This is a genomic window from Streptomyces sp. NPDC002926 (genome assembly GCF_053591755.1).
Window position 1 is genome coordinate 230,426 of the sequence record NZ_JBSFUK010000006.1, and the last position, 49,192, is coordinate 279,617.

Annotated in this window: 34 protein-coding genes and 1 pseudogene (1 of these 35 only partly in view); 26 read left to right on the top strand and 9 right to left on the bottom strand. The window is 71.4% G+C overall.

Going from position 1 to position 49,192, the window contains the following annotated elements:
- The 7 genes and pseudogenes from ACWDZ6_RS14615 to ACWDZ6_RS14645 form a co-directional block, all read left to right on the top strand.
- On the top strand, nucleotides 1-225 hold the final stretch of the coding sequence (locus ACWDZ6_RS14615) for a transposase (RefSeq protein ID WP_451503146.1). The gene continues 402 nt to the left of window position 1, outside the view; the window shows 225 of its 627 coding nt (coding positions 403-627); its start codon lies beyond the left edge, outside the window; the stop codon is at nucleotides 223-225.
- Between the two features lie 237 nt (nucleotides 226-462).
- Nucleotides 463-933: a hypothetical protein gene (locus ACWDZ6_RS14620; protein WP_451503117.1), complete on the top strand. Its 471-nt coding sequence runs from the start codon at nucleotides 463-465 to the stop codon at nucleotides 931-933.
- A gap of 11 nt (nucleotides 934-944) precedes the next feature.
- Nucleotides 945-1,466 carry a hypothetical protein gene (locus ACWDZ6_RS14625; RefSeq protein ID WP_451503118.1) on the top strand — a complete coding sequence of 174 codons (522 nt, stop codon included), beginning with the start codon at nucleotides 945-947 and terminating at the stop codon, nucleotides 1,464-1,466.
- Nucleotides 1,466-2,605, top strand: coding sequence for an MAB_1171c family putative transporter (locus tag ACWDZ6_RS14630; RefSeq protein WP_451503119.1), 1,140 nt, complete (start codon nucleotides 1,466-1,468; stop codon nucleotides 2,603-2,605). Before ACWDZ6_RS14625 ends, ACWDZ6_RS14630 begins: the two co-directional genes overlap by 1 nt.
- Entirely contained in the window at nucleotides 2,602-3,786 is a 1,185-nt protein-coding gene (locus ACWDZ6_RS14635) for an amidohydrolase family protein (RefSeq protein WP_451503120.1), read from the top strand. The genes ACWDZ6_RS14630 and ACWDZ6_RS14635 overlap by 4 nt, the downstream gene beginning before the upstream one ends.
- Before the next feature lie 323 nt (nucleotides 3,787-4,109).
- Nucleotides 4,110-8,123: a molybdopterin-dependent oxidoreductase gene (locus ACWDZ6_RS14640; protein ID WP_451503147.1), complete on the top strand. Its 4,014-nt coding sequence runs from the start codon at nucleotides 4,110-4,112 to the stop codon at nucleotides 8,121-8,123.
- Between the two features lie 216 nt (nucleotides 8,124-8,339).
- Nucleotides 8,340-8,429 (top strand): annotated as a pseudogene (locus tag ACWDZ6_RS14645) (fasciclin domain-containing protein); the annotation flags it as partial.
- A gap of 187 nt (nucleotides 8,430-8,616) precedes the next feature.
- Here the strand turns inward: ACWDZ6_RS14645 and ACWDZ6_RS14650 are convergent.
- The 3 genes from ACWDZ6_RS14650 to ACWDZ6_RS14660 form a co-directional block, all read right to left on the bottom strand.
- Nucleotides 8,617-9,357: an anti-sigma factor gene (locus ACWDZ6_RS14650; protein ID WP_451503121.1), complete on the bottom strand. Its 741-nt coding sequence runs from the start codon at nucleotides 9,355-9,357 to the stop codon at nucleotides 8,617-8,619.
- Nucleotides 9,354-9,944, bottom strand: coding sequence for a sigma-70 family RNA polymerase sigma factor (locus ACWDZ6_RS14655; RefSeq protein WP_451503122.1), 591 nt, complete (start codon nucleotides 9,942-9,944; stop codon nucleotides 9,354-9,356). Before ACWDZ6_RS14655 ends, ACWDZ6_RS14650 begins: the two co-directional genes overlap by 4 nt.
- A gap of 217 nt (nucleotides 9,945-10,161) precedes the next feature.
- A complete protein-coding gene (locus ACWDZ6_RS14660) occupies nucleotides 10,162-12,969 on the bottom strand; it encodes a LuxR C-terminal-related transcriptional regulator (RefSeq protein WP_451503123.1) in 2,808 nt (935 codons plus the stop codon).
- A 133-nt stretch (nucleotides 12,970-13,102) separates the two neighbouring features.
- Here ACWDZ6_RS14660 and ACWDZ6_RS14665 point away from each other — a divergent pair, with 133 nt between their 5' ends.
- The 15 genes from ACWDZ6_RS14665 (at nucleotide 13,103) to ACWDZ6_RS14735 (ending at nucleotide 30,718) form a co-directional block, all read left to right on the top strand.
- Nucleotides 13,103-13,741, top strand: coding sequence for a helix-turn-helix transcriptional regulator (locus ACWDZ6_RS14665; RefSeq protein WP_366730372.1), 639 nt, complete (start codon nucleotides 13,103-13,105; stop codon nucleotides 13,739-13,741).
- A gap of 197 nt (nucleotides 13,742-13,938) precedes the next feature.
- Nucleotides 13,939-14,613: a DUF4255 domain-containing protein gene (locus tag ACWDZ6_RS14670; RefSeq protein WP_451503124.1), complete on the top strand. Its 675-nt coding sequence runs from the start codon at nucleotides 13,939-13,941 to the stop codon at nucleotides 14,611-14,613.
- On the top strand, nucleotides 14,610-16,604 hold the full coding sequence (locus ACWDZ6_RS14675; protein ID WP_451503125.1) for an ATP-binding protein: 1,995 nt from the start codon (nucleotides 14,610-14,612) through the stop codon (nucleotides 16,602-16,604). Before ACWDZ6_RS14670 ends, ACWDZ6_RS14675 begins: the two co-directional genes overlap by 4 nt.
- 435 nt (nucleotides 16,605-17,039) lie before the next feature.
- Complete coding sequence (locus tag ACWDZ6_RS14680; RefSeq protein ID WP_451503126.1) at nucleotides 17,040-18,647, top strand: phage tail sheath family protein; 1,608 nt, start codon at nucleotides 17,040-17,042, stop codon at nucleotides 18,645-18,647.
- 121 nt (nucleotides 18,648-18,768) lie between these two features.
- Nucleotides 18,769-19,212: a phage tail protein gene (locus tag ACWDZ6_RS14685; protein ID WP_326653189.1), complete on the top strand. Its 444-nt coding sequence runs from the start codon at nucleotides 18,769-18,771 to the stop codon at nucleotides 19,210-19,212.
- On the top strand, nucleotides 19,212-19,670 hold the full coding sequence (locus ACWDZ6_RS14690; protein ID WP_451503127.1) for a hypothetical protein: 459 nt from the start codon (nucleotides 19,212-19,214) through the stop codon (nucleotides 19,668-19,670). The genes ACWDZ6_RS14685 and ACWDZ6_RS14690 overlap by 1 nt, the downstream gene beginning before the upstream one ends.
- Nucleotides 19,667-19,825, top strand: a complete 159-nt coding sequence (locus ACWDZ6_RS14695; RefSeq protein WP_326653192.1) for a DUF6760 family protein — start codon at nucleotides 19,667-19,669, stop codon at nucleotides 19,823-19,825. Before ACWDZ6_RS14690 ends, ACWDZ6_RS14695 begins: the two co-directional genes overlap by 4 nt.
- A gap of 2,684 nt (nucleotides 19,826-22,509) precedes the next feature.
- Nucleotides 22,510-23,181, top strand: a complete 672-nt coding sequence (locus tag ACWDZ6_RS14700; protein ID WP_451503128.1) for a hypothetical protein — start codon at nucleotides 22,510-22,512, stop codon at nucleotides 23,179-23,181.
- A gap of 78 nt (nucleotides 23,182-23,259) precedes the next feature.
- A complete protein-coding gene (locus ACWDZ6_RS14705; protein ID WP_366730379.1) occupies nucleotides 23,260-23,697 on the top strand; it encodes a phage tail protein in 438 nt (145 codons plus the stop codon).
- The gene (locus ACWDZ6_RS14710) at nucleotides 23,698-24,465 is read left to right on the top strand and encodes a CIS tube protein (RefSeq protein ID WP_451503129.1); all 768 of its coding nucleotides are present in this window, start codon (nucleotides 23,698-23,700) and stop codon (nucleotides 24,463-24,465) included. It abuts the gene before it with no gap.
- Nucleotides 24,465-26,354 carry a VgrG-related protein gene (locus tag ACWDZ6_RS14715; protein WP_451503130.1) on the top strand — a complete coding sequence of 630 codons (1,890 nt, stop codon included), beginning with the start codon at nucleotides 24,465-24,467 and terminating at the stop codon, nucleotides 26,352-26,354. The genes ACWDZ6_RS14710 and ACWDZ6_RS14715 overlap by 1 nt, the downstream gene beginning before the upstream one ends.
- Entirely contained in the window at nucleotides 26,354-26,779 is a 426-nt protein-coding gene (locus tag ACWDZ6_RS14720; protein WP_351447009.1) for a GPW/gp25 family protein, read from the top strand. The genes ACWDZ6_RS14715 and ACWDZ6_RS14720 overlap by 1 nt, the downstream gene beginning before the upstream one ends.
- A complete protein-coding gene (locus ACWDZ6_RS14725; RefSeq protein ID WP_451503131.1) occupies nucleotides 26,779-28,737 on the top strand; it encodes a putative baseplate assembly protein in 1,959 nt (652 codons plus the stop codon). Before ACWDZ6_RS14720 ends, ACWDZ6_RS14725 begins: the two co-directional genes overlap by 1 nt.
- On the top strand, nucleotides 28,734-29,390 hold the full coding sequence (locus ACWDZ6_RS14730; protein ID WP_451503132.1) for a phage tail protein: 657 nt from the start codon (nucleotides 28,734-28,736) through the stop codon (nucleotides 29,388-29,390). The genes ACWDZ6_RS14725 and ACWDZ6_RS14730 overlap by 4 nt, the downstream gene beginning before the upstream one ends.
- A complete protein-coding gene (locus ACWDZ6_RS14735; protein ID WP_451503133.1) occupies nucleotides 29,387-30,718 on the top strand; it encodes an NADase-type glycan-binding domain-containing protein in 1,332 nt (443 codons plus the stop codon). The genes ACWDZ6_RS14730 and ACWDZ6_RS14735 overlap by 4 nt, the downstream gene beginning before the upstream one ends.
- Nucleotides 30,719-31,008: 290 nt before the next feature.
- Here the strand turns inward: ACWDZ6_RS14735 and ACWDZ6_RS14740 are convergent, their stop codons facing one another.
- From ACWDZ6_RS14740 to ACWDZ6_RS14755, 4 genes are all read right to left on the bottom strand, one after another.
- A complete protein-coding gene (locus ACWDZ6_RS14740) occupies nucleotides 31,009-31,308 on the bottom strand; it encodes a hypothetical protein (protein WP_326653202.1) in 300 nt (99 codons plus the stop codon).
- A 70-nt stretch (nucleotides 31,309-31,378) separates the two neighbouring features.
- On the bottom strand, nucleotides 31,379-32,233 hold the full coding sequence (locus ACWDZ6_RS14745; RefSeq protein WP_351446997.1) for a mycofactocin-coupled SDR family oxidoreductase: 855 nt from the start codon (nucleotides 32,231-32,233) through the stop codon (nucleotides 31,379-31,381).
- Between the two features lie 227 nt (nucleotides 32,234-32,460).
- A complete protein-coding gene (locus ACWDZ6_RS14750; protein ID WP_451503134.1) occupies nucleotides 32,461-32,847 on the bottom strand; it encodes a cold-shock protein in 387 nt (128 codons plus the stop codon).
- Nucleotides 32,848-32,950: 103 nt separating this feature from the next.
- Entirely contained in the window at nucleotides 32,951-34,669 is a 1,719-nt protein-coding gene (locus tag ACWDZ6_RS14755; RefSeq protein WP_389181794.1) for a DHA2 family efflux MFS transporter permease subunit, read from the bottom strand.
- 115 nt (nucleotides 34,670-34,784) lie between these two features.
- On the opposite strand from ACWDZ6_RS14755, the gene ACWDZ6_RS14760 reads away from it, so the two are divergent.
- The gene (locus ACWDZ6_RS14760; RefSeq protein WP_351446988.1) at nucleotides 34,785-35,561 is read left to right on the top strand and encodes a TetR/AcrR family transcriptional regulator; all 777 of its coding nucleotides are present in this window, start codon (nucleotides 34,785-34,787) and stop codon (nucleotides 35,559-35,561) included.
- Here the strand turns inward: ACWDZ6_RS14760 and ACWDZ6_RS14765 are convergent.
- A complete protein-coding gene (locus ACWDZ6_RS14765; RefSeq protein ID WP_451503135.1) occupies nucleotides 35,542-37,101 on the bottom strand; it encodes an AMP-binding protein in 1,560 nt (519 codons plus the stop codon). The two genes, ACWDZ6_RS14760 and ACWDZ6_RS14765, sit on opposite strands and share 20 nt — an antisense overlap.
- A gap of 89 nt (nucleotides 37,102-37,190) precedes the next feature.
- On the opposite strand from ACWDZ6_RS14765, the gene ACWDZ6_RS14770 reads away from it, so the two are divergent.
- Nucleotides 37,191-37,436, top strand: a complete 246-nt coding sequence (locus tag ACWDZ6_RS14770; RefSeq protein WP_326653209.1) for an acyl carrier protein — start codon at nucleotides 37,191-37,193, stop codon at nucleotides 37,434-37,436.
- A gap of 38 nt (nucleotides 37,437-37,474) precedes the next feature.
- On the opposite strand, the gene ACWDZ6_RS14775 is transcribed toward ACWDZ6_RS14770, so the two are convergent.
- Nucleotides 37,475-38,377, bottom strand: coding sequence for an ACP S-malonyltransferase (locus tag ACWDZ6_RS14775; protein ID WP_451503136.1), 903 nt, complete (start codon nucleotides 38,375-38,377; stop codon nucleotides 37,475-37,477).
- 303 nt (nucleotides 38,378-38,680) lie between these two features.
- Between ACWDZ6_RS14775 and ACWDZ6_RS14780 the strand changes: the two genes are divergently transcribed.
- Both ACWDZ6_RS14780 and ACWDZ6_RS14785 read left to right on the top strand, forming a co-directional pair.
- Nucleotides 38,681-40,285: an AMP-binding protein gene (locus ACWDZ6_RS14780; RefSeq protein ID WP_451503137.1), complete on the top strand. Its 1,605-nt coding sequence runs from the start codon at nucleotides 38,681-38,683 to the stop codon at nucleotides 40,283-40,285.
- Between the two features lie 236 nt (nucleotides 40,286-40,521).
- Nucleotides 40,522-49,192 (top strand): SDR family NAD(P)-dependent oxidoreductase (locus tag ACWDZ6_RS14785; RefSeq protein WP_451503138.1); only part of this gene is annotated, 8,671 nt, incomplete at its 3' end.

Genomic DNA, 49,192 nt, shown 5'->3' on the forward strand with positions numbered 1-49,192 from the left:
CAGGGCGTGACTCCTGAGCATCCTCTTGCGGTTCTGTACGTGGGGGTTGGCCGTACGAAGGATGCACGAACCGCTAAGAGTCCGGCTTCTGGCAGGTGCCGCCACCGCGACGGGTCTCCGCAGGGACGAGCACCTCCGGGACGGCGTGGTGAACGCCACTCGGAACAGGGCGAATCCAACCACGGCTTCCCCGCCGGGAGCACGGAGTTGCTGATACGCATGTGAAGCGCCTCCTCACCCGAGCCTTGGGGGTACGTGCGCGCTGTACCCCGGAGCCGCGACCTTGATCACTGCATCTGTCCGCACTCGAGCATGGCGCACTTGTTGGCGAGACGTCCAATATATTAGCACGGAGCCGAAGTGGAGCCTTAGTGGAATGAGTTGAGGTCCAACAAGTACTGCAGTGTGACGGCTGTATCATCCTGAAGGCGTGACGGGTCGACTGGCGCGAGGAGTGTGGCCATGGAGTCGGAGGGCGACCGGGAACAGCAGCAATCATTGGCCGAGCGTTTGAACTCGCTGTTTGCGATGGTGCGATGGACCGACGCCCACGGGCGGCAACGGGAGTACTCCACCGTCGAGGTGGCCAAGGCGGTCACCACTGACCCGTCGCATCCGACGACCTTGTCCCGGAGCTATCTGTCGATGCTCCGCAACGGCTCGCACACCAACCCGACGTTGAGCGTGCTGGAGGGTCTTGCCAAGTTCTTCGACGGCCACCGCCCGTCGGGGACTCCGCCGATCACGGTTCAGTGGCTGGTCGCTCAAGAGGACCCCGAGGACGAGCTGTTGCGGCAGAGACTCGCCGATCACCAGGTGCGGGCGATCGCGATGAGGGCGGGCGCGATGACGCCGGTAATGCGCAGACAACTGCTCAAGATGATTGCGATCCTCGATCAGGACGGCGTCCCCGATTCCAGCCCTGGAGAATGAGAAAGGAAAGCGTGACCGTACGCGAACGTGAACTCCGTCGCCACTGCAGGCATCTGCTACGGAAACTCGATATTCAACCGCGCCTGCGCGTCGACGAGTTATGCCTCAAACTCGGTGAACATCTGAACAAACCCATCCGGCTGATTCCCTGGGCTCTTCCAGTGCCAGGTCCATTTGGGCTCTGGATGTCCCGGCCGAACGAGGAGGTGATCTTTTATCAGGAAGAAACCACCCGCGTTCACCAAGATCATATTATCCTGCACGAGATAGGTCATATCCTCGCCAATCATCAGGACGACGGTGACATAAGTGAGGACCTCCCCGATCTCGGCCCGGACTTCCCTCGCGACTTGACCACACGAGGCTTTCGTCGTACCTGCTACACCGAGGACTACGAACGCGAGGCCGAACTGGTAGCGACGATCATCCAGGAGTGGGCGGTGGTCATCGACTACGTCACTCCCCGTACGTCCGAGGACCCGGCTCTCGGTCCGCTGCGTTTCGCACTGAACCCCCACTGGGGGTGGATGTGATGTTCCAAGTACCTCTGATCGCCCTGCTGAGCATCGGGGTGCTGTGGAAGGGCATCGACCTGGCACGTGCCCCACACGGCAGGGTGCTGCGATTCCTTGTCGCCTCCCTGCTCATGCTGCTGGTCGGAGAAATCCTCAGCTTTTCCGAGGTCAACCGCGCGATCGACGCGGCCACGGCCGTCGGTGTCGGCAAGGTGGCGTTCAACGGGATCTACATGTCCGGCCTGTTCGCCCTCATTCTGTTCTTCGCCTCCTCCACACGCGACACGGACGCCGCCTATCGTCGGCGCCTACGGATCAACGTCGGCCTCCTCGCCGGTGCCGTGATGGCCCTGATGATCTCCATCATCGCCACACCTGCGACGATGCGCGGTCACTCATTGGGTACCCCGTACATGGCGGAGCCGGCCATCGCCTCGTTCTACATCATCGGCAACGCCTACTTCGTCTACGCCTATCTGGCCTCCGCACTCTGGGCCCTGCGCTACGGGCGCAGGGCGTCCCGGCACCTCGGACTCGGCCTGCGGACCATGGCCCTTGGACTCCTCGGACTGACGATCGCCTCGGTCAACCGAACGATCCTGGTGGTGCTGCGCATCGACGAACCCGGGTCGCACGAGGCGTTCAACACGGTGAACTGGTCCATCTCCAACTGGGCCATGGGAAGCGTCCTCATCGGAATCTGCTACTCGGCCTGCGTGCAGCTGATCACCCGCCTGCGGTCGGTCGTGCACCACCGCCGCATGCACCAGGAGCTCACTCCCCTGTGGACGGTCCTCACCAGCGCCTACCCGGAACTCGTCCTGAACCAGGCACCGGCCGGTTCCAAGTGGCGTCGTCTCCACCAGCGTCGTACCCACGAGCAGCGGTTCTACCGTCGGCTCATCGAATGCCGCGACGGACTGGTGCGCCTGAGCCCCTACCTGACGCGTGTCGCGCCTGACGCCGATCTCGCCCGTGGCCCGACCGACCGACTCGCTCGGCACATCACCGAGGCGCTGGCGCTGAAGCCGACGGCCGAGTCCCCGCACACCGAGTTGTCCGCCGCTCGCATCGCGTCACCGGCCAGCAACGACCTGGGCGCCGACGCCCGTGAACTCATCGCCATATCCCACGCCTTACGCGAGAGGAAATCGTGAACAAGGTACTGATCACTGCGGATCGTGTCATCGCCGGGCCCGCGGATCAGGTGACCGTCGACGGCGCCGTGCTCGTCGAATCCGGCGTCATTGCCGCTGTAGGCAGCGCCGCCGAGCTGGACGCGTCGGTGGATACGCAAGTACCTCGGTTGCGGTGTCCCGGAGCGACAGTGATGCCCGGAATGATGGACTGTCATGTCCACCTTGCCTTTGATGCGGGTCCGGACCTGATCAGCGCCGTGGCGAACGCCGACCCGGGCGAGCTCTCCATCGCCATGGCGGAGCGCGCCCAGCAGCTGCTGGCCGCTGGGGTGACGACCGTACGGGATCTCGGTGACCGTGACGGGCTCACCGTGGCGCTGCGTTCCTCCATCGACTCCGGGGCCACAGTCGGGCCCCGTATCGTCGCAGCGACCGCACCATTGACCGCGCACAGTGGTCATTGCGGTTTTCTCGGCGGTGAAGTGACCACGGACGACGACATCCGGGCACAGATCGCCCGCAACGCGGCAGCCGGTGCCGACGTGATCAAGGTGATGGCCTCGGGCGGCGCACTCACCCCGAGTGGTCCACGCATGTGGGAGGCGCAGTTCACCCCCCGCCAACTGCGCCTGATCGTTGAGGAAGCGGCACGCTACAGCCTGGGAGTGGCCGCTCACGCTCACGGCACCGAGACCATTGGTCATTGTGTGGCTGCAGGCGTCCGAACCATTGAACACTGCTCCTGGCGTACCGCGGAGGGCATCGTCTACGACCCGGCGATCACTCGGCGCATTGTTGACAACGACATCTCCGTCTGCCGCTGTATCTCCGGGGACTGGCAGCTGTTCCTCGAGCAGATGGGACCCGAACGCGGCAAGGCCATGGTCGAGGTCATTCAGGAGATGCGCGAGGCCGGTGTCCGGTTCATCGCCGGCACAGATGCCGGCGTGCCGGGGGCGCGGTTCGGCGACTACGTCGGAATGCTCGAGTTCTTCGCCTCGCTCGGCTTCGAATACGGCGAGATCATCGACATGGCCACCGTAAACCCGGCCCACGCACTCGGACTCTCCGATACCGGCGTCCTGGCTCCCGGAATGCGCGCCGACCTCATCGTCATCGACGGCAACCCCTTGACCGAGCTGGGCGCCCTCCGCCGGATCCGGCACATCTTCACGGCAGGCCGCCCGGTCACCAAGTGAAGGATCATGGATGGGGCCTGTCCCCCGAGTGGTGGACAGGCCCCCACGTCGACGGTTGGTGCCGAGGCCAGGTGAATATCGGCCGAGGGAGTGTTGACCTGGCATCTGCGTGATTCCGTTCGACCCTCACAATGCCGGTCCAGCGGGTGTGTGACGAGCGTTACCGCCCATGATCGGCCGGGGTCACACCAGCGTAATGGGCGTTTCGTACCGTCGGGGCACGCTTCGGTCAACGGAAAGGCCCTACGGTGCCCCCACAGGACTCGTCGACGGGCGCCTCCCAGGTGCGGACGGTCTGCTCGTACTGCGGTGTGGGCTGCGGGATGGTCCTCGGCATCGCGTCCGGCCCCGACGGCCGCCGCAAGGTGCTCAAGGCATCGGGCGACAAGGCACACCCGGCCAACTTCGGCCGGCTGTGTACCAAGGGCGCTACAACGGCCGACATGCTCGCTGCCCCCGGCCGGCTGACCACCGCACTCGTGCGCACCGAGCGCGGGGCCGAGCCCGTACCCGCCGGTGTGGACGAGGCGATCACCAGCACGGCACGGCGACTACGGACCGTCATCGACGAGCACGGGCCCGACGCGTTCGCGTTCTATGTGTCCGGGCAGATGAGCCTGGAGGCTCAGTACCTGGCGAACAAGCTGGCCAAGGGCTTCATCCACACCAACCAGATCGAGTCCAACTCCCGGCTGTGCATGGCGAGCGCCGGCACCGGCTACAAGCTCTCCCTCGGTGCCGACGGTCCGCCCGGCTCCTACCAGGACTTCGAGAAGGCGGACGTCTTCTTCGTCATCGGCTCCAATATGGCCGACTGCCATCCGATCCTGTTCCTGCGGCTGATGGAGCGGGTGAAAGCGGGCGCGAAACTGATCGTCGTCGACCCGCGGCGCAGTGCCACCGCGGACAAGGCCGGTCTCTTCCTGCAGATCAGGCCCGGGACCGACCTGGCTCTGCTCAATGGTCTGCTGCACCTCCTGTACGAGAACGGTCACACGGACGCCGGGTTCATCGCGGAGCGCACCGAGGGCTGGGAGGCGATGCCTGAATTCCTGGCCGACTACCCGCCTGCGACCGTCGCCGAGATCACCGGCATCCCGGAGGCCGACATCCGCACGGCGGCGGAGTGGATCGGCGAAGCCGGGGAGTGGATGAGCTGCTGGACCATGGGGCTCAACCAGTCCACCCACGGCACCTGGAACACCAACGCCCTGATCAATCTGCACCTGGCGACCGGCGCGATATGCCGCCCGGGCAGCGGCCCGTTCTCACTCACCGGCCAGCCCAACGCCATGGGCGGCCGCGAGATGGGCTACATGGGCCCCGGACTGCCCGGACAGCGGTCGGTGCTGGTGGACGAGGACCGCGCCTTCGTCGAGGAGCTGTGGGACATCGGGCCCGGCACCGTACGCAAGGACGGATCCGGCAAGGGCACCGTCGAAATGTTCCAGCGAATGGCCGACGGGGACATCAGAGCCTGCTGGATCATCTGCACCAATCCCGTCGCCTCGGTCGCCAACCGCAGGACCGTCATCGAAGGGCTGGAACGGGCCGAACTCGTCATCACTCAGGACGTGTTCGCCGACACCGAGACCAACGCCTACGCCGACGTCGTCCTCCCCGGCGCCCTGTGGACCGAGACCGAGGGCGTACTGATCAACAGCGAACGCAACCTCACCCTCGCCCAGCCGGCCGTCGACCCGCCGGGGGAGGCGATGGCGGACTGGCGGATCATCGCGCGCATCGCCTGCGAAATGGGCTACGAGCAGGCCTTCTCCTACGACAGTGCCGAGGAGATCTTCGAGGAGATCAAGCGCGCCGCGAACCCGAAGACCGGCTACGACCTGCGGGGCGTGACCTACGAACGGCTGCGCACCACATCCGTGCAGTGGCCCGCCGCGGCCGCCGAGGGCCCGGACCGCAACCCGATCCGCTACCTGGCCGAGGACGGCGGTCCCGTGTTCCCGACGGCGAGCGGCCGCGCGGTCTTCTTCGCCCGTCCGCACATTCCTGCTGCCGAAATGCCTGACGACGACTACCCGTTCGTCCTCAATACCGGTCGGCTCCAGCATCAATGGCACACCCTCACCAAGACCGGAAAGGTCGCCAAACTCAACAAGCTCAACCCGACGCCGTTCGTCGAGCTCCACCCCGGGGACGCCGAACGGCTGGGGATCGTGGAGGGCGACCCGGTGGAGATCGCGTCCCGGCGCGGCCGTGCCGTACTGCCGGCCGTGGTGACGGACCGGGTGCGGCCGGGGTGCTGCTTCGCACCGTTCCACTGGAACGACCTGTTCGGGGAGTACCTGAGTGTCAATGCGGTGACCAGCGACGCCGTCGACCCGATCTCCTTCCAGCCCGAGTTCAAGGTGTGCGCGGTGACACTGGCGAAGGTCGCCGCACCGGCAGCCGTGACTCCGGCGCCCCCCAACATCCCTACCGCGGAGCCGACGGTGATCGTGCCGACCGCCGTCCGGCCCGGCGCGGCCTCGGTCTTCGGGCTGGAGAGCACGCCACCACCCGTGCTCGCCGAGCACGAACGTCAGTACCTGGTCGGCTTCCTGGCCGGACTGGAATCAGGCGCGCCCGGCATTCCCGTGCTGCCGGCCGGTGCGCCGTTCAGCGAGGAGCACGCACGGTGGGTGAACGGTGTGCTCGCCGGCATGTACTCGCGCGCCCCGCAGACCGCAGAGGAATCGACGACGACGCAAGCCACTTCTCAGGGCCGTGAGGTGGTCGTCCTGTGGGCCTCGCAGACGGGCAATGCCGAGGAGTTCGCAGCGGCCACCGCCGACCGACTCACCGCAACCGGACACCGTGCTGCGCTCATCGGCATGGACGACACGGACCCCAGGTCCCTGCCGCCCGCCGCCGACCTGCTGTTGATCACCAGCACCTTCGGTGACGGCGACGCACCCGACAACGGATCCGGGTTCTGGGACGCCCTGACAGCTGCCGACACACCGCGCATGGACGGCAGGCGGTACGCGATCCTGGCCTTCGGAGACTCCTCGTACGACGACTTCTGCGGCCACGGACGCCGCCTGGACCAGCGGCTGGACGAGCTCGGGGCCGTACGCCTTGCCCCGCGCACCGACTGCGAGCCCGACTATGAGCCCTCTGCCCACGCATGGCTCGACCAGGTCCTCACCAACCTCACCGAACAGCCGGCGACCGGCCCGGCCTCTGCCCCGGCTGCCGCACCCGTCCGCAGCGCCAAGCCGGCCCCCGCCGCTGCCCGGCTGGCCTGCAACCGGCTCCTCAGCCTCCCCGGCGCGGGCAAGGAGGTCCGCCGGTTCACCTTCGACACTCGGGAAAGCGGGACTCCGCTCGCCTACGATGCCGGTGACGCTCTCGGCGTGCACCCCGTCAACTGCCCCGATCTCGTGACCGAATGGCTGGCCGTCACCGGTCTTGACCCTGCCGCCGCTGTCGACGTCGCCGGCATCGGCGAGATCCCCCTGACCGACGCCTTGAGCCGGCACCTGGACATCACCAAGCTCACCCCCGCCCTGCTGGGCTTCATCACCGAGCGCGCCGGCGACCGCGACATGAAGAAGCTGCTGCGCCCCGACAACAAGGGCGAACTCGCCCGGTGGTCCTGGGGCCGCCAGGCCGTCGACGTCATCACCGAGCACCCCGTCCGTGCCACACCGCAGGAGTGGACCGGTGTCCTCAAGCGCCTGCAGCCCCGCCTGTACTCGATATCGTCCAGCCCGCTCACCGACCCCCACCAAGTGTCACTGACGGTCTCCGTCGTCCGGTACGAGAACCTGAACGGCCGCCCCCGCAAGGGCGTGTGCTCGCCGTTCCTCGCCGACGCCGCGGCTGACACCCCGGTACCGGTCTTCGTCCAGCGCTCCCCGCACTTCCGGCCCCCGGCGGACCCCGACACACCGATGGTGATGGTCGGCCCCGGGACCGGAGTGGCTCCCTTCATCGGCTTCCTCGAGGAACGCCGAGCCCGTGGCCACCGAGCCCCCAACTGGCTCTTCTTCGGCGAACAGCACCGCGCCACGGACTTCTACTACGAGGACGAGCTCACCGGCTTCCTCGCCGACGGCACCCTCAGCCGCCTCGACACCGCCTTCTCGCGCGACCAGCGCGCCAAGGTCTACGTCCAGGACCGGATGCGGGAACACGGTCCCCAGCTCTGGTCCTGGCTCCAGGACGGCGCACACGTCTACGTCTGCGGCGATGCCGCGCGGATGGCCAAGGACGTCGACCAGGCGCTGCGCGACATCACCGTCACCTACGGCGACCTCGACCAGGACGGAGCCGCGCTGTACGTCAAGCAGCTCGCCGCCGACAAGCGGTACGTCCGTGACGTCTACTGATCCGCGTCGGTCGAGGGGGAGGTTCTCCTTCTCCAGCTGGGATTCTGGTCACCCTCGCGGCCTTCGCGCTCGTCCTCGGACTGATCGCGCTGCGCTTCAGGCGTACCGGCTCGGCCGGCGTCATGGTCTTCGGCGTGGTGGGCGCGGCCGCGGCAGTCAGCCGTCCTGGACTCGGCCGGACCGGCGGACGGGCTTCCGTCGTTCGCCGGTGCTGTTGTCAACGGCGCCTCGAACGTGATCTGCGGCAACGTTCCCACTGCCAACGCCACGGTCTACATCGTCGACACTGTCCTCATGCCCAAGTAGCCCTCGAGGCGCGGCAACGTCAGGTCTTGCCGCGTGGCCCCGGCAGTCCGGGGCCACGCGGCAGTTCAGCCGGCACGCCTCGGCCCACCGGGGCACCCGTGGACAGCCCCACTGCGGGGCACGGCCGCGACCCGACCCGGCCGGCGTACCCGCCTCAGGCCGGGGCCCAAGGGCCGGCGCACCCGCCTCAGGCCGGGAGGCCGACCGAGCCGAGCGGGACAGTGGTGGGCTGTGGAGAGCCCCCGGCGGGCTCGACGGTGAATGCCACGGCCTTGGCCTCGGCCACCGGCCCCTCGAGCAGGGCCAGTTGCCGGCCGGCCTCCCCGCTGAGCAGTCCCGCCGGCACCGGGTTCCCACTTCCGGTCAACCACGCCTCGTACACCTTGTCCGCGGGCAGCTGCGGCAGACCGGAGACGACGAGCGCGGCCGCGTCCTGACTACGGGAGACAGCGACGGTGGCGACGCCGCCGTCGGGCAGTCTCTGCCTCCGCAGCCGGGCGTCGGGAGCCGTGAGCACGTCAGCGACACCGGCCTCCCGTTCCTGGGCCTTTTGGACTGACGCGCGGGCGTCCGCCGCTTCCTGGTGCTGCCACACGGCAACACCGCCGAATGCCACCGCGGCCGCCACCGAGGCCGCGAGCACCAGGCGGGGCAGCCGCCTCACCCGGGGACGGGCTCCGTCGCCCGCCGGCGGGTGGAACTCCTGGCGGGTGGTGGCCACGCGGCGAAGGACCCTCTCCCGCAGGGCATCGGGCGGAGTGACCGCCACCGCCCGTCCCAGCCGCGCGGCCGTGGCCTCAAGTTCGGCCACCTCCTGGCGGCAGGCTTCGCAGACCGCCTGATGCTGCTCGAAAGCCCGGCGCTCATCCCCGGGAAGGGCGTGCAGCACGTATGCGCCGGACAAGGTGTGCAGGTCGGCGGCGATCATGAGGTCACTCCCAGGCAGTCGCGGAGCCGGATCAGGCCGTCCCTCAATCGGGTCTTGACCGTCCCGAGCGGCAGGGACAGCGACTCGGCAACTTCCTTGTAGGTGAGCCCTCCGTAGTAGGCGAGGGTGACGGCCTCCCGCTGGATGTCGGTGAGGGTCCGCACGCAGCGGCGGACCTGCTGCCACTCCACGCGGGTCTCCACCTGCTCGGTCACCTCGTCGAAGGGCGTGCCCCGGTCGAGCAGCGCCGCCTTGTGCTCACGGTCCATGCTCGCCTGCGAGGCGCGCACCCGGTCCACAGCCCGGCGGTGCGCCAAGGTCATGATCCACGTCATCGCACTGCCTCGGTCGGGTCTGAACCGTCCGGCCGTGCGCCACACTTCGACCAGCACGTCCTGGACCACCTCCTCCGACTGCGCCGGATCCCGCAGGACCCGGCGCACCAGACCGGTGACCGGGCCGACAGCCTCGTCATAGACCCCGGTAAACGCCTCCTGGTCCCCTTGAGCTGCCCGGACCATCAGCTGGTCCAGGTCGGCGCTTCTCCATTGCTGTCCGGCTTCCCGTCCGCGATCGGCGGATTGCACCAGAATCCCTCACTGACCTGTCGAAGTGCACACAGTTTGGTGCATCAGACGTTTTCAGCGCCTATGTCACTACAGATTCGTAGCCACATGGCCGAGGGATTGGTTCAGGACACAACAAATTCGGCCGAACCACGCGTGAAGCACGGAGGTCGGCACCTTTGCGCGGCAGAGCCACGGCGGCGACGCCCCGCCGACCGGGTGCCCCGCACGGGGCACGTTACGCCCCGGCCACCGGATTCCTGGGACCGTCGCTGTTCAGCGCTCTGGGCAGTTCCGATCGTCGCCGTATGCCGAGCTTGCGGTACGTACTGGTCAGATGCGTTTCCACGGTGCGCCGGGCGAGGTGCAGCAGCTCCGAGATCTCGGCGTTCGTACGGCCCTCCGCCGCGAGGGCGGCGATACGGCGTTCACTGCGGGTGAGTGCGCCTTCGCCGGTGAGGTGGGTGGTGCCGCGGCGGGCCCCGCTGCCGCGGAGGGCCTGCTCGGCGACCGTCAGGAGGCGGGTGGCACCGACGCGGTGGGCGGCCGCGGCGGCCTCCCGGAGCAGGGGACGGGCCTGTCGCGGTTGCCCGGCGGCGGTGAGCTGGCGGCCGTGGGAGACGAGGGCGGCGCCCAGCTCCGTGTCCAGCGAGGTCTCCCGCAGGATGTCGACGGCCTGGCCGGTGAGTTCCAGGCCGCGCCGGCCCCCAGTGGCCTCACCCAGAACCCGCAGCGCGCGGCCCACCACGCGAGGGGTGCCCCACACGCAGGCGAGCCGGTGCTCCTCCGCTGCGAGGACGAGGGCCGCCTGCACTCGGCCGAGCGTGAGCTGGCACTCGGCGGCGGCCGAGCGCCACGGCGTGACCACAGGGCTCACCGTGTCGCGGCCGACCTGGCGACGGCCGCACTCGAGGAAGTCTTCCAGGGCGCCCATCGGGTCGCCGGAGGCGGCGCGGAGGACACCGCGCGCGTAAAGGAACCGGTTCACCTCCCAGCTGTCCTCCGCGTCCTTGACACTGACGCTGTCGACGAGCCGGTGGGCTTCGGGCAGGCGGTCCGTCCGGACGAGCGCCAGCACGGAGTTGGCCTGGAAGTTGCTGGGGCCACGGCCGATGACGTCCGGAGGGAGATCCTGGCCGGACGCGTACGCCAGCACCTGCGCGAACTCACCGCGGGCGGCGGCGGTGTCGATGCGTACGTTGATCAGGGGGCCGTGAATCGGGTGCAGCGGCGAGAGACGGTGATCGGCCAGGCCGGCCCTGACGAGCCGGTCGGCGAGGTCCAGCGCGTCGGCCCACTGGGCCACGGCGGCCGCGGTACCCAGCAGGTACGGCACCAGCAGCGGATCCTCCGGAGCCGCTGTGAGTATCTGGAGTTTCCGTACGGCTCTCTCGGCCGACACCAGGCCGGCCGTTGCCTCGTACCGCAGCAGCAGGGCCCGTACGGCCGGACTGAGCAGGGCGGGGGACTGCTCGGCCGTGTGGCGCAGCCGGGCGTAGACCTCCCGGCGTATCTCCCGGTCGTGGTCGGACAACAACGCGGACGCGGTCTGCACCGTACGGGCCAGCACCGGGTCTTCCCGCAGGCCGCCGAGATCGCGCAGTACGTCGAACGCGGCCCGCGCCTCACCCCGGCGGGCCAGCGCGGTGCCCAGCGTGACCGCCGTCAGCACCCGTTCCCGGGGTACGTCCTGGAGGCGCAGCGCCTCGGCCAGCCGGGGTATCCCCGCGGACCGTACGGTGGTGAACTCCAGGGTGCCGAGCGCGACGAGCGCCGCGGCCCGGCGTTCGCGCGGCAGCGGTTCATCGAGTGCGCCGCGCAGATAGGCCACGGCGTTGCCTGTCCGGCCGGCCCTGGTCGCGTCGGCCGCGGCGGCCAGGAGGGTACGCGCGGCACGCGCCAGACCGACCCGGGGGATCCGGAGCAGGTGCCCGGCCACCGCCTCGGCACGGTCGCCCCGGCGGCACCGGAATTCCGCCGCAGCGCGGTGCACGGCGTTCCGGCGCGGCTGGGGCCAGCCGTCGAGCACCGCCTCCCGCAGCAGGGGGTGTGCGAAGCGGGGCCGGCCGTGCACGGGGTCGCGGCGCAGCAGGCCCAGCCGGATCATCGCGGTGACCCAGCCGGAGACCCGGGTTGCTCCGGCCCCGGTCACACCGGAGAGGAGACTCTCGGGACCGTGCGACGTGTCGTCACCGTCCGCCGGTCCGGCGTCGTCCTCCAGTTCGGCGAGGGCACGGGCCACGGTCGCGGTCTCGTTCCCCGCGCTGTCCAGCCACCAGGAGACCGCGGCCACGAAGGCCCCCGGATACAGGTCGGCACAGCTTTCCGGCAACACCGATCCGGCCCCGCCGCCGTCCGGGACCACCGCCCGCAGATCGTCCAGCAGGGCACGCAGCAGCAGCGGACTGCCCGCGCCGGCCCGGACACAGCCGTCCAGCCACGCGTCCGCGGTGTCCGCTCCGAAGGTGGCGCGGACCATCGCCTCGGCACCCGCCCGGCTCAGGGGAGCCGGCGCGTGCACCCGCACCCGGGCGGGCGGCAGCCCGTGGGCGAACCCCGGCGACGGTGGGGTGATGTCGTACTGACCCCGCTCGGTGGCCACCAGCAATATCGGTAATCGCGCCATGTGCCGGACGGCCTCGGTGAGCCAGCGCCTGGAGGCGGGGTCCGCGAGGTGGACGTCGTCCACTGTCAGCAGCAGCGGTGAGTCGGCGGCGTACGAGCAGAGCAGCCGCCACAGCCGGGCGGCGTAACCGCGGTGGTGCGAGGCCTGCGGAATTTCGTCGTCGGATCCGAAGCCGCCGGGCGGGGAGAGCATTTTCCGTACGGAGGCGAAGGGGGCGCCGGAGTTCTCGGCCGAGCAGTAGGCCCCCAGTACGCGCATGCCGTGCTGCGCGCCGTGGTCGACGGCGGCTTCCATCAGCGAGCTGCGTCCGGTCCCCGTGGGTCCCCGGAACAGGACCAGCCGCCCGGATCCGGCCCTGGCACGTGCGGCTTCCGTGTGCAGCAGGTCCAGCGCGGCCTGGCGTTCGAGGAGTGTGGTCATCCAAGGCTCCCGGCGATCTCGTGGTCGGTCTCGTGGTGGGCCACGATTGTGGACGTCACAGTCACAACAGGACGATGGGGACGCCTTGTTCGGCGTGTTGCACGCGTTCCCCCGACGGTAAGGATGTTCGGCCATGGCTTTGCGCAGTCGCGCCAGGATCCCGGTCGAGATCCACGCATCGGACCCGCTTTCCTCCGCCGGAGTGACCAGCCAACTGCGCCATCAGCCCGGCATCGAGCTCGTCGACGAGATGACCGGCCGGCCGGGAGCAGTGGCGATCCTGCTCGCCGACGCGCTGGACGAATCCACTCTCTCCCGGCTGAGGCGGCTCGCACGGACCGACGGGACCCGGGTGGTGCTTGTCACAGGCGCGATCCGCGAGCCGGAACTGCTCCAGGTCATCGAGTGCGGGGTCGGCGCCATCGTCTGGCGGCGTGAGGCCACCGAACACCGGCTTCTCCAGGCGGTCCTCGCGGCCTCCCGGGGTGACGGTGACCTGCCCTCCGACCTGATAGGCAGGCTGATCGCCCAGGTCGGCACCATGCAACGCAGCGCGGCGAACCTGCCCGGAACCCCAACGTCCGGTCTGGCGCCGCGCGAGGTCGATGTGCTCCGGCTGGTGGCCGAGGGGATGGACACCGGGGAGATCGCGAGCAAGCTGTCGTACTCCGAACGCACCGTCAAAAACGTGATGCACGGACTGACCACCCGACTGCAACTCCGTAATCGGGCTCATGCGGTGGCATATGCCCTCCGTGAAGGCTACATCTGAGGGTCCGTATACGCCGCGCGGCCCCGGGTCAAGGGCCCTGGAGGCACGTTCCGTGCTCCTGAGAGTTCCCCGGGCGTGCTCCCGGACGCGGCGCCCCGCGGGCCACGATGACCGTGCAGTGCGCCGTGCCGAGCGGCGAACGGGCCACCGGCCACCGGTATGTGTGAAGGGCGCGACGTGATCCACGAGGTGGGACCGTGATCCACGAGGTGGACGAGGTACTCAAGGGGCTGCTGACCGGCGGCGCCCTGACCGGGACCGGTATCGAGGTCGCCTTCGACGCCCCCACCCGCGACTGGGCCGCCCGGCGCAACGCCCCGACCATCGACGCCTACCTCTACGACATCCGGGAGGACGTCGCGCGGCGCGAGCGCGGTGCGGTCGCGGTCCGCGACGACCGGGGAGTCGTACTGAGACGGCGTCAACCGCCGCGCTGGTACCGGCTGTCCTATCTCGTCACCGCCTGGACCAAGCGCCCTGAGGACGAACACCGGCTGCTCTCCGCCGTACTCGCCACCCTGCTGCCGCGTGAGGTCCTGCCCCCCGAGGAACTGACCGGCCCGCTCGCCGAACTCGGGCTCACCATCCCCCTCACCGTCGCCGGGCTGCACACCGAAGCCCGCTCGCTCGCCGACATCTGGTCCGCGCTCGGCGGCGAGCTCAAGCCTTCCCTGGACGTGGTCATCACCGCGCCCTTCCCCGTCTCTCCCGAGTACAGCGCCGGACCACCGGTCACCGAAGGCGCCGGAGTCCGTGTCCGCGGCATGGACGGCACACTCGACGGCAGCCCCGAGCGCCACCACCGCCCCGGTCAGCTCCGCGGCCGCCGGGGGCTTCCCGCCCACGGCCCCGGCGAACCGGTGCCGGAGTGATCACGGCCGATCCGCTGCTCGAACGGCTCGCCCTGCTGCGCGACGCCGTGGCGCTGCTGGTCGAGCGGCGCGGTGCCACGGACCCGACGGCGGCGGATCCGCTGCGCGGGCTGTATCTGTCCGACGAGTCCGTACGACGTCTGCTGTCGGCCGCTCCCCGCTCGCCGGACGCACCGGACTTTCCGGATCGTTCGCCGGTCGGGGACGACGGAGACCGGCTGCGCCTGCTCGCCGGCCGGCTACGCCTCACCGCGCTGGACGCCCGCATCCTGCTGGTCGCGCTGGCACCCGAACTCGACCGTACCTTCGAGCCGTTGTACGGCTACCTCAATGACGAGATCAGCCGCCGCCGGGCGACCACCGGGCTCGCGCTCGATCTGTGCGGGGTGCCCGTGCACTCGGCTCCGGCGCGGGCCAGGTTCCACCCGTCCGCGCCACTGTCGGCCCTGGGCCTGCTCGCCGTCGAGGAACCCGAACGCCCTTTCCTCAGCCGCTCGTTGCGGGTTCCCGACCGGATCGTCGCTCATCTGCTGGGCGACGACACCCCGGACGCTGCGCTCGACGGCACCGTACGGCGGCTGCCCGGCAGCGGCACCGGCACCGGCACCGCGCACGGCTCCGACCCGCTCATCCCGAAGCTGGCCGAGAGGCTGGCGGCCGGCCCGCTCACCGCGTACCTCCGCGAGCACCGTGAGGGGGACGCGCTGGCCTGTGTCACCGCGGCCCTGCACAAGTCCGGGACCGAGGCGCTGCATCTCACACCGGGGGAGCAACCTCCGTACCCCGAACTGCTCCGCGAGGCGCGGCTGACCGGCCGCGCGCTCGTCGTCACATCACTGCCGGAGAAGCCGGAGGCGCTGGTACGGGCGCTGGCGGTGGACGATGTCACGGTCCTGCTGGCCGGCTCCCGCCCGTACGACCCGCAGTGGTGCGACGGCGTACACACCCCGCTCGTGCTGGACGCCCCCAGGCAGCGCTCGGGCGACCTCGACGCCTGGACGTCGGCCCTCGGTACATCTCTTGTGGAGCCGGGGTTCGACCTGGCGCCGGTCGTCGCCGCCTATCGTCTTGGCGGCACCGGGATCGGCCGGGCCGCCCGTGCGGCGCTGGACCTCGCTGCGTTCGACGGCGCCGCGCTGTCCGCCGCCCATCTGCGGCTCGCCGCCCGCCAGCAGTCCACGTCCGGCCTGGAGCAGCACGCCCGCCGCATCCGGCCCGACGTCGGCTGGAGAGACCTCGTCCTGCCCGAACAGCCGCTGGCTCAGTTGCACGAACTGGTCCTGCGCTGCCGCCACCGCGACCAGGTGCTCGGCGACTGGCGGCTGAGTGCGGGCGGCGGGCGCGGCAGGGGCGTACTGGCGCTCTTCGCCGGCGATTCCGGCACCGGCAAGACGCTCTCCGCCGAAGTGGTGGCCGCCGAACTCGGCCTCGACCTCTATGTCGTTCAGCTCCCGTCCATCGTCGACAAGTATGTCGGCGAGACGGAAAAGAACCTGGAGCGGATCTTCACCGAGGCCGACCGCATGGACGCCGTGCTGCTTTTCGACGAGGCCGACGCCGTTTTCGGCAAGCGTTCCGAGGTCAACAGCTCCAACGACCGCCACGCGAACCTGGAGAGCGCGTACCTCCTCCAGCGCCTGGAGTCCTTCGACGGCATAGCCCTGCTCACCACCAACCTGCGAGCCAACATCGACGACGCTTTCACGCGCCGGCTGGATCTGGTGGTCGACTTCCCGTTCCCCGACGCCGCCCAGCGGCTCGCCCTCTGGCGGCACAGCCTCGCCCATGTCCCCTGCGTCGACGGTATCGACCCGGAGCCGTGCGCCCGGGACTTCGAGCTGGCCGGCGGCTCCATCCGCAGCGCGGTCGTCACCGCCGCGTACGGGGCGGCAGCCCGTGGCGGTCCCGTCTCGACCGCCGACCTGGTGGCGGGCGCACAGCGTGAATACCGCAAGGCGGGGCGGCTGGTGATGGAGGACCGCGGCTGGTGACCCCGGCCGGGACTGACCGGCGGGCCGGTCGCGCGGCTCCGGCCGGCCGGACGTCATTCCACCGGCGCCGGCGGCCGGCTCCGGCGGTCACCGTGCCGGGCTTGTGGACGCTACTGTCCCGGATGAGCCGTCGTCAGAGGCCGCGGGGCACGGCTGCTGCCCGTAAGACTCCCGGTACTGCCCCGCACGCGAGCTGCGCCGCGAGGCCGGGGCGCCTGCCTCCGGGGTGGTGCGGAGCCTCCTACTCACGTTCCGGCCCCGTGCCCGGCCCGCAGTGCTGAGCACGCGCACGGTATCCGGACCGTCCTGCGTCGCGCCGCCGCCCGCCGAGGGCACGCGTTGTGCCCCCAAGCAGGTACGGGCGGCCGTTTCGCCGGACCCGCACGCACGTGAGGGTGGAAGTCGACTTGTCCATTACCCCGAGGAGAGCAGAGCATGCCGTCGTACCTGTCGCCGGGCGTGTACGTGGAGGAGGTGGCCAGCGGCTCGCGTCCGATCGAGGGTGTGGGCACCTCGGTGGCCGCCTTTGTCGGCCTGGCTCCCGAAGGGCCGCTCAACGAACCGACGTTGGTGACCAACTGGACGCAGTACGTCGCGTCGTTCGGCGAGTTCACCGACGGATACTTTCTCGCGCACTCCGTGTACGGCTTCTTCAACAACGGCGGATCCGCCGCGTACGTCGTCCGGGTGGGCGGAGTACCTGGCGGGGTGTCGGGGGGAGTCCCGGACGACGGGACCACGGCCGTGGCGAGCGGCAGCGGGCCGGCCGCGCTGACCGCCGGTGAGCCGAAGCAGCTCGGCACGTTCAAGGTGTCGGCCACCGCGCCGGGCGAGAGCGGCGCGATCAGCGTCGAGGTCGCCGACGCGGAGGGCGAAGGTCCGGCCGATCGCTTCCGGCTGGTGGTCAAGGACGGCGACAGGGCTGTCGAGACCTTCGACGTGACGGCGAAGAAGAGCAACCGGAACTACGTCGTCACACAGGTCAGGGAACGTTCGAAGCTGATCACCATTCAGGAGGCCGCCGCCGCCTCACAGTTGGCGCGGCCCGAGAACCAGACGGTGGCGCTGGCGGCACCGGCCGGGGCGGGAACGGCCGCGGCCCCCGCGCTCCCCGCGAAGGGCGACGCCGGGCAGGTCGGCGTCGCCGAGTACCTGGGCGACTCCGCGGACCGTACCGGCTTCGGCGGGCTCGAGGCGGTGGACGAGATCTCGATGGTCGCGGTCCCCGACCTGATGGCCGCCTACCAGCGCGGTGCGATCGACCTGGATGCCGTGAAGGCGGTCCAGCTCGGTCTGATCGCGCACTGTGAGCTGATGGGCGACCGCCTGGCGGTCATCGACCCGCCGCCGGGACTCAACGCCCGCCAGATCCGGGTGTGGCGCCAGGAGACGACCAACTACGACTCCAAGTACGCGGCGCTGTACTACCCGTGGATCAAGGTCTTCGACCCGGCCGGCGGCCAGACCCGGATCATTCCGCCCAGCGGCCACGTGGCCGGTATCTGGGCACGTAACGACTTCGAGCGCGGTGTGCACAAGGCCCCCGCCAACGAGGTCGTGCGGGGCGCCGTGGACCTGGAGATGCAGATCACCCGGGGTGAGCAGGATCTTCTCAACCCGCTCGGTATCAACTGCATCCGCTCCTTCCCCGGCCGCGGTATCCGGGTCTGGGGTGCGCGCACCCTCTCGTCCGACCCGGCTTGGCGCTACCTCAACGTTCGCAGGTACTTCAACTACCTGGAGGAGTCGATCCTCACCGGTACCCAGTGGGTGGTCTTCGAGCCCAACGACCAAGCGCTGTGGGCCCGGATCCGGCGGAACATCTCCGCGTTCCTGGTGACCGAATGGCGCAGCGGCGCTCTGTTCGGCGGCCAGCCGGAGGACGCGTACTACGTGAAGTGTGACGCCGAGACCAACCCGCCGGAGTCGGTGGATCTGGGACGCGTGATCTGCGAGATCGGTGTCTCCCCCGTCAAGCCGGCCGAGTTCGTGATCTTCCGGCTGGCGCAGTTCTCCAGCGGCGGCGGCGAGTTGGAGGAATAGACCGCTCTCCCGGCCCTGAGATTCGTCCCCTGCCCAGCAGCGCCCCGCCGTTGAGCGGCCCTCGGCCGTCGACCGGATGCGCGACCGGTACCAGCAACAGCGTCAGCAGAAGGAACAGCCCATGAGTCTGCAGCCCGGTGATGCCCTCACCTCACATAATTTCGGCCTTCAGATCGACGGCGTCATGGTCGAGTACCTCCAGGAGGTCAGTGGCCTGGACATGACCCAGGACGTCATCGAATTCCAGCAGGTCTCGTCCAACGGCCAGCCCATCACCAAGAAGCTGCCCGGCGTGAAGAAGGCCGGGGAAGCGACGGTCGTGCGGGGTATGACCCAGTCCGCCGCCTTCAACGACTGGATCAACGCCTCGGTGAAGGGCGACATGGGATCTGCCCGTAAGAACGCCAGCATCCTGGTGATGGACTACCAGAACAACCCGGTGAAGCGTTACCACCTGCGCAACGCCTGGTGCAGCAAGATCTCGGCCAGCACGGTGAAGGCCGGCGAGGCCTCCGCGCTCACCGAGTCCGTGACCATCACTTACGAAGAAATGGTCATGGAGTAATGCGCCGGGGAACGGCCACCGGTCCTGCCGCCGCGTCCGCCTTCGCGGCGGCGGAACCAGCGGCGGAACCGGCGCCGGTACGGCAGCAGTTGCGCACCGAGTTCACGTTCGAGCTGCCGCGCGGGTACGTGGACGACGCGGGCACCGTGCACCGGGACGGGGTGATGCGCCTGGCGACCGCCCGGGACGAGCTGATCCCCCTGCGGGATGTGCGGGTCCAGGAGAATCCCGCGTATCTGTCGGTGGTGCTGCTCGGCCGGGTGATCACCCGGCTGGGCACCGTGGCACACATGCACGACGGCGTCGTGGAGAACATGTTCGCCTCCGACCTCGCCTTTCTTCAGGACTTCTACCGTCAGGTCAACGCCGAGGGCCACACGCGTGCCGGGGTGTCCTGCCCGCACTGCGCGCAGCCGTTCGAGGTCGAGCTCGGCGGGAGCCGCCTGGGGGAATCGTGATGTACGCGACCGACCGGATTCATGAGGAGATCGCGTACATCGCCTACCACTTCCACTGGAGCCTGGAGGAGATCCTGGACCTCGAACACCGGGAACGGCGGCGCTACGCGGAGCAGATCGCCACGCTTGTGACACGTGGGGCGGCGGAGCGGTAATGGGCATCCTCGACAGGTTCCGCGGCCGGGGCCAGGACCGGGACGGCACGGCGGCATCCGGTGCCGTACCGGCTCCGGAGACTTCCGGTACCGGTGCCGACGCTTCGGCTGCCGGTATTTCGGCTGCCGGTTCTTCCTCGGCCGGTCCCTCCTCGGGCACCGGGCGCGGGTGGGCCGGTCTGCCGACGATCCAGCGCGCGACGGTACCCGTGGCGCGGCAGGTGGTCGCGACCTCCGACTTCGCGAGCACGCTGGCCTCCTGGCAGAACCCCTCCTTCGTGGGGACGCTCTCGCACGCCGTCCTCGACGGCGCTCCGACCGGGCTGATCAGGGATGCCCTGGCGCCCGCCGCCCGGGGAGTCTCCGGGGGCCTCGGCGAGCCCACGCTGTCCCTGCCGGTCGCCGTGGTCGATGGCGGGGGAGGCGAGGGCGGCACTCCCTCGGTCCAGCGTGCGACGGGTCTGCGGGCCGTGCCGGTACGGCCCGCATCGGGCTCATCGCCCCCGACGCTGACCAGTGCCCCCGCTCCGAGCGCGGTGCAGCGCCGGGTGCTCCCGACCGTGGTGTCGGCACAGCCGCCGGTACGGCCGGAAGCGGTACGGCCGGAAGCGTCGCGTACGGCACCGTCGGGCGGTCCTGGTGGGTCACGCGCTTCAAGCAGTCCAGGTGCTCCGAGTGCTCCGAGTGCTCCGAGTGCTCCGAGTACTTCGGGCGCCCTGAGTGCCCCGAGTGCCCCGAGTAGCCCACGCAGTTCGAGCAGTCCGGGCGTCTCGCAGCGGTCGCGTCCCATGGCCGCGGACCGGGGCACGACCCCGGGGCGGGTTTCTCCGGCTCCTTCTGTTCCTTCGCCCGGGCAGGCCGGGCAGTCCGGCCGCTCTGATTCCCCTGGTCCTTCCGGTTCCTCCGGCCTTCCGGTAGCTCCGGCATCCGTTCAGCGACGCGCGTCGCGTGAGCCGGGCCGGGTGGCCGGGCTCGGAACACCCACCAGGGCCGGTGAAACGCCGAGGCCCACCATGGGCGCGTCCATGCCTTCCGCCTCTCGTCCTTCCTCGGCATCCTCTGCTGCCTCTTCGTCTTCCTCTCCCTCTCCGGCCGCGGGGCCGTCAGCGCCCTCTCCGAGCCGCCGGTCGCTGCTGGGCGCCCCCTTGTCCGCACCGCCCGCGGATGCGGTGCCACTCACCGCGACCGACGGTGGCGCGGACATTCGGCGGAAGGGGTCCGGCCCCGGCACCGGTGGCGGTCCCACGAACGCCGCGGCGCTGACGCCAGGTCCGGCTTCCGCCCCGGGCGAGCGGCCGGTGACGGCCAGGAGTACGGACGCTGACCTTCCGCCGGTTCAGCGGTCGTCGGTGGCCGGTGGCGCATCCGGGCCGAGCGCTGCCGGTGGAAGGTCGAGCGGCCCGACTGATGCCCTTCCGGTGCGGCGGCCTGCGACCTCCACGGAGGCTGACCGAACGCCAACGGCCGTGACTCCGGATCCCGTCGCCGGTCCCGGCGGCGTAGTTCCATCGATACGGCGGTCGGCCACGGCCGCCGGCTCCGGGACGCACGGTTCGTCAGGCAGTTCCGCGACCGGTCCACCGGCCGGCCCGGGTGCCCTTGTTGTGCAGAGGCTTCCTCGCGCCGCCACGTCGGGGGCGGGTTCCGTGAATGGTCCTGCGAGGGCTCTCGCGCTTCCGGTCGTTGCGCAGGTGGGCTCGGCACGGTCGGTCGCGGCTGCCGGGTCCGCGTCGGGTCCGGCGGGCGCAGGACTGTCTGGGCAGCGGTCAACATCGAGTGTGGACGGGGCCGTTGCGCCTGTGGACCCGGGTACACAGCCGGTACGGCCGACGCAGGTCGGTGGTTCCGCGGTGAGCGGTACGCGGCCCGGTCCTGCGGGTCCCGCACCGGTGAACCCGCCGCGTGCCGCCTCCTTGGGCGTTCCTGCGGCCTCCGGCGCTGAGCTGCCACCGGTGCAGCGGTCGTCGGCCGGCATCGAGGCGTCGGCGGGTGCGCCGCCGGTCCGGCGGACACGTCCGGTTCCGGGGGCTCCGCTGGTGGGTTCGGTGCGGCCCATGTCGGGGGCTGCCGGGTCCGGCTCGGGGGCGTCGGCCGAGGCTGTGCCGCCTGTGCAGCGTTTGTCCGCCGCTCACGGTGTCTCCAATGACGTTTCCGCAGCGGCCGGTTCGCCCGTGCGAGGCTCGGAGCCCGGCGCCGCGCCCGTGGCTCCCTTGCCGGTGGGTCCGGCAACCGCTGTGCCGTCGGCACGCGGGAAAGGCTCCGAAGTGGTGCAACGGGCCGTCCGTGCTCCCGGTGCTCCTGGTGCGTCCGTGGTCGCCGGGTCTCCCGCCGCCGTACGCCCCCAGGACGCGGCACGGGCGGTGCCGCTGACGCCCGCGGCGGCGAGCGGCTCGAAGGCGGTTCCGCTGCGCCGCGTGACGACGGCCGGTGCGGTCGGCGGCAGGGCGGTACAGCGTTCCGTAACAGACCCCGAAGCCGTCGTCGCTTCGGCATCGGCGTCGGCGTCGGCAGTGGAATCGGCAGCGGCGTCGCCGACCGGAGCCACGCCCGCACCGGGATCCCCACCGGTCCCGACGGCACCCGCACCCGTAGCCACACGTGCGTATGAGCTCGGAGCCGATTCAACACCGTCGCTTCCCGTCCAGGCCCCCGGGGCCGGTTCGAACGCGGCAGGTGTCGCGCCGGTGCAACGCAGCACCGACGACACAAGGTTCAGCGGTGTGGCGGAGGCGTTCCCCGTCGTCCAGCGTTCGCAGGCGGAGGCGCAGGCGCAGGCGCATGCCCTGGTTCCTGGTGCGGCCGTACGTCCACCGAGCGGTCCGCCCGCGCGTATCCCCGACACCGGCCCGGCCGAGTCCGGGACCGGGACCGGGACCGGGACCGGGACCGAGTCCGGCACCGGCACCGGTCGGGTCGTGCAGCTCGCCGTCGCGGCGCCCGCGCCACCCGTGGCGTTGCCCGTGCAGCGGGCGCCCGCGACCCCGCCCGTGGCATCCCGACTCCCGGCGCCCCCCGCGCCTCCACGGGCGTCCGCTCCCCGCCCGGTCGAGCAGCGGCCCGCACCCGTCACGGTCCAGCGCACCGGCCGCGGTGGTGACACGCCGGCCGGGGGCAGCCCGCCCCCGGCCGGCAGCCCGCCGCCGGGCGACCCGCCGTCCGGCGCCCACAGGCCGAACAGCACCCGGCGCGAATCCGGTACGGGGACGGCCGGAGCCGTGTTCGACGCCCGCCATCTGACCGACGGTCAGGTGGACGAGCTGACCCACCGGTTGATCGGCCCGCTGACCCGGCTGCTCCGTACGGAGCTGCGGCTCGACCGCGAACGGATCGGCAAGCTGCGGGACCCGCGCCGCTGACCGCCGAACCACAGACCCGCCCCGCCCCACGCCACCCCGAACCACCCGCAGGAACGCAGGAAGCAGGAAGGCCACCCGATGCCCAAGGACCTGGATCCCGGCTCCACCATTTTCTTCAACCTCACCATCGACGGTGAGAGCCTGGGCAACTTCAACGGCTGCGACGGCCTCTCCTCCCAGGTGGAGATCGAGCGGCGCCAGGAGGGCGGCAACAACGGCTTCGTATGGCAGCTGCCCTCCCGCGTCAGCTTCTCCAACATCACGCTGACGCGTCCCCTCACCCCGGACACCGCCAAGGTCGCGGCCTGGATCTCCTCCGTCACCAGCGGCGTGGTCCGTCCCACCGCACAGATCGCCGCCCTGCGTGCCGACGGCTCGATCGTCGCCCGGTGGGGGCTGATCGACGTTCTTCCCGTGAGCTGGCGGGGCCCGTCCCTGGACCCGTCCAGCCCGGCCGTGGCCACCGAGGTCCTGGAGATCGCGCACCACGGCTTCACCGACGCGGGGGCGGCGTAAATGGCGGCCAAGGGCGGCGGCGCGGGCAGGGGCGGCAGCGGAAAGGGCGGCGGCGGAAAGGGCGGCGCGGGCAAGAGCCTCGTACGGGCCACGCTCGCCATTCACCAGCCGCCCATCGGCTACAGCACCAAGCCCGGCGCGCTGATCAGCACCTTCCAGTTCGACTTCAACCCGTCCCAGCTGGCGCTGAGCCGCAGGGCCCAGTGGAAGACCACACCCACCGCGGCCGTGCGCGACGGCGCAGTCCCGGAGTTCATGGGGCCCGAGCCACGTGAAATGACGGTGGAGGTCTTCCTGGACCGCTCCGACAGACCGGACAGCAATGAAGTGCGCAAGAACGTCGAGTCGCTCTTCTCCTGCTGTGAGGTGACCGCCGCCAGCATCGCGGCGAAGCAGCCCTCGACCCCGTGGGTGGTTTTCGAGTGGGGGGCGTTCTCGACCGCCCGCTTCACCGCCTACGTCAGCGCCGTGGAGGCCTCGTACACCCTCTTCGGCACCACCGGCGTGCCCATCCGTGCCACCTGCCAGGTGCACCTGCACGAGATCCCGAACAAGACCGCAGGCCAGAACCCCACCTCCGGCGCGCTCACCGCCCGGCGGGTGCACCGGGTCGTGGCGGGCGACTCGCTCCAGTTCCTCGCGTGGCGTGAGTACGGGGATGCCACCGTCTGGCGCACGATCGCCGAGGCCAACGGCATCGACAACCCGGCGCAGTTGTCCCCCGGCCGTGAGCTCATGCTTCCCGCCGTCGAAGAGGTCGGCCTCTGATGACCCTGATCGGCTACTCCAACGTCTTCGACGTCAAGATCCGCGGCAAGAATCTCACGCCCACCGTCGCCAAGCTGCTCGTCGCGGGCTGGGTCGACCTCGGCGCCGGGGTGCCCGGCGCGTTCGAGCTCACCTTCCGCGATCCCAAGCGGAAGGTGCTCGGCGAGGCGGACATTTCGATCGGCGCGCCCGTGGTCCTGGCACCCGTGTCGGACGGCCAAGGCGCGCAGATCCCGCTGTTCACCGGTGAGGTCACCGGTCTGGAGAGCGACTACGACGGCACCGGTACGTTCACCGTCGTACGCGGCTACGACCGGGGCCACCGGATGCTCAGACAGCGCCGGGTGGCCGCGTACCGCAACATGACCGCCGCCGACATCGCGCGCAAGCTGGCGGCCAAGTGCAAAGTCCCGGTGGGAAAGGTCGAACGAACCAAGGGCATCTACGAGTTCATCACCCAGGCCAACGTCACCGACTGGGATTTCCTGTCCCGGCTCGCGGACGAGAACGAGATGGTGATGTCCATCGACTCCAGGGGTAAATTCCAGTTCGCCAAACCCGATCCGGCGTCCGGCGCGCCCCCGGTGAGCACCCCGGGCGACAGGAGCCCGTTCGTCCTGGAGGCGGGCACCGACATTCTGCGCTGCCGTGCCGCGGTCACCTCCGCCGACCAGGTGTCCAACGTCCAGGCGCGCGGATGGGACGTGACGACCAAGCGGGCCCTCACCGCGCAGGCGCCCGCCAAGACCAACTCCGGCCTCACCATCGGCATCACGCCCGGCAAGGCCGCCTCCTCCTTCGGCATGGCCACGCTCGTGGAGACCGACACCCCCTACGACAAGCAGGGCGAGGTCAAGCATGCGGCCGACTCCCTCGCCGACGACGTGACCGGGGCTTTCGCCGAGCTGGAGGTGACGGTACGCGGCAACCCCAAGCTGCGGCCCGGTGTCCCGGTCGCCCTCGCCGATGTGGGCGCCCCGTTCGAGGGCAAGTACACCGTGACCGCCGCGCGCCACACCTTCGGGGACGGCAGGCACTACGAGACTCTGCTGACCGTCAGCGGCCGGCAGTGGCGTTCCCTGTACGGCCTCACATCGGGCGGCTCCGCGGTGACCTCGCCCAGGCTGCCGAGCGTCGCGAACGCCCTGGTCACCGACATCAAGGACCCGCTCAGGCAGGGCAGGGTCAAGCTGCGGTTCCCCTGGCTCGACGACAAGTACGTCAGTGACTGGACCCGTACGGTGCAGTTCGGCGGGGTGAAGGGCGGCGGGGTGATCGCCCCGGACGTCGGCGACGAGGTGCTGGTGGCGTTCGACCGCGGTGCCCTGGACCACCCGTACGTCATCGGTGGCCTCTACAACGGCAAGGACAAGCCCGACCCCCTCGATGTCCCGCTCTACGACCGCACACGCGGCAAGGTCACCCGGCACACCCTGTCCGACCGCAGCGGCAACCGCGTGGACCTGCTCGACCAGCGCCCCGGCCTCAAGCGCGGGGTGCGGCTCAGCACGGGTGACAACCGGCTGACGATCAACATGGACCGTACGCGCACCAGCATCACAGTGGACAGCAAGGGCAGCGTCACCATCACGGGGACCCGGTCGGTGTCCGTCGAGGCGGGCGGGAATCTGTCGCTGACGGCGGGCGGCCAGCTGTCGCTCAAGAGCGGCGGGCTCCTCAGCATCACCGCGGGCTCCGCGCTCAACCTCAAAGCGGGCGGCGCGGCCAGCATCAACGCCACGGGCGCCCTGAACATGAAGACCCTCGGCGTCGTGTCGCTGTCCGCGGGGCCCAGCCTCCAGCTGACGGCGGCCGTCAACATCGGCATCCGGGCAGGCTCGATCACATCGATGGGTCTGCTCACCTCCAACGGGAAGCCGGTGATCTGATGGCAGAGCAATTCGTGGGCTCCGGATGGGCGTTCCCGCTGCGTGTCAGTCCTACCGGGGGCATCGCCCTGGTCAGCGGTGAGCGTGAGATCGAGGAAGCCATCCGCCTCGTCCTGGCCACCGCGCCCGGCGAGCGGCCGATGCGCCCCGAATTCGGCTGTGCCATCCACGACATGGTCTTCGCCCCCGTCAACGAGGCCACCGCGGGCCGCATCCAGCACGAGGTGTACGCCAGCCTCGACCGCTGGGAGCCGCGTATCGACGTGGACGACGTGGAGGTGAGCGCCGGGGACGAGCAGGGCGTGCTCTTCATCGACGTCCGTTACTCGGTCCGCGGCACCAACAACCCGCGCAGCCTGGTCTTCCCCTTCTACGTCATCCCCTCCCACGACGAGCCCGACGAGCAGCTTGGAAGCGAACGCTGATGGCACTGCCCTCCCCGAACCTCGACGACCGTCGCTTCCAGCAGTTCGTGGACGACGCCAAGCGCTATATCCAGCAGCGGGCGCCGGAGTGGACCGATCACAATGTCTCCGACCCGGGCGTCACGCTGGTAGAGACAGTCGCGCACATGGCGGACCAGGTCGTGTACCGGCTCAACCGCGTGCCCGAGAAGAACCATCTCGCCTTCCTCGACCTCATCGGGATCACGCTCTTCCCGCCCTCCGCCGCCCGCGCCGACGTCACGTTCTGGCTGTCCGCGCCGCAGGAGCAGCCGGTCCTGCTGGCCGCCGGGACCGAGGTCGCCACCGCGCGCACCGAGAGCGAGGAGGCGGTCGTCTTCGCCACCGAGCGTGAACTCACCGTAGTTTCCTGCGAGTTGTCGTATTTCGTGGTCCAGTCGGACGGTGAGGAGGCGGCCGACCGTACGTCGGACCTCACCGAGGGCAAGGACGTGCTGTGCTTCGCGGAGTCCCCGCGGCCCGGCGACCGCATGCTGTTCGGGCTCAGCGCGGCCGTACCGCACTGCGCGGTGGCACTGACGCTCGACAGCCAGGTGGACGGTGTCGGCGTGGACCCCCGGCAGCCGCCCCTGGCGTGGGAGGCGTGGACCGCGGACGGCTGGGCGGCCTGCGAGGTCGACAGGGACACCACCGGCGGCCTCAACCGCCCCGGCGAGGTCGTGCTGCACGTCCCCGGCGGCCACACCCTCTCCCGCGCCGGGCGGCGCGAGGCGGGCTGGCTGCGCTGCCAAGTCACCGACCCGGAGCCGGGCCAGCCGTTCTACACCACCTCGCCCACCATCCGGTCCGCCGAAGCGTTCACCATCGGCGGCACCGCCCCCGCCGTACACGCCGAGACGGTCCGCGGCGAGGCCCTGGGAGAGTCCACCGGGCTGCCCGGCCAGCGGCTGCGGCTCGCCAACGCGCCCGTCGTCGGTGACGTACCCCCGCTGCACCTCCAGGTCGCCGAGCGCGACGGGTGGACCGACTGGGCCACCGTCGGCCACTTCGCCGCCTCGGGCCCCGACGACCGGCACCTCACCCTCGACGCGGCCACCGGCGAGATCGCCTTCGGTCCCTCCGTACGTGAACCGGACGGCACCCTGCGCCAGTACGGAGCCGTGCCGCCCAAGGGCGCCGTCATCCGCGCCCGCCTCTACCGCACGGGAGGCGGCAAGGCGGGCAATGTCGCCCGGGGCGCCATCCAGGTGCTGCGCGACTCCGTCCCGTACATCTCCGACGTCACCAACCGCGAGGCCGCGAGCGGCGGGGTCGACGGTGAGACCGTCGAGGAGGCGAAGGCCAGGGCACCCATCGCCCTGAGCGCCCAGGACCGTGCCGTGACCCTGCGCGACTACGAGGAGCTCGCCCGGCGTGCCGCGCCCGAGACCGCGCGCATCACCTGCCTGGCGGCCGATCCGGACGAACACGGCGCCCATGTCGTACGGGTCCTGGTCGTCCCGCAGGCCGTGCCGGACCCGGGTGGGCGGCTGCGCTTCGAGCAACTCGTACCGGGCGACATGCTGCTGGGGAGGATCACCCGCTATCTGGACGAGCGGCGGCTGATCGGTACCCGGCTGGCTGTGGGGCCGCCCTATTACCAGGGCATCACCGTCGTCGCGACCCTGCACGCCTTCCGCGGCGCCGACACCGACCGGGTCCGGCGGCAGGCCCACGACGCCCTCTACCGGCACCTCGACCCGCTGACCGGGGGAGCGCAGGGCACCGGCTGGCCCTTCGGCCGCCCGGTGCAGGCCGGCGAGGTCTTCGCGGTACTGCAACGGGTGCCCGGTGTCGAGCTCGTGGACGAGGTGCTGCTCCACCCCGCCGACCCGCTGACGGGCAAGCGCGGCGACCCCGCGGAGCGGATCGACCTCGCCGCCCCGGCCCTGGTCTTCTCCTTCGACCACCGGGTCCGCGTGATCGGGGACGCGGCATGAGGGGGTCGGTGGACGGTCTGGGCTCCTCGGCCCCGCTGGGCCCGATGCTGCCCGCCGTCTTTGCCGACGACGACCTGGCGCAGAAGTTCGTGGCCGGGCTCGACGAGGTGCTGGCTCCGGTCCACAACGTGCTGGACTGCCTGGACGCGTACTTCACGCCGTCGCTCGCCCCTGCCGACTTCACCCGCTGGCTCGGCGAGTGGGTCGGCGCGGAGACCGAAGGTTCGGACGGCGCGGACCGCTCGGACCGCGAGGTCGGAGCGGATCGAGCCGGCCGGCCGGACGGACCTGGGTACTCCGGCCGCCCGTATGTGCGGGACCGGTCGGAGGACACCGCCATGCTCCGCGCGGCGGTCGCCGCCGCGGTACATCTGCACCGCATCCGCGGCACTCGGCGCGGTCTGGCCGAAGCGCTACGCCTCGCGTTCGGCGTCGAGCCCGAGATCACCGAGAGCGGCGCGGCCACGTGGGACGCCCGGCCGCTCGGCCCGGTCCCCGGCGAGCGCCGCCCGCGACTGCACGTCACCGTACGGCTGCCCGACCCGAGCCCCTCCGACGAGCACCGGCTGGAGAGTCTCGTCGCCGCCGCCCGCCCCGCTCACATGCCCTTCACGGTCCAGGTGACCGCTGCCGAAAGGACACCCGACAGGTGACCAGCCAGACCTCCGCCTCTTCCGACGGTGCCCAGCCCTCGAACACCGGCGAGGGCGAGCGCAGGGCCCAGACCTGCGCCGAGTGCGGTACGCGCCCGGCCCCCGGGCAGTCCTTCTGCGACGGCTGCGGGGCGGTCCTCAGCTGGACGCCCCAGGCCGTCACCCGCACGCCGGACCGGACCGCGAGCCGGGGCACGGCTCGGGAGGATGCGAGCGGGGACAACCGCGAGCCGGCGCACGCTCCTGCCCCCGCTTCCGCCACTCAGCCTGATCACCGGCCTGATCACGGTCCTGATCGCGAGTCCGATCAGGAGCCGGCCCGCGTGGATGACGCCGCCCGCACCGAACCCGTCCGCGCCGTCGGCCCCGACTCCGCGCCGGCCGACTCCTCCACCGAGGAGACCGCCCCGACCGAACCCGTGCCGGCAGCAGCCGACGAGCGGGCCAGGGCGCTGCTCATACCGGTCGCCGACCCGAACCAGCGGGTGACGACGACCCCGGACGTGGCCCCGGTCCTGCCCGGCCGCCCCGCCGCGGCCCGCCCCCGGGCCCAGGGACCCGGCACGGAGCCGGACGAGGAGGGCGGCACCCCGTGCCCGTGGTGCGGCACCGGCAACCGGCCCGGCCGCCACTTCTGCCGTCGCTGCGCCATGACCCTCGCCGGCGGTCCGGGGAGCCCGGCGGCCCGGCGCCTGCCCTGGTGGCGTCGCATGCTGGACTTCCGCAACCGGCCGGCCCCCTGGGCCGGTGACCGCCCGCGCCTGCGTCGGAGCCTGGGCCGGATCGTCACCTTGGCTGTCTGGGGCCTGGTGGCCGCGCTGGTGGTGACCGGGGCCTTCTACGCCGACAACGCGTATCAGGCCGCGCGTGACCACTTCGCCAAGAGGGCCCCGGTCGCCCCGGATTCCGTCAAGGCGTCCCGCTCCTTCCGCGGCCACAACCCGGAGCTGGCCTTCGACAAGACCAACAACACCTGGTGGGGGCCCGGTGTCTCCCAGGGCGGCGACGGCGAGTGGATCGAGGCCCAATTCCAGCGGCCCACTCGCCTGCTGGACATTCTCATCACCCCGGGCATCTCCACCAGGGCGGCCGATCTCTCCAAGTCCGCTCTCCCGCACCGTGTGGAAGCCCTGATCACCACCGCCGACGGCAGGACCACCACCCGCAACCTCACCCTCGACCAGGGCGCCGGCAGTCAGCGCCGGTCCTTCCGTGTCGGCGAGGTCAGCGCCGTCCGCTTCATCCTGCGCTCCGCCCACGGAGCCGCCGCCGACAAGCAGGTCTCCATCGCCGAGATCGAGTTCTTCGGGCGCTCATCCGGTTCGTAACGCGGTTATCCGGTTCGTCACGTGGTTCGTCATGTGCCACGGACGCCGGGAGGCTGGGACGGGGGTGCCCAGCCTCCCGGATCCGCTCCGCACCCCGCGGTCACCACGGCCTCGTGGCCCACGCGGTGCGGTGCCCCGGCCACCGCGTCACCTGTATCGCGCGGCGGGGGCGGGCGCGCGTACACGACAGTGGCCGGGGGGATCTCGGGCTCAGCGGGGAGCCGCTGCGTACGCAGGACGCCGGGGCACCGCCGAGTCGGCGCCCGCGCCCTGACGGCGCCGCGGCCGGGTCAGTCGCGCTGACCCGTGACCGGCAGCCGGCCGAAGGTGCCCGCGATGGTCCCCCCGGTCAGCGAGTCGCCGGCGACGATCAGGTCGAAGTCCATCTTCATGGGCATCGGGCGCTCCATGTTGATGGTGAACTGCGCCCGGTCGCCCTCCAGTCGCCCGTCTTCGATGACCACCGTGCTGCCCATGGCGGTCGCGGTGCCGCTGAGCGCGGCGCCGGTCCGTGTGATGTCCACGGTGCCGTGCTGCGGGCCGATGGGCGAGGCAATGGTGATGGACCACTTGCCGTCGATGTTGCTCATGGGTTCTCCATAGGTTGGTGAGTGGCCCGGCAGGGCCGGGTGGGGCTGACGGGTACCCGCCCTGGGCGGCTCAGCGCTGGATCTCCCGCTGAGCCAGGGCGCCGGCGTCGATCTTGAGCTGTACGCCGGTGAGGTACCGCGATTCGTCCGAGGCCAGGTAGACCACGGCGTGGGAGATGTCGATCGGATCCAGCAGCGGAACACCCATGGCGTGGAAGTTCCTGAAGAGCACCTCGGCGTCGGCCTCGGTGGGGTTCTCGAGGTCGGGCCGGTAGGTGCGGTACGTGGACTCGTTCTGCACCATCCGGGTGGCGACGTTGCCCGGGTGGACCGCGTTGACGCGGGTGCCCTTCGGGGCGAGCTGCACGGCGAGCCAGTTGACGTAGTCGATGAGCGTCTTCTTGGAGAAGCTGTAGCCGTACCCGCCGGGCCCGGCAACGCCGTTGCCCGCGAGCTCCGGGGCCAGACCGGCGACCGAGCCCATCACGATGATGGACGAGCCGTCGGCAAGATGCGGGAGCGCGGCGTGGACGGTGGAGATCGAGCCGAGCAGGTTGACGTCGATGGTCTCGGTGAACGCGCTCAACGGGCGGTTCATACCGACCGGGCTGATACCCGCGTTGGCGACGACGACATCGAGCCGGCCCAGCTCCTCCACCGCCTCGGTGAAGGCCCGGTCGAGCGCGGGACGGTCGCGGACGTCGACCTGCTTGACCACGGCGCGCCGTCCGGTCTTTCTGACCAGCTCCGCGGTCTCCTCGAGGTCCGTGCCGGACGCCATCCCGTAGTCGGCGACCGGGATTTCCCGGCAGATGTCGAGCGCGACGATGTCCGCCCCCTCCTCGGCCAGCCGTAGCGCGTGGCTGCGCCCCTGGCCGCGGGCGGCTCCGGTTATTGCGACGACCTTGCCATCGACCCGGCCCATGATTCGCCTCCGTAGGCACTGAAAGAGTTTGCGTTTGCGCGGCGGTGCACTACTGCGAATTGGACGGCGGCGCAGCCGCGTCGAGTGCGCGCGCCGCGGGGTCCTTTATAGCCAGGGCTCCGCAAAGCGGACGACCCCTAGATTCCCGGTCGGCGCAGACCTAGGGGCCGTCCGGGGGCGCCCGGGGCAGGGCCCCAGACCTTGCGCCGACCGGTGCGCCAGGTAGGTCAGTCGTGCACCCAGCCGTGGCTTCGGGCCGTGGCCAGCAGCCGTTGGCGCAACTGGGAGATCTGCGCCGCGGTCACCGACGGAGCTTCCGAGATGATGACGTCTGTGAACTCCTGGAGGAGCTCGGCCGACGTCGTCATCCCGGCCGTGGAGTCGGTCGCCGGGCCGGCGGGGTGTGCCCCGTCGGCCTCGGCGGACGGCATCTGGTCGAGGAGACGGACATTGACGGCCTTGAGGCCCCGCTCGCTCTCGGTGTCCTCGAACTGGACCGGCATGCCGGGGGCGATGAGGTACCGGTCGCAGAGGATGTCGTTCGCGTGCATGAAGGCGTCCTCGCCGGAGGGGTGGCTGACGAAGCCGTAACCGCGAACGCTGTCGAAACTCACTACTCGACCTACAGGCATGGGTTCCGCGCTTTCTGTGTCGTCGGTGTCGGGGACGCCGTGGGCCCTCGGGCTGTCGGGGACGCCTTGCTCGGTCAGCCCTGGCTCAGCTGCCCCGCTGTGTGTCGGCGTCCGTGCGGACGTCGGTGCGGTGGGCGGTGGGGGCGGGGACCGCCGTGGTGCCGTCGGCGCCCTTCACGGCGCCGCTGACGTTGAGCGCGGCCGCCTCCTCCGGGTGGTGTGCGAGGTACTCGCTGAGGCCGGGGAACTCCTCCTCGAAGTCCTCGGGGTAGGAGGCCGGGGCGTGGCGCAGTGTGATCAGCGCCGCGATCGCGACCGCGCCGAGGATCACCACGTTGAGCAGCACGGCGGAGTGCAGGCCCCGCATGAAGGCATCGTCGGCCGCGTCGACGATGGCGGAGGCCAGCTGCCCGGGTGCCGCGGCCGTGGCTTCGAGAGCGCCGCCGAGGGAGTCCTTCGCCGCCGCGGCGATGGACGCCGGGGTGCCCTCGGGGAGGGTGAGCGTGTGCTGGTAGCGGTTGTTGAGGATGGTGCCGAGCACTGCCATGCCGAGCGCGCCGCCGAGTTCGGCTGCTGTGGTGGCGAGCGCGGCCGCGGCGCCGGAGCGTTCCTTGGGCGCGCTGTTGACGATGGTGTCCGAGGTGACGGTGAACGTCGACACGGCGCCGATCCCCTGCAGAATGATCGGGATGATGACGATGCCGTAGCTGGTGTCGACCTCCAGCGTGCTGTAGAAGACCATCGCCCCCGCGCCGACGGCCAGTCCGAAGCAGGAGAGCTTGGCCCGGCCGATCTTCGGCACCAGCATCCCGATCACCGGGGCGATGAGGATGGCCGCACCGGCCGGGGGCAGCATCGCGAGGCCCGACTTCAGCGGCGACCATTGATGCACCAGCTGGAAGTACTGGCTGAGCAGCAACGTCGTCCCGATGAAGGCGAACAGGGCGAAGGTGTTGGCCGCGACCGCGCCGGAGAACGCCATGTTGCGGAAGAGCTTGACGTCGATCAGCGGGTGCTCCATGCGGACCTGCTTGAGGCCGAAGACCAGCAGCGCGACGACGCCGATGACCGTGGCGGCCAGCACCCGCTTGTCGGTGAACCCGTCGTGCACCGACTCCTGAATGGCGTAGACGATTCCGACGATGCCGACGATCGAGAGGACCACGCTGACCGGGTCGATGCGCCCGGGCAGCGGGCTGCGGGACTCGGGGACGACGAAGACCGCCACCGAGAACAGCAGCACCATGATGGGGACGTTGATCAGGAAGACCGAGCCCCACCAGAAGTTGTTGAGCAGGGGGCCGCCGATGACCGGACCGATCGCCATGCCGCCGCTGATCATGGCGGCCCAGATGCCGACGGCGGTGGTCCGCTCCTTGGGGTCGGTGAAGATGTTGCGGATGATGGAGAGGGTGGTCGGGTACACAGTCGCGCCGGCGACACCGAGCAGCGCCCGGCCGAAGATGAGCCAGCCCGGTGAGTCCGCGTAGGCGCACAGCACGGAGGCCGCGGCGAACGAGAACGAGCCGGCCAGCAGCAGCTTCTTGCGGCCGATCCGGTCGCCGAAGCTGCCCATGGTGACGAGGAGGCCGGAGAGTGTCAGACCGTAGACATCCGCGATCCAGAGCGTCTGGCTGGACGTGGGGTGGAGGTCTTTGATGAGCGAGGGAATGGCCAGCTGCAGGACGGTGAGGTCGACGCTCAACAGCAGCGCCGCCATGCAGATCACCACGAGGGCGACCCAGCGGCGGCCGCCGAGTTGCGGCGGCGCGCCCAAGTGGACAGCGGTTGGAGAGGTAACCATCAGAATAGTCTCCGGTCTACGAGGGCGGTAACTGTGTATGCCGTACTCACTTGTGTAGGCTATACACAGAAGCGCGGGGTGGTCAATCGCCTCGCATTCGACAACTGGGGCACTTGTGGCGAAAACGGATGGAACTGACGACTTCTCGCGGACTCTGGAGCTCCTTTGGGGCGACCAGAGCCGCTCGGCCCGCGGGCCCAAGCCGGCGCTGACCGTCGGGCGCATCGTGGAGTGCGCCATCGAGATCGCCGACACGGAGGGCTTCTCCGCGCTGTCCATGCAGCGCGTGGCCGGGGAGCTCGGTTTCAGCACGATGTCGCTGTACCGCTATCTGCCCGGCAAGAACGAGCTGGTGAGCATCATGATCGACGCGGCGCTCGGGGAGCCGCCGGTCCTCTCGGACTCCATCGGCGACTGGCGCGCCAAGCTCGAGGTGTGGGCGCACTGCTACTTCATGGTCCTCAACGACCACCCCTGGGCCGTGCTGGCCGCGACGTTCGGCCGGGCGATGGGTCCCAACGAGCTCGGCTGGCTGGAAGCCGCCGTGTCGGCCCTCGGCGGGACGGCCCTGAGCGGCAGCGAGAAGACCGACGCCGTCGTCGCCGTCAATGGACACGTGCGCAGCTGGGTGCAGTACGCCGCCAACAGCCCGGCCGGCCACGCCACCGATATCTCGAACGAGCACTGGGGTGCCACCGTCGCCGACCTGGTACGCAAGCACAGCGACCGCTACCCGGCGCTGCTGGAGGCCATGACCTCCGGCGCGTTCGACCCGTCCGACGACAACGGCCCGGCCTTCGGCCTGCGGGTGGTCCTCGACGGCATCGGCGTCCGGATCGCGGAACGCGAGGCGATGAAGGACCGCGCGCGTCCTACATCCCCTCAGTCCTGAGGGGAAGCTGGGCCTGCAGGGCCAGCGTCTTGCGGTCGATCTTCTTGTTCGAGTTGAGCGGGAACTCGTCGAGGTGCCGGTACTCGCGTGGCAGCGCACCGCCGGGCAGCAGATGCTGGAGGTGCTTGACCAGCGTCGACGGGGTGACCCACTCACCGGTGTAGAAGACGACCAGCTCCTGGGAGGTGTCGGCCGGCCGCGGCAACGCGACCGCGTCGCTCACCCCCGGGCAGGAGCGCACCGCGTTGTCGACCTCCGCCAGCTCGACGCGCAGCCCTTTGAGCTGCACCTGCGAGTCCAGCCGCCCCACGTAGCTGTACTGGTCGGCCGAGCGGACCACGCGGTCGCCCGTCCGGTACCAGGTACGTCCGTCCGAGACGAAGAACCGCCCCGCCCCGTCGGCCGGGTCGAGATAGCCGGGGGTCAACTGCGGCCCGCTGATGCACAGTTCGCCGGTCCGGAGGCTCTCCCGGCCGTCGTCGCCCATCATGCGGGCCAGGTGCCCCTCGTGGACGGCGCCGATCGGGACCACCCCGTTGACCGCCAGTTCGGTGGAGACCTGGCTCGACCACCGATGGGCGCTCACCGTGATGGTCAGCTCGGTCGGGCCGTAGAGGTTCTCGATGATGCTGTGGTCCGCCGCCAGCTGCCATTCCTCGGCGTCGCCGCAACGCAGCGCCTCGCCCGCGAAGAAACTCCAGCGCAGGCCCGGCATCGAGCCGGGTACCAGCCCGCCGGTACGCCGGACCAGCGCGATGGCGCTCGGCGTGGAGAACCACACGGTGACCCTGCGCTCGCGGACGAACGCCGGCAGGTCGAGGTAGGCCGTCGGCGGGACGGGGTGCACGCAGGCGCCCGAGCCCCAGGCGCAGAACAGGTCGAAGATGGCGCAGTCGAAGTTCAGCTCGACGGTCTGGGCGAAGCCGTCACCCACGCCGAAGTCGTAGCGTGCGTCGACCACCGCGAAGTAGTGCCGGTAGTTGGCGTGCGTCAGCGGCACCCCCTTGGGCCGCCCGGTCGAGCCCGAGGTGAACAGCACGTAGGCGACGTCGGCGGGGTCGGCGGCGGCGGGATGCCCCAGCGCGTCCGCGGGATCGAGGGCCAGCAGGCGGTCGGAGGACACGTCGCCGTCGCCGCCCAGTGCCGGGCACAGCACCGGCAGGTCCAGCCCCGTCTCGCGCACCGTGGCCAGCCCGTCCGGATCGGCGATCACCGCGTCCACCTGCGCCGCCCGGAGCATCTGCCCGATCTGCCCGGCCGGCCACGCCACATGCAGCGGGACGGCAGCCGCTCCGGTGTACAGCGCGGCGAGCACCCCGGCGTAACCGGTGTGGTTCTTGCCGGCCAGCACGGCAATCCGCCGCGGGCGGCCGGAAAGGCGACGGGTGAGGGTGCCGGCCCACTGCAGCGCCGTGGCGTGCAGCTCACGGTAGGTGTAGTGCTCCCCGGCACCGAGGTGCAGCGCGGGCCGGTCGGGAGCCACGCGCAGCCCGGCGAGGAATCGGTGATGCACCCCGGCGTCCGGAACCGGCTCGATCATCGTGGACTCCTGCCAGGGTTAGGGGTTGTTGCCGATCGCGGGGCGCCCTTAGGTTGACGCCGAGTTCGCCGAGCAGGAAGGGCCCGACCGTGTGGGATTCCGAGTTCGAGCAGTTGCTTCGCCGGCACACCCCGTTCATCGGGCCGGACGAGCCGCTCACCGAAGACCTGCCCCTGAAGGATCTGGGGCTCGACTCCATGGCGACCGTCGAGCTGCTGGCAGCGCTCGAGTCCGCCTACGGCGTGCGCTTCAGCAACGACGCCATGAGCATGGAGCGCTTCGCCACGCCGGCGCTGCTCTGGCAGACCCTTGCCGAGGTGCGGGCGCCGGCATGAGCGCGGCGCGAGTGTGCTCACGATCGCCCGCATCGCGGTCACCTTGTGGCTGCCGGCAGTCGGCGGGCCGGCGGCACCAGAGCGCGCCGGGGCGTCAGCGTCGTCACCGCGAAGTTGTCGGTGCTGCACCGGACGCGCCCCCAGAGGCTGTCCTGGCCGGCGACCACCAGCTCGGTCACGCCCCGGGCCCGCAGTGCCGCCACCACGCTCGGCCAGCGGACCGGCGCCACGATGCCGTCGAGCACCATCTCCCGTACCTGCTCCGCCGTTTCCACCGCGGTGCCGTCATGATCGTCGACCATCGGCAGTACGGGGTCGGTGAAGACCAGGCGCGCGAACACCTCGTCGGCCACCTCCTCGCGGAGTGCGCCGAAGGACGGCGAGTGCATGGGCGGGCGCATGGTGGCCAGCGGCAGGCCGCCGCGCGCACGCAACTGCTCCACCAGCCAGGGAAGCCGCTCGTCGCGCACCGAGACGATGACGAAGTCCGTGTCGACGTAGCAGGCGACGTCGTGCCACTCGCCGTCTTCCCTGAGCTGCGCGAGCACCCCTTCCACTTCCGCCTCGGGGATCCGGGCGCAGGACTGCGAGACGGTGTCGGCGTACTGCCCGGCGAAGTACCGCTCGACGCAGGCGCCCCACCCCGCCGTCATCCGCACCGCGTCGGCGAAGCCCACCGCCCCGGCGTACACGGCCGCAGGCATGCCGCCGAAGCTCGGCCCGACGACGACGTCCGGCCGCAGCCCCGACCGCTGCTCGGCGTCACGGGCCAGCGCCAGGCAGCCCACCAGAAAGGACACCCGGGAACTTTCGGTGAAACGCCCGTCGTCGGCCTTGTACCGGTCCAGCAGGTGGTAGCCGAGAATTTCACTCGCTTCACCGACGAGTGCCCTGGCTGATTTGTTCAGCATCAGGAATTTCGCGAGATCGGCATATGCCATGTCACTGATCCCGGGAAACACAATCGCGGTGGTGCTCGCGTCGCCGTTATCCATATCTCCTCCAGGCGGCCGATTCGCTCCATGCTCACGGCTCGACCAGCCGCTCACGTGTGGTCCTGCCGAGTTTCCTGTCACCCGTTCGAGCGCAGAACCCCTAGCGTCCCCTAAGCCCGGGTAACCGCTTGCAAGAGGCCGAAAAGCACCTGTGGCGACGCCTCGGATTGATTAGCTTCAAGCGCGTGGAACGGTGCCGCGGAATTCAGCGCGGGACACCGGCATGCCCACTCGCCGACAGGAGAACCCGTGACGCCGCAGCCTCCGCAATCGCCCCGCTTCGCCTGCGCGACCGACGAGAACGACAACCTGCGCGGCTACCTGCTCGCCGCCGCCGCCACCACGCCGCACGCCCCGGCGCTCGTCGAACGCGCAGCAGACGGCGGCCTGCGCACCTGGAGCTATGCCGAGCTCGAACGCCTGGTGGACGACTGCGTCGGCGCCCTGGACGAGCTGGGCCTCGACGTCGGCGACCGGGTGGTCGTGCAGTCCAACCACTGCTCGGCGGCCGTCGCCGTGCTGCTGGCCTGCGCGACACTCGGCCTGCCGTTCATCCCCGTGTCTCCGGACATGCCCGGCGAGCGGCTCGCGCTGATCGTCGACAGCGCGCGGCCCGCGCTGTTCCTGCAGTACGGCGAGGGCCTGCGTGATGGACTGCCCGCCACCGTCGGCACCGGCCGCTTCGGGGACGCCGGACTGATCGTCGAGCGGGCACCGCGGACCGGACCGCGCGTACGCGCCGGCGTCGTACCCACCGACCCCGTCTACATCATCTTCACCTCCGGGACCACCGGCCGCCCCAAGGGCGTGGTGATGACGCACCGGGGAGTGCTCGCCTTCCTGCGCGGCGTACGACGGCTCGGCTTCGTCGCCCCCGGCGACCGGGTCGCGACCACCTCACCGCTGCAGTTCGACTTCTCGCTCGTCGACACGGGAATGGCGCTGGGCTGCGGAGCGACCATCGTCCCGGTGCCGCGGGAGGAACTCGGCTGGCCCCGCCGCTTCCTGGAGTTCCTGGCCGAGGCCGAGGTCAGCCAGGTGCACGGAGTCCCCTCCATCTGGCGGCCCGTCCTGCGTACCGCCGCTGCCGACCTGGCCCGGATGCGCTCGCTGCGCCGAATCGTCTTCTCGGGCGAGGACTTCCCCCTGCCGGAGCTGCGCCGGCTGTCCGAACTGCTGCCGCAGGTACAGGTCGTCAACGGTTACGGCGCGACCGAGTCGATGGCGGCGTCCCTCACCGCGGTGCCCAACCCCGTCCCCGGGACGCTGGACCGGCTGTCCATCGGCCGGGCACACCCCGGCGCGGAGATGACCCTGATAGACGACGCCGGCCTGCCGGTGACCGAGCCCGGGGTGACCGGCCAGATTTATCTGCGCAGCCCGGCGCTGTTCAGCGGCTACTGGAACGACCCGGTGGCAACGGCCGCAGCGCTCGTCCCCGACCCCTTCGCCCCCGCCTCCGGCCAGCTCGTCCTCCGGACCGGAGACCTGGCCTACCGCGGCCCCGAGGGCGAGCTCTACTTCTGCGGGCGCGTCGACTCCCAGGTCCAGGTGCGCGGCAACCGGGTCGAGCTGGGCGAGATCGAACGCCGGCTGCAGCAGCACGAAGGCGTCGCCTCGGCCGTGGTCACCCTCGACGAGCAGGCCGGTGCCGAACCGGTGCTGAGCGCCTTCCTGGTCCGCAAGGACGGCGCCGCCGGGGAAAGCGCGACAGCGGCCGGACTGCGCTCCTACTGCGCCGACTCGCTTCCCTCGTACATGCTCCCGCAGAGCATCCACTTCGTAGACGAAATTCCGCTCACCGGCAATGGCAAGGCCGACCGCCGCGCTTTGCTGGCCGGTATTCCCCGCTGAATTCGTACGTCATTCACGCCGGATTCCCCGGCCCCGGCCACGGGGCGGTGCGCGGTGCCGCGCGCCGACCTCCGGTTCCTGAAGCAACCGACCCCCGGATCCCCTTGATCCCGGCAGGGCATAGGGGGAGTCGCCCTATTCGCAGGGGTGGGGCGGATACCGGCCGAAAGCTACCGTCGAGGCGCAAGACGCACCTGTCTTTCCGCAGAAACCCGAGGTGTTCAGGTGATTGTCCAGTGACCCCCGCAGACGGCGCCGGTACCGACGCGGAGCACGGCGCCGCCACCCCGCAGCCGGCCCCGCCGACGGGCGCGGAGCTCACCCGCTCGCTGACCCGGCTGCTCCGCGAGCAGCTGCACGGCCTCCGGCTCCGGACGGACCCGGAGGCCGACAGTGACATCGATCTGGACAGGCCCTTCCGCGACCTCGCGCTCGACTCGCTGGGCCTTGTCGAGCTGCACGCGCGGCTGGTCGCGGAGACAGGACTCGAACTGCCCGTCACCGTCGGCTTCGAGTACCCGACGCCCGCCCTGCTGGTGCGCTATCTCAGGGCGCGGCTCCTCGGCACACCGGACGAGGCCCCGGAGCCGGTGCCGCACACGGCCCGCGACGACGAGCCGATCGCGATCGTGGGCATCGGCTGCCGCTACCCCGGAATCGGCTCGCCCGAGGACCTGTGGCGGGTGGTGGCCGGCGGCGAACACGTCGTGGGCGAGTTCCCCGAGGACCGCGGCTGGGACCTGCAGGCGCTCTTCGACCCCGACCCCGACGCACCCCGCACCAGCTACGTCCGGCACGGTGGCTTCCTGCCCGACGCGGGCGACTTCGACGCGGAGTTCTTCGGCATCGGCCCGAAGGAAGCCCTGGCCATGGACCCGCAGCAGCGGCTGGTCCTGGAGACCGCCTGGGAGGCGCTGGAGCGCGCCGGGATCGACCCGACCACCCTGCGCGGCAGCCGCTCGGGCGTCTTCGTCGGCGTAGAACCGCACGAGTACGGCCCGCGCACCCACGAGGCGCCCGACGGCCTGGACGCCCACCTGCTGCTCGGCAATCTGCCCAGCGTCGTCTCCGGCCGGATCGCCTACACCCTCGGCCTGGAGGGGCCGACCCTCACCGTCGACACCGCCTGCTCCGGCTCACTGACGGCGCTGCACCTCGCCGTCCAGTCGCTGCGCCGAGGCGAGTGCGGCCTGGCCCTGGCCGGCGGCGTCGCCGTCATCTCCAGCCCCGGGACGTTCACCACTTTCAGCCGCCAGCGCGGCCTGGCCGCCGACGGCAAATGCAAGGCCTTCGCCGCCGAGGCCGACGGCACCGCCTTCGCCGAGGGCTCCGGCATGCTCGTGCTGGAGCGACTCGACGACGCGCTGAGGGCGGGTCACCCCGTCGTCGCCGTGGTGCGCGGCTCCGCCATCAACCAGGACGGCGCCAGCAACGGCATCACCGCACCCAGCGGGCTGGCCCAGAACAAGGTTGTCCGGCAGGCCCTGGCCGACGCCGGGCTCACCGGAGCCCAGGTGGACGCCGTCGAGGCGCACGGCACCGGCACCAGGCTCGGCGACCCCATCGAAGCCCGCGCGATTCTCGAGACCTACGGCCGCGACCACAGCGCCGAGGCGCCGCTGTGGCTCGGGTCGGTCAAGTCGAACATCGGTCACACCGGCGCGGCCGCGGGCGTCGCCGGCGTCGTCAAGATGGCGATGGCCATGCGGCACGGCGTGCTGCCCGCCACCTTGCACGCGCAGAACCCCACACCACACGTGAACTGGTCGGCCGGAACGGTGCAGTTGCTGGTGCAGCCCCGGCCCTGGGAGCAGCACGACGACCGGCCGCGCAGGGCCGGCGTCTCCTCCTTCGGCGCCAGCGGAACCAACGCGCACGTCATCCTGGAGGAGCCGCCCGCCGTCCCGGCGCCGTCGCCGCACCAGCAGGCCTCCGGGCCGACGCCGCTGCTGCTGAGCGCGAAGAGCGTGACGGCCCTGCGCGGCCAAGCGGCCCGGCTGTCCGCGTGGCTGGCGGAGCGGCCGGCCGGGGACCCGGACCTCGCCGACGTGGGCTTCTCCCTCGCCACCACCCGCGCCGCGCTCGAGCACCGCGCCGTGATCCTCGCGGACGACCCGGACCAGGCCCGGTCGCGCCTCGCCGCACTCGCGGCGGGGGACGCGCCCACGGGGCGGATCGCCGAGGGCGGCCTCGCGGTGCTGTTCACCGGCCAGGCGTCGCAGCGCCTGGGCATGGGCCGGCAGCTCCACCGGCGGTACCCGCTGTTCGCCCACCACTTCGATGTCGTCGCCGACCACCTCGACCTGCTGCTTGAGCAGCCGATCGCCGACATCGTCTTCGCCGACGAGGGCTCGGACGCGGCACGGCTGCTCGACACCACCGAGTACGCGCAGCCCGCGCTGTTCGCGCTGGAGGTGAGCCTCTACCGGCTGCTCGAGTCGTGGGGCGTCCGCCCGGACTTCCTCGCCGGGCACTCGGTCGGCGAACTGGCCGCCGCGCACGTGGCCGGCGTGCTCTCCCTCCCCGACGCCGCCATGCTGGTCGCCGCCCGCGGCCGGCTGATGCAGGAGCTCCCTGCGGGCGGTGCGATGGCCGCCGTCGCCGCGACCGAGGACGAGGTGCTGCCGCTGCTCGGGGACACCGTCTCCGTCGGCGCCGTCAACGGCCCGTCATCGACGGTCGTCTCCGGCGCCGCGGACGAAGTGGCCCGCATCGAGCGGCACTTCGCCGAGCGAGGACGCCGCACCCGGCGGCTGCGGGTGTCGCACGCCTTCCACTCGCCGCTGATGGAGCCGATGCTCGACGACTTCCGGCGCGTCGCCGAGGCGATGACCTACGCAGAGCCCGAGATCCCGATCGTCTCCACGATGACCGGTGAGCCGGTCGCGCCGGATGCAGACTACTGGGTGGAGCACGTCCGGCGTACGGTGCGCTTCGCCGACGCCGTACGCCACCTCGATGACGCCGGAGTGACCACCTACCTGGAGGTCGGCCCCGACGCCGTCCTCACCGCCCTGACTCCCGGCTGCCTGCCGGACACCGCCGGCGTCGCCGCGCTGGCCGCCATGCGCGCCGGACGCGACGAGGAGACCGAGCTGCTCGGCGCGGTCGCCGAAGCCTGGGTCCGCGGCGCGGCCGTCAGCGGCGACGGGCTGTTCCCGGGCTTGCGGGCCGTGCCCCTGCCCACCTATGCCTTCCAGCGCCGCCGCTACTGGCTCACCGCACGCACCGCGCCCGACGTCAGCGGCGCGGGACTCACCCCGCTGAAGCACCCGTTGCTCTCGGCCCAGGTCGTCCTGGCCGACGACGAAGGCACCCTGCTGACCGGGCTGCTGTCCGTGCGGACACAGCGCTGGCTCGCCGACCACGTCATCGCCGGGGACCGGATCATGCCCAGCACCGGCTGGCTGGAGATGGTACTGCGGGCCGGCGCGGCGGCGAACTGTCCCCGCGCCGACGAACTGCTCGTCCAGGCACCGCTGGTGCTGCCCGACGACGCGGACGTCCCGGTGCAGGTCCGGGTCGGCCCGCCCGGGCCGGACGGGCGGCGGGACGTGCAGGTGTCCTGCTTCGACGCCGCCTCGGAGACCTGGGTGCGGCACGCCCGCGCCACGGTGGCCGCCGAGCGGCCCGCGGCGCACGCCGCGACCGGAGCCCCCGAGGCCTGGCCGCCCGTCGGCGCCGAACCGATCGACCTCGGCGCCTTCTACCCGGACCGCGCCGAGGACGGCTACGGCTTCGGCCCGGCCTTCCGCAACCTGCGCGCGGCCTGGCGGCTGGACGACCAGGTCCTGGCCGAAGTGGCGCTGGACGAGTCCGCACGCGCAGGCGCCGACGAGTTCCTCATCCACCCGGCCCTGCTGGACTCCGCCTTCCACGCCGCCGACTTCCTGCCCGGCCCCGACGACGGCGGTACCCGCATCCCCTTCTCGCTCGACGGCATCACCGTGCACACCCCCGGCACCTCCTCGCTCCGCGTCCGCCTGACGCGCAGCGCGGCGGGCCTGCACGCCGACATGACCGACGGCACCGGCAGCCCCGCCGTCACCGTCGAGACCGTCGTCGAGCGCCCCCTCGGGACGGCGCGCCCCACCCGGCCGCTGTACCGGGTGCGCTGGGAGCAGGTACGCCCCGGGACGGGCACACCGCGGACAGCCCTGCTGGGCACCCCGGCACTGCCGCTCCCGGGCGACCGCTACGCGGACCTCGCCGCGCTGCGCGAGGCCCTCGCCGCGGGCGCCGATGTCCCCGACGCCATCCTCGCCTTCGTCCCCGCCGGAACGGACGCCACCCCGGCGGCGGCCCGCGCCGCCACCACCCGCGTACTCGCCCTGCTCCAGGACGCGCTCGCCGCCGACCTGGGCACTGCCCGCCTCGTCCTCGTCACCGAGAACGCCACCGCGGCCGGGGCCGCCGCTGTCGGCGGACTGGCCGCCGCACCGGTCTGGGGCATGGTCCGCGCGGCCCAGGCCGAACACCCGGGAAAGTTCCTCCTCCTCGACATCGAACCGGGATCCACCCCCGAGTCGGTGCTCGGCGCGCTGGCCGCGGCCACCGGCCCCGACCGCTCCGAGGAGCAGATCGCCCTCCGCGACGGCGAGCCGAGCGCGCCCCGGCTGGTGCGCATGCCCGCACCCGCCGACGGTCCCCGGCCCTGGTCGGAGGGGACCGTCCTGATCACCGGCGGCACCGGAGGACTGGGCCGCCGGGTCGCCCGCCACCTGGTCACCCGGCACGGCGTCGGCTCCCTGCTGCTGACCAGCCGCTCCGGCGACCGCGCCCCGGGCGCGGCCGAGTTCGCCGACGAACTGCGGGCGGCCGGGGCGACGGTGCGCGTCGAGGCGTGCGACGTCGGCGACCGCGACGCCGTGGCCCGGCTGCTCGACGGCATCGACCCCGACCACCCCCTGACCGGCGTCGTGCACACGGCGGGCGTCGTGGCCGACGGCGCGGTCACCACCCTCACCGCGGCCGACGTCGACACCGTCTTCGCCGCCAAGGTCGACGGCGCCTGGCACCTGCACGAACTCACCCGTGACATCGGCCTGAGCGCCTTTGTGCTGTTCTCCTCCGCCGCCGCCACCATGGACGCCGCCGGCCAGTCCAACTACGCCGCCGCCAACGCCTTCCTCGACCAGCTCGCCGAGCACCGCCGTGCCCTCGGCCTGCCCGCCACCTCGCTGGCCTGGGCGCTGTGGGCCGGCGAAGAGGGCATGGGCGGCCGCCTCGACGAGGTCACCCTGCGCCGCTCGCAGCGCTCCGGCGTGACCGCGCTCACCGCCGAACAGAGCCTGGCCCTGTTCGACGACGCACTCACCCGCGACACCGCGACGATGCTGCCGATCCAGCTCGACCTCCCCGCCCTGCGGACACGCACCGGCCCGCTGCCGTCCGTGCTCGGCACCCTCGTCCCCCGGCAGCGGCGCGCCGCCGCGGCGGGCACCGGCGCCGCGGGCGGCGAACTCGCGCGCCGCCTCGCCGCCCTCGCCGAGCGGGACCGGCAGTCGCACGTACTCGACGTGGTGACACGGCACGCCGCCGCCGTACTGGGACACGAGCAGAGCAGCGAGATCGACCCCCGTCGCCCGTTCAGCGAGGTCGGCTTCGACTCACTCGGCGCCATCGAACTGCGCAACGCCCTCAACACCGCGACGGGCCTCCGCCTGCCGTCCTCGCTGATCTTCGACTACCCGACACCGGCGGCGCTGGCCGACCATGTCCTGGCCGTGCTGGCACCGGCCGCCGCGGCCGACGCCGCCGCCCAGGCGCCGACATCCGGCCTGCTCGGCGGCGACGACGACCCGATCGCCATCGTCGGCATGGCCTGCCGCTACCCCGGCGGCGTGTCCACCCCCGAGGAACTCTGGAACCTCGTGGCCCAAGGCGCCGACGGCATCTCGCCGTTCCCGGTGAACCGGGGCTGGGACACCGCCGAGCTGTACGACCCCGAGGTCGGCCGCACCGGCAAGACCTACGTCCGCGAGGGCGGCTTCCTCCACGACGCCGCCGACTTCGACGCCGACTTCTTCGGGATCAGCCCCCGCGAGGCCGTGGCCACGGACCCGCAGCAACGGTTGCTGCTGGAGACCGCCTGGGAGTCGATCGAGCGCGCCGGCATCGACCCCAGCACCCTGCACGGCAGCCGCACCGGTGTCTTCGCCGGCGTCATGTACCACGACTGGGCCAGCCGTCTGCGGGAGATACCCGAGGACCTCGCGCCGTACCTGACCAACGGCAGCTCGGCCAGCGTCGCCTCCGGCCGCGTCGCCTACGTCCTGGGCCTGGAGGGCCCCGCCGTCTCCGTCGACACCGCCTGCTCGTCTTCATTGGTCGCCCTGCACTGGGCGATGCAGGCGCTGCGCCGCGGCGAGTGCACGCTCGCGCTGGCCGGCGGCGTCACCGTGATGGCCACACCCGAGACGTTCACCGACTTCAGCCTTCAGCGGGGGCTGGCCGCCGACGGCCGGTGCAAGTCGTTCGCCGACGCCGCCGACGGCACCGGCTGGGGCGAGGGCGCCGGGATGCTGCTCCTCGAACGGCTCTCGGACGCCCGCCGGAACAACCGTCCGGTGCTGGCTGTCATCCGGGGCTCCGCCGTCAACCAGGACGGCGCGTCCAACGGGCTCACCGCCCCCAACGGCCCGTCCCAGCAGCGGGTGATCCAGCAGGCACTGGCCGCCGCCAGGCTCGGCCCCGCCGACATCGACGCCGTCGAGGGCCACGGCACCGGCACCCGGCTCGGCGACCCCATCGAGGCCCAGGCCCTGCTCGCCACCTACGGCCAGGACCACTCCGGCGAGCCGCTGTATCTCGGCTCGATCAAGTCCAACATCGGGCACGCGCAGGCCGCGGCGGGCGTCGCCGGCGTCATGAAGATGGTGCTCGCCATGCGCGCGGGCATCCTGCCCGCCACCCTGCACGTGGACGCCCCGTCGACACAGGTCGACTGGAGCGCGGGCAGGGTCGAGCTGCTGGCCGAGTCCCGGCCCTGGCCGCAGGTGCGGCGCCCGCGCCGGGCCGCCGTGTCGTCCTTCGGTGTCAGCGGCACCAACGCCCACGTCATCCTGGAGTCGGCCGAACCTGCCCCCGCGCCCGCCGGGAGCGAACCGGCCCCCGCGCCCGCCGCCGAGGCCCCGGCCACGCCCGTCCCCTGGCTGCTGTCCGCGCGCACCGGGCAGGCCCTGAGCGACCAGGCGACGCGGCTGCACGCCGCACTCGCGGACGACGACACCGTCGTCCCGGCCGCGGTGGCACGCAAACTCGCCCTCGCCCGCACCGCCCACCCGCACCGCGCCGCCGTCATCGGCGCCGACCGGGCCACGCTGCTCGCCGGGCTGCGCGAGATCGCCGACGGGCGGGCCGCAGTCATCGGCCATGCGCGAACCGGCCGCGTCGGCTGGCTGTTCACCGGCCAGGGCTCCCAGTGGGCCGGGATGGGCCGCGGTCTGCACGCGCGCTGCGCACCCTTCCGGGAGGCCTTCGACGAGGCCTGCGCCGCCCTCGACCCGCACCTCGACTCGCCCCTGCGAGACGTCATTTGGGGCGACAGCGACAGCGGCGACCTCGACCGGACGGAGTGGACACAGCCCGCGCTGTTCGCCCTCCAGAGCGGACTGGCCGGCGCGCTCCGGCACTGGGGCCTGCGCCCGGACGCCGTACTCGGCCACTCCGTCGGCGCCCTGGCCGCGGCCCACGTCGCCGGTGTCCTCGACCTGCACTCGGCCGCCCGGCTGGTCGCCGCGCGGGGCCGGCTCATGCAGGCCCTGCCCGGCGGCGGCATGCTCGCGCTGAACACCGCCGAAGCACACGCCGAGCAGCTGATCAAGGGCCTCCAGCTGGACGTCGCCGCGGTCAACTCGCCGACCTCCGCCGTCGTCTCCGGCCCCGAACCCGCCCTCCTCCAGGCCGCCGAGCGAGCAGTGGCGGACGGCGTCCGGCACAAACGGCTCCCCGTCTCCCACGCCTTCCACTCCGCGATGATGGAGCCGATGCTCGCCGACTTCGCCGAGGTCGCCCGGAGCATCGACTACCGCGAACCCGACCTGCCGGTCATCTCCGACGTCACCGGCCGGCCGGCCGAACCCGGCGAGCTCACCGACCCGCAGCACTGGGTCGAGCACGCCCGCCGGACCGTCCGCTTCGCCGACGGCGTCACGGCCCTGTACGAGTCCGGCGTGACCCGCTTCGTCGAGGTCGGCCCCGACGCCACCCTGACCGCGCTGGCCCGCGAGACACTCGCCGACGTCGACGGCCCGGTCTTCGTCCCGCTCCAGCGCGCCCGCCGCGACGAACACACCGAGCTGACGACCGGCCTCGCCACCGCTTTCACCGCCGGCATCGAACCCGACTGGGCCGCCGTACTCGACGGCGCTCCCGACGACCCCGAACTGGTGCTGCCCACCTACCCGTTCCAGCACCGCCGGTTCTGGATCGACGCCGGCACCGCGGCACACGACGTCAGCGGCGCAGGCCTGGACGCGATCGCACACCCGCTGCTCACCGCGTCCATACCCGTCCCCGGCACGGACCAGGTCGTCCTCACCGGACGCCTCGGCTCCGGCCTGCACCCCTGGCTGCCGGACCACGCCGTCCACGGCGTCGCCCTGCTCCCCGGCACCGGCTTCGTCGAACTCGCCCTGGCGGCAGGCGAGGAGACCGGCGCCACCACGGTCGAGGAGCTCACGCTGGAAGCCCCGCTCATCGTGCCCGCGGACGGGACGGTCACGGTCCGCGTCGTCGTCGACGCGCCCGACACAGCCGGCGCCCGCACCCTCACCGTGCACTCACGGACCGACGGCTCGGCACCCTGGACACGGCACGCGAGCGGCTCGCTGAGCGCGGCGCCGCAGCCCTCCGGCCCGCGCCTCGCGGCCAGGCCCCCGCCCGCCGACGCCGCCCAGGACGACA

Bases quoted from the DNA above. Each gene is read 5' to 3' on its own strand.
- ACWDZ6_RS14730 (WP_451503132.1), top strand. From the start codon at position 28,734: ATGAGGGGGTCGGTGGACGGTCTGGGCTCCTCGGCCCCGCTGGGCCCG.
- ACWDZ6_RS14705 (WP_366730379.1), top strand. From the start codon at position 23,260: ATGCCCAAGGACCTGGATCCCGGCTCCACCATTTTCTTCAACCTCACC.
- ACWDZ6_RS14755 (WP_389181794.1), bottom strand. From the start codon at position 34,669: ATGGTTACCTCTCCAACCGCTGTCCACTTGGGCGCGCCGCCGCAACTC.
- ACWDZ6_RS14775 (WP_451503136.1), bottom strand. From the start codon at position 38,377: ATGGCATATGCCGATCTCGCGAAATTCCTGATGCTGAACAAATCAGCC.
- ACWDZ6_RS14685 (WP_326653189.1), top strand. From the start codon at position 18,769: ATGAGTCTGCAGCCCGGTGATGCCCTCACCTCACATAATTTCGGCCTT.
- ACWDZ6_RS14690 (WP_451503127.1), top strand. From the start codon at position 19,212: ATGCGCCGGGGAACGGCCACCGGTCCTGCCGCCGCGTCCGCCTTCGCG.
- ACWDZ6_RS14650 (WP_451503121.1), bottom strand. From the start codon at position 9,357: ATGATCGCCGCCGACCTGCACACCTTGTCCGGCGCATACGTGCTGCAC.
- ACWDZ6_RS14720 (WP_351447009.1), top strand. From the start codon at position 26,354: ATGGCAGAGCAATTCGTGGGCTCCGGATGGGCGTTCCCGCTGCGTGTC.
- ACWDZ6_RS14715 (WP_451503130.1), top strand. From the start codon at position 24,465: ATGACCCTGATCGGCTACTCCAACGTCTTCGACGTCAAGATCCGCGGC.
- ACWDZ6_RS14680 (WP_451503126.1), top strand. From the start codon at position 17,040: ATGCCGTCGTACCTGTCGCCGGGCGTGTACGTGGAGGAGGTGGCCAGC.
- ACWDZ6_RS14745 (WP_351446997.1), bottom strand. From the start codon at position 32,233: ATGGGCCGGGTCGATGGCAAGGTCGTCGCAATAACCGGAGCCGCCCGC.
- ACWDZ6_RS14660 (WP_451503123.1), bottom strand. From the start codon at position 12,969: ATGACCACACTCCTCGAACGCCAGGCCGCGCTGGACCTGCTGCACACG.
- ACWDZ6_RS14620 (WP_451503117.1), top strand. From the start codon at position 463: ATGGAGTCGGAGGGCGACCGGGAACAGCAGCAATCATTGGCCGAGCGT.
- ACWDZ6_RS14725 (WP_451503131.1), top strand. From the start codon at position 26,779: ATGGCACTGCCCTCCCCGAACCTCGACGACCGTCGCTTCCAGCAGTTC.
- ACWDZ6_RS14740 (WP_326653202.1), bottom strand. From the start codon at position 31,308: ATGAGCAACATCGACGGCAAGTGGTCCATCACCATTGCCTCGCCCATC.
- ACWDZ6_RS14665 (WP_366730372.1), top strand. From the start codon at position 13,103: ATGGCTTTGCGCAGTCGCGCCAGGATCCCGGTCGAGATCCACGCATCG.
- ACWDZ6_RS14630 (WP_451503119.1), top strand. From the start codon at position 1,466: ATGTTCCAAGTACCTCTGATCGCCCTGCTGAGCATCGGGGTGCTGTGG.
- ACWDZ6_RS14710 (WP_451503129.1), top strand. From the start codon at position 23,698: ATGGCGGCCAAGGGCGGCGGCGCGGGCAGGGGCGGCAGCGGAAAGGGC.
- ACWDZ6_RS14765 (WP_451503135.1), bottom strand. From the start codon at position 37,101: ATGATCGAGCCGGTTCCGGACGCCGGGGTGCATCACCGATTCCTCGCC.
- ACWDZ6_RS14640 (WP_451503147.1), top strand. From the start codon at position 4,110: ATGGTCCTCGGCATCGCGTCCGGCCCCGACGGCCGCCGCAAGGTGCTC.